This window comes from Leptospira inadai serovar Lyme str. 10 (assembly GCF_000243675.2).
GTDB classification, from domain to species: domain Bacteria; phylum Spirochaetota; class Leptospiria; order Leptospirales; family Leptospiraceae; genus Leptospira_B; species Leptospira_B inadai.
In genome coordinates, this window is sequence record NZ_AHMM02000015.1 from 1 (window position 1) to 57,671 (window position 57,671).

Sequence of the window (57,671 nt, forward strand, 5' to 3'; positions counted from 1 at the left end):
AGAATGTACTATATTTGAATATCAATATTTTATAATATTTAAATATACAACAGGCGACGGCGACATTATCCCAAAAGACCCCCGCGAATCGCCCATGCCAGTTCGCTGGAAGAAATTTTTAACTCGAATTAATTTCGGTGCATTCCCGAAGGAAATTCAATAACCTTTCGAGTCGCATAGACGATCGATTAAAGAACGTACAAATTAATAAGGAAACGTATGGCAGAATCAGATTTAGATCTCTTACTGGAAGAGGACGAATTAGACGACGAAGATACACTGGAGAATAAGTACTTAATATTTTCGCTCGGCGAGAGAGAATACGGAATCGAAATAAAGTACATCACCGAAATCATAGGAATGCAGCCGATCACGGAAGTCCCGGACATGCCTCAGTTCATCAAAGGAGTGACGAATCTGCGAGGAAAAGTCGTCCCTCTCATAGACGTGCGACTACGCTTTCGAATGGAAAGTATTCCTTATTCGGATAGAACTTGCGTTATCATTTTGAATTTCGAAGGAGAACATCTCGGACTGATCGTGGATACGGTCCGGGAAGTGGTAACCATTTCCGTTAATCAAACCGAACCCGCACCCAAAATAGGCGACGGTGAGGGAAACCGTTTCATTTCCTGCTTCGGCAAGGTCGGCGACTCCGTCAAGATTCTTCTAGATGTGCGAAGGTTATTGCACGATGAAGAATTAGAAATTTTGCATAAAACGATTCCGGCGAATGAATCTCCGATCGTAAATCAAGGTGGAAGAATATGAGTGTTAAAACAAAACTGATAATAGGATTTTCGACGGTACTCAGCTTGCAAGTGTTGGTCGCCGGTTTCGCAGGAATACGTTTTTTTCAGATGAACGAGGCTACCACGAACGTCATCAATGTATCCGCAAAGAAAGCCGCCATGGGAATAGACATTCGGACCTTATTGCTCATGATTACGCGAGCCGAAAAGAACAGCATTCTGTCTACGGAAGAAGGCGAGATGAAGGTATACATCGCCGATGCATACCGCTATTCTACGGAAGTGGAAAAATTATATGGGGATATTTATCCTTTATTAAGCGTCGCAGGCAAAAAGGACATGGATGAAATCAGATCCAATCTTTTTCCCGCCTATAAGAAAGATCTAAAAATCGTATTGGATCTGGCTTTCTTGAATAAAAACGTGGAGGCTAGAAAAATATCTCAAACGATCCTTCGAAACCATTTCGATAAAATCGAAAAATTATTGGGGCAGATCATCCAGAGAGCCGAAAAGGAGCAGGAACAGGCGAACAAATTCACGGATGAGCTATCTTCAAGCACCCTCACGCTGATGGCGATCGTATCGGTTTCCGCAATTCTGATCGGAATCGCATTTTCAACTTGGATCACTCTAAGCGTTAATAAAGCGTTATCGACCGCCTTGGAAGTCGTCAATTCGGTCTCCGCCGCGGCCGCGCAAGTGTCGGCTACCGCGTTTTCTCTAAGTCAAGCTGCCAACGAACAGGCCGCAAGTTTGGAGGAAACGACCGCGGCCGTCGAAGAGATGTCCTCCACCATCGAACAAAATTCGCATAATGCAAAAGAGACCAATTCAATGGCGGAAAGTTCCGCAAAAGACGCAAGTAAGGGAAGAAAATCGGTTTTAGAAACGTTGACCGCCATGCGGAAAATATCCGCTAAAATTAATATTATAGAAGAGATCGCCTATCAAACGAATCTTCTCGCACTAAATGCGGCTATCGAAGCTGCAAGAGCGGGTAAACACGGAAAAGGATTCGCGGTAGTAGCCGACGAGGTAAGAAAGCTTGCCGAGCGCAGCCAGGTCGCCGCGCAGGAAATCAACGGACTATCCAAGGATTCCGTGGATCGCGCCGAAGATGCGGGAAAACTAATAGAGGAAATCGTACCGAGCATCGAACAAACCGCAAAGCTAATCCAAGAGATTACAGTCTCATCCGACGAGCAAGCTCGAGGTATCACCCAAATCAATACGGCTATGATCCAACTAGACCAATCCACTCAAGAGAATGCCGCCGCTTCCGAGGAATTAGCTTCCACGTCCAACGAGTTAAGCGAACAAGCGGAAATTCTGTTGCGAGTGATGGGAACCTTGATTAAAATAAAGGAGGACGTCCTTAAAGCCGCGGAGTTAAATCGAAGGAACAAAAAATCGAAAGAACAATCGCGAAAAAATTCGGCAACCCCGCAGATTGCGTCCCACCACTTTGATATTAAAAGAGCGGCATCTCATTTCGGAACCCCGAAAACGAACGCGTCGAAGGGAGGCAACGGAAAGAGAGAATTTCAATCGCTTCTAGAGGAAAGCGAATCTTCCGTAGACGAAGAATTTGCCGCAAGTTCCGAAGAAACGAATAGCGAAATTAAATTATAATACGCCGATGGATCGCAAGACTCTTTTATTCGAATTCGTTTCCGAGGCCCGGGATTTAATCGATTCTGCGGAAGACGCCCTTCTCTCTCTGGAGGACGAAATCGAATCCCAGGGAGAAGGGAAACCGGACACCGTCAATAGAGCATTCCGGTTTTTTCATACGCTCAAGGGATCTTCCGGACTTCTCAAACTTGAAACAGTCGTAAAGATAACGCATTTAGCGGAAACGCTGCTGGATGTACTGCGCAATCTTCCTAAAGTGACCGAACTGCCTTTTAGCGAAGATCTAACGCATACTCTGGATTTGCTCAGGAAGATCTTCGATCAGATAGAAGCGTCCGGTTCCGATTCCGGTTTTGATGATGAAACCGAAACCGTTCGGAACCTTTTGAAAAAGAGATTGGATCAAATTTCCCAATTCGAAAAACCGAATGAACCCGAAAAGAAGGCGGCCGCCTTCGGATTTTTTGATGAAGGCAAAGCGGGCCCGAAAGAGAAAGCATTCGGTTTTTTTGATGAATTAGAAATACCGGACGATCAAAAATCGAAACGACTTCCTATTTCCGAAAATCCCGTTCCACAGTCCATCGCCACCCCGAAAATCGAAGAAACGTTTATGCCGGAACGTAAAAAAGATATCCGTATTTCGACGGAAAAACTCGATCAATTGATGGATTTTATCGGGGAACTAGTGATTGCAGAATCGAATGTGATTCATCATCCCGAACTGGAAAATTTGAACTTGGAAGGATTTCGTTCCGCAGCGAGACACCTGCACAAAATCGTCAGGGATGTACAGGAAGTCTCCCTATCTATGAGAATGATTCCCTTATCCGGTACATTCCAAAAAATGAATCGTTTGGTTCGAGACTTGCAAAAGCGATCCCATAAACAGGTGGACCTACGCATAGTGGGAGAAGAGACGGAGATAGATAAGTCCGTAGTCGAAATCATTCAGGACCCTATCATTCACTTGCTCCGAAATGCGATCGATCATGGACTGGAATCTCCCGAAATGAGAAGGGAATCCGGTAAGAAAGAAAAAGGAATCATCCGACTCCAAGCTAGACAATCCGCAAACGAAGTTTGGATTCTGATCAATGACGACGGTCGCGGCCTGGATCGGGAGCTTATCCTGCAAAAAGCCCGTGAAAAAAACCTAATACGCGGTAACGGAGAGGAAATGAGCGACAAGGAAGTTTTCCAGCTGATTTTCACCCCCGGTTTTTCCACTGCGGAAAAGCTAACCGATATCTCAGGGCGAGGAGTCGGTATGGATATCGTTCTACAAAATATCCGAAAACTGAACGGTAAGGTCGAAATACGATCTAAGAAAGGCGAAGGAACGACTTTCATTTTAAGAATTCCCTTAACGCTGGGAATAATCGAAGGTACTATCTTCGAAGTGGGAGGGACCTATCTAACCGTGCCGACCGTCGAGATAAGCGAGTTGGTAAGTCTTAAAGGCCAAAGCATTATTCGGCCATATCAAGATCAGGAAGTTTTGGACCTAAGAGGCATTTATATTCCGATTATAAAAATCAACGATCTACTCGGACTGAGATCTAAATTGGACTATAATAGCCCCAATCCCGTTTTAATCATCCTGGAGAATGACGACAGGTTCTTAGGAGTACTCGTGGATAATGTATTAGGAAATCAAAATGTAGTTATTAAACCGATTACTTCTTCCATCAAAAAAACTAAAGGCGTCAGCGGATTCACTATTCTCGGGAACGGGCGAGTAAGTTTGATTTTGGACTCTAAATTCTTATTCGAAAAATTTCAGCCTCCGACTCGCAGCGATGTTAGTAATGTCGGCAATCGAGAAAAAGTAAAATCTTAACGGGTACGATTGATGATTCGAGTGTACATTATCGACGATAATCGAATCGTTCGCGAAATCATAGCCGGTCAATTATCGGAAGATCCTCGTTTCGAAGTAGTGGGTGCGAGTACCGCCACGGAAGCTATGAGGGAGCTTCCGAAAGTAAATCCGGACGTTTTGACTTTAGATGTGGAAATGCCCGACATCGGCGGGATTGAATTTCTTCGATGGCTTATGCCTAAGAATCCTATTCCCGTCATTATGCTAAGCTCATATACGGAGAGCGGCGCTAAGATTACCTTAGATTCGCTCGAAGCCGGCGCCATAGAATTCGTTCCGAAGGCGGACGGGAGCGAAGAGGATTTTTTCCGAATGATTTTGGAATTAAAGAATAAGATCCGAGCTTGCGCCAGAACCGACGTAAATAAGCTCCTTCGCAGAAAGAAACTCGTAATCACAGGATTCGGTTTCGGCGATAGGAAAAAGGTCGCCGATATAAAACTGATCGCCCTAGGTGCATCGACCGGTGGAACTCAAGCGCTGGAATTCCTACTGAGGAATTTACCTATCGGCCTTCCTCCGATCGTAATCGTTCAACATATGCCTCCTAAGTTCACGACAATGTTTGCCGCCAGATTAAACGACATCTCCCCTTTGCGGATCGTCGAAGCGGAAAACGGAATGGAAATCTCTAAGAATACCGTCTATATTGCACCCGGTGATTTTCACATGGGATTAGATCATCATAATACGACCTTTTCGCTTAACGTTTTCAAAAGCGAAAAGGTGACGGGTCATCGACCATCCGTGAACGTCCTATTTCGCTCGATCGCCGCATCTCCCTTGGCGGAATTTAGCGCCGCCTTTCTATTAACGGGTATGGGTAAAGACGGAGCCGAAGGTATGAAGGCGATGCGCGATCGAGGCTCTTTAACTTTCGGGCAGGACGAAGCGACTTCGGTGGTATACGGGATGCCCAGGGAGGCATTCGAAATAGGCGCCGTTCAAGAACAGATTTCATTGGATTCCGTTCCGGATAAGATCGCAAAACTGTGTTTAGGCGAATTCGAAAATTCGATATGAATTCATACAAATAATAGGAGAATTTAATGGTTAAGATTCTATGTGTCGACGATGCGCCCACCGTATTAAAGCTTCTGGAATTCACCCTTTCCGAGGAAGGATATTCGGTTACGAAAGCCTCCGGGCCTGACGAAGCGATGGCCAAGATCGAAAGCGAGGGACCGTTCGATCTAGGGATCTTCGACGTTAATATGCCCGGAAAAACCGGGATCGAACTCACCAAGGACGTTTTGCGGACGGAGAAAGGAAAGAACACGAAAATTCTCATCTTGACTACCGAATCAAGCGACGCAATGAAGTCGGCTGGAAAAGACGCAGGGGCAAGAGGATGGATGACAAAACCGTTTAACGACGAAGATTTATTAATGGCCGTAAAGAAATTACTTACGATCTAACTTCGGCATTTAGGAAGCCGCTAGAAAATATTTCAAGCGGCGACCGATTTTAAACTCTCAGATTTTCCAGTACAACTTCTTCTTGTCTAACACGTATAAAATTCCGAACCAAAGAAGCACGTTACTCGACGCATATGCCAAAGATGCGAATTCCGACGTAGGGGCCCAGACCAGAAATCCATTTTGAAACAAAAACGTCTTGAGGTTTATCGATTCTCCGGAGTTTCGGACATGGATTAAGTTCAAAGTTCTTGCCCAAATTCCCGATACGAAAAAAACGAGGATTGCGTTCCTACCGAAAGGAATCCATGGTGAGAACAGTAAATCCTTGCTTTTCATGGAAGAGGATTCGAGTAAAAGAAACAACGAAAGCAAGAGAGCAGCCGACCCTCCCGTCCATAATACGAAGCTGGAAGTCCAAAGACTTTTGTTCATCGGAAAGAATTGGTGCCAAATCCATCCGACTAGCATAAGTACGATCGCGGCAAGGATGAAGGTAAATGCAGTTTTTTGAATATTTCCCTTTGTATCCGAATCCTTTTTCAAAACCTCTCCGAAAAAAATTCCTAAGAAAGTCGTGGCGACGGCGCTAAGAGAGCCAAGCAAACCTTCAGGATCCCAGGTCTTAGAGGACTTCCAAAGATGATTTTCCCCGAAAACGATTCGATCCAACCACGCCCCCCAATCCTTCCCCGGGGACAAACTCGGGGAACCGGCACCAGGAGGCGGGGCGAATTCCAATAAGATCCAATATCCGAAAAGAATCGATATACAAATCATAATGCGAGTCCGGAAACTCGCAGAGCGATAGGCGATCGCGGAGATAAAATAGACCAAACCGATTCGCTGAAGAACTCCGGGAATTCTGAGTCGGTCCATACTCCATTCTCCGAACCAATGCAGAAATAGTCCGATGAAAATCAGAATCGAAGCCCGTTTCAGGATTTTAAAAAAAGTCCCGCCGTTCCCGATAGTGGAAAACGGAATAGAAACGCCGACTGAAAAGAGAAAAAAAGGAAACACCAAATCGGTCGGGGTACACCCGAACCACTTAGCATGTCTCAGCGGAGAATAAATGGCCGACCAGGACCCGGGATTATTTACGAGAATCATACCGGCAACGGTAAATCCCCTCAACGCATCGATGGATAAAAGCCTCTTACTAGCAAACGAGTCGTTTAATAATTCTTGTTTCACGAAATGTATTTCGTTTCGGATTTTCACCAAAGAGAGCGATGAAATTCGGTAAAACCCCAAACATTCTTGAAAGAAATTTCTTTTCCTAGGTCCGGTCGGAACGTTCCGGAGAATTTCCCTACAAATTGTCTAAAATACAATTTTGTAAAAATAAGATTCATCTTTTCTCTACGTTCACCCACCGGTTTGAATTCCAATCTTAGTCTGCCTGCTTCGTCCCATAAGCGCCAAGGCTTATAAGGATCTTCCTGGGAAAAATCGAAAATGCAACGATCGACTCGTTGCTGCTTTGCATTAATCCAAAAAGCGTTTTCGGAAAAAAAGGTTTCGTTTACCAATGCGGCGAAATTCGCTCCGATCTTAGTTTTATTAGGTAAGACGGAGGAAAAAGCCGCCCAATACCAATTTGTTTCCCTTCTTAGATATCCCCCGGACCAATCATATACTAAAGTCGATTTATTGGGATCTCTTACCAACTCTTTCTCCAAATAACGAACGGAGAGACGGGTCGGCGATAACGGGGAGCATTTTTCGGTGAAGGTCCAACGAGTCGGCTCGGAAGGATTCAAGACTCTCAAAGGATTATGCGTATTTAGGGAATATGGGAATTCTCCGGAAATCTCCAACTTTCCGTCGAACTTTGCCTCTAAGGATAAAATTCCTTCGGAGTGGGATTTACGAATCTCTAAGAATGATTTTCCTTTTCTAAATTGAATCCGATACTCGTCCGGATTTGCGGGGAATTTTAGCGCTAACCCGAGATCCGGCCCCTTAGTATTAAATTCGTATACTTTCCCTTCGTCAAAGCGATAAAGATAAGCGAATACGTTATATGCATAACCGAGACTGACCGCAGCAATTCCGACTATCGAATCTTCCATCAGGAGACCGAGATAATTGAATGTATGGAATGCAAATCGCCTTTTTAATCCTGTAATCTCCTTCCCGAAAAAATCCAGAAGACGGAAATCGTTATGATTAAATTCGATCGGAGTTTCCCAAACGCCGTACCTAACTTGATTATCGGGCCCGATGATTTTGTTCATATGTCCGATCGAGTTTTGAAGCTTGGGTGGAAAAATCAATGGATTTCCGACTCACCCGGCAAATCTGCTTTACTTTTCGCTTTTTCCTCTGAGTATAGACATACCAAGCGTTAGGAAAAAAACAAAGCCATTCTATGGGAGAAGTCCAGAGCAAGCACCCTAGTAGCAGCTATCTGCTCGAGCCTTCCGATCTCAAAACCTTAAAAGACAAGAAGACTTCGCGGGAAATTTCCCTTCTGTTATATCGGGTAATCTTTCGTTCGGACGAGGTAAGAACGGGAGCGATTAAGATCGTTAAAGAACCTTTTATCCGTACGCATTCCAATCATCCCGAACAATTCCCTCTACTCGATCGAACCAAATTCGTAAGAGATATGATCTCCTACTTTAAAGCTTCCACCGTTCTCCCTCCGGAAAAACTAGAGTCTTTTTTTACCGGGATTCATGCTGCCTTTCAAAGCGAGATCCGTTACTTACTGGGCAAAACGACCCAATTCACTTTCGACATTATGTTTCAGGTTATAGAATCGATTCTTCAAGAGATGAATCATCCCGAAGACCAAAGGACGGTGGATGTAAAAGATCGCGAGACGATTTTAAAGCACTTTAGGGCTTATAATGATCTCTCCAAAGTTTTTAATAAAATGGGAACTTCCAAAGCCGTAATCGATAAAAAGGACGAGATCATAACGGATATTTCGATCACGCATAAGGATATTACGATCATTTCCATAGAAAATATGTTCCGAAACATATTGGCTCAAATACTGCTCTCGAGAAAATACAATTGCGGAACTCTGATCGATAAGTGGTCGAATGAATATGGATTCGGACCGGAGCAGGCACATTCGATGCGGGCGTATATTTCCGAAGCCGCGGCTCTTACGGATTTTCGAACTCAGTATGCGAACGCATTGAGAGCCATCAAACCGGAAAACGAAATGGACCTGATGTTTTTACGGACTCTCTCCAATTATTATTCTTCCTGGGTCACTCAAGTCTCCGAACAAATCCCCGCCTGATTCGAGCCGATCGAATTCTGGTTACATGCGTAAAAGGGCAAATGTCTGCTATCGCGATTTCTTCCGATCGAAAAATGGTTTGAATTTTCTATCAACCGTACCAAAGTTGGAGGCGCGGAAATCCTGGGAACTTCCGAAGCCGTAATCGATAAGAAGGAGGAGATCATAAGGGATGTTTCGATCACACAGTATGAAGAGGAAAATCATATTTGATACCAAGCCATGAAATCGAAAAAAATAAATACGGATTCCAAAAAGAAGATAGAATTCGGAACCGCCGCGGTAGCCGAAGTTTTCTATAATTACCCGGAAAGAATGCGGACTAAACTTCTTTTCCTGAGGCAATTGATTTTCGACACGGCTTCGATGACGGAAAGCATCGGTCCTTTGGAAGAAACCTTAAAATGGGGTGAGCCCAGCTATCTGACGACACAAACAAAAAGCGGAAGTACGATTCGAATTCATCATAGGGAATCCCGAGCGGATGAATATGGAATTTACTTTAATTGCAAAACCACCCTGATCGAACAATTCAAAAGGAAATACCGCAATCAGTTCCGCTTCGAAGGAAATCGGAGCATCGTTTTTAAATACGACGAGCCTATCCCTGTTACCGAATTACAAGATTGCATCTCTCTAGCTTTAACGTACCATCGCAGTAAGTCGAATCGTTAAGAAAATCGCCCTTTCTTTCGATTCGGAACGGGGAAAACTAATTGTAACGCAAGAATATAATCATTACAATGAATCTCCGGGATCTCCCGATTAATAAGCGAAAAAGCTCGGCATCGACCAATAAAGAACTTCGAAGCGAATTTCCGAAAAGGATAGGAGAGCAGATTCATGTTAAGGGAAGAGTTTTACAGAACTGCAAGTAAGTATTCCGAATTGAAAGGCACAATCGACGCTCTGTGGACCGAAATCAACGTAAACTACTCGGAAAGCCATAGACATTATCATACTCTTACTCATCTAAAATCCTTTTTAGAAGGATTAAAGACCGTTCGGACAAGAATTCAAGATTGGGATAGCCTGCTGTTTGCGATGTTTTATCACGATATCATCTATGATCCTAAGGATTTCCGGAACGAGGAGAATAGTGCGGCATTAGCGGAAGAGAGATTAACCCGGATCGATGCCCCGAAACTTCTGATCTTTAAGGTTAAGGATCTTATTCTTGCCACTAAAATGCACATAACGCAGGACGATCCGGATATCCGGTATTTTTTAGATTGTGACTTATCGATTTTAGGCGCGGAACAATCGGAATATCGACGATACGCACGAAGTATCCGAAACGAATATAAAGAATATTCCGATGAAGAGTATTCGTCCGGTAGAAAAAAGGTATTGGAATATTTTTTACGGATGGACCGAATCTTTACTAGCCGGGAATTTTTCGAAACCCTTGAGGCGCAGGCTAGAGCTAATCTAAACCACGAACTCGAAGAATTGGAATAGAAAAATAATCGGCTTATTATCCGAGTCTTTTTAGAGAAAAGCCCAAGCAATAACAGGCTCCGGCAAGAACGAAATGGTAGATATCGACTTTTAAAATGCCTGCCGCCTCTCCTGCCGTTCCGATGGCAAGACCCGCAAGAATAAATAATAAAGACCCAAGGATTCCGTACATCGCGGCAGGTTTATGGGCTCCGCTATATCGTTTAACGCAAGAGACGATGATAGTTATAAAAGATAAGGCCCCGATGAATGTGGAATAGCCTCCTAAAGCCATCCAACGATCCGCTAACGACAGTAAAACGAGAAAAAGAGAAATCGTAATCCAATTCCTGGGGCTGATCCTCCCGAAAGTTCCGGTAAAAAAGGCCAAGCCGATCCAAGGAACTCCGACTTGGGCGGCAAATCCGATCACGATTCGGTAGATAGGTTCGATTACCGTAACTCCTGCGAAAAATAAACTCCCGAGAGCGGCACCGATAGCGATGGAATAGAATCCCCAGGCTCCGCTTCGTTTATTCCAATTACCGTGAAGTCGGAATCCTGTCCAGGCTGCAACGGCCGCCAGGATAAAATCGGATATAACTGTGCTCGTTTGCATGAAGGGTATTGAATAAGAGACTGGATAAATTGCAAGTCCGATTAAGGCTTCTTTCACTCTTATAGAGGTCCCGATTTATGATAAAAATTCATTCCGATGCAACGCGATTTCCGACCGAATCGATTCTGGACAGTCTAATTTTCCGTATGCCAAATCCTCCCTTAACGCAATCGATTCAACTGAATAACGGAATACGGATGCCGGTCCTCGGTCTTGGAGTCTGGAAAACCAAATCCGGAAAGGAATGCAGAGACGCGGTTAACTGGGCTTTGGAAGCGGGGTATCGTCATATCGATACCGCAAAGATTTACGGAAACGAGCAGGACGTCGGCGCCGCAATTAAGGAAAGCGGAATCCCTAGAGATCAAATCTTCGTTACGACTAAATTATGGAATTCCGACCAAAAGGAACCGCGCAGAAATTTGGAACTCTCCTTAAAGAGTTTAGGTTTGGAATCGATCGATTTATATCTGATTCATTTTCCTATCTCAGGTACAAGAAAGCAGGCTTGGAAAGAGTTGGAAAAATTTTACGATGAAGGTTTAGTAAAATCGATCGGAGTCAGTAACTACACGATCTCTCATCTGGAGGAACTCCTTCCTCAGGCGGAAATCATTCCTGCAGTGAACCAAGTGGAATTCCATCCCTTCTTGAATCAGAAAGAATTAGCCGCTAAGTGCAAGGAGAACGGAATCATTCTGGAAGCGTACAGCCCCCTAGCGCACGGGAGAAAAATCAACGACCCTAAATTGATTTCCATCGCTCAAAAAATCGGAAAGACTCCCGCCCAAGTTTTGATTCGCTGGGCGATCGATAAAGGATTCGTAGTAATTCCTAAATCGGTAAAAAAGGAACGGTTAGTGGAAAACTCTCAGGTATTTGACTTCTCCTTATCTCAAAGCGAACTTCAAGATATGGAATCTTGGAATGAAGATTTCAGAACCTGCTGGGATCCGACAGGAGCCTGAGGCAGAGGACTGAAGACGGAGGACAGATGACAGAACATTGATGAGCGGAGATTCCATGTTCTACAGGAAGATTCCTCCGTTATCAGTAGATTTTTCGTTTAACCCCGCTGCCTTCCAACCTCGAGCAGCTACTGTCCTCTGAAAGCGGCAACGATGTGCAGGGTGCGAAGCAGTCGCAGCGCTTCCAGATAACGGTTTATGTTAAGAGAAAAGAGTTGCTGAGACCGCAGCGGAAGCGAAGCCCGGAGCAGCGTGACCCGGAACGAAGTGAAGGGGGCCGCCCGTGCTGAGGACAGCGGACTGAGGACAGTACATTGATAAACGGAGTTTCCATGTTCTACAGGAAGATTCCTCCATTATCAGCAGATTTTTCGTCTAACCCCCGCTGCCTTCCAACCTTGAGCAGCTTCTGTCTTCAGTCCTCAGACCTCTGTCCTCTGTCCTCTGAAAAAAGATTGACATTTGAGAAAAGTCGCCGTCTAAATAGAGATAGTTTAATCTTAAACTAATATGGGAAGTCATTTCAAAGGAAAGCCAAGAGACGTCAAAATCCTGGATGCGTACATCAAGTTAGGCCGTTGCACCGATTCGATACGCTCTATGGAGGATAAAGTTTTGAGTCAGTTCGGCTTGACAAGCGGTCAATTCGGCTGTTTGGAAACCCTGCATCACCTCGGTCCGATGTGTCAGAAAGCAATCGGGCAAAAGATTTTTTCCTGCGAAGGTAATATCACTCAAATCGTGGATAATCTCGAAAAAAGAGGCCTCGTCCAACGAGTTAGAAGTGAGGAAGACAGAAGATATTTCATCGTCAACCTAACCGACTCCGGAAAAGAACTCATCAGCAAGGTTTTCCCTTCTTACCTTGAGCACCTTAAAGACCGAATGTCTCCTCTTTCCGATGATGATTTAAAACAACTGGGACAAATCTGTAAGACCGTGGGTCTTCGGGATCTGTAAGGACGGGAGGAGCCGATGTTTTTTGGATTATTCGGACCACTACTTTAATATTAAACTATTAATTAATAGACTATACTATAACAAATCATTTGGAGGATTTTGACATGATCGAAAGAATTCTCAAAACTGATAAGGACATAACGTCTTTTATTCTGCGAATTGTGTTGGCCGTCGTGTTTTTTCCGCACGGAGCGCAAAAAGTATTGGGTTGGTTCGGAGGCCACGGATTTTCGGGAACACTAGGCCTCTTTACTGCACAGGGAACTCCGACGTTATTCGTTCTTCTTCTACTCGCGGCGGAATTTCTCGGTCCCATCGGCCTTGCACTCGGCCTATTCACTAGAATAGCCGCAGCAGGCATTGCGGTCGCGATGACTGTCGCTCTATTGGTCCATATTCCTCACGGATTTTTTATTAACTGGGCGGGAAACCAACAGGGTGAAGGTATAGAATTCCATCTCCTTGCGATTGCAATCTCGATCGTTCTTCTAATCAAAGGATCCGGTTGGGCATCAGTAGACGGTATTATCGCGGACGAAAAATAAAATTTTAAAATAGGAAACTCCAACAAATCGATTCCAAAGGATATCGAACCGCGATCGTGGAATCCGATGCATATCTAACTACCTCAATTTCGGGGGCCATCGGCCCCCTTTTTTTTCTTATCTGTTCCGTCCCGACGATTTTTTCCTCAATTGAGCGAGATTAGTCAAAAAGGATTATTAAACAACATACTATATATTAAGAAACCTGCAAATCCCCGTGAAACTTAAAAATAAAATATCTATTTCCGTTCCTATTTTTCGGGTCCATCCTGATCGAAAAGCAAAAAGGAATATTTTTCGTTCAAAGATAGTCTATTATTGCTGGTTATGAAGCGAAGAAAGAAGTATGGCGCTTTGAACTGGATCCGACGATCCGTTTCGAATTATGTAGCTCCAGACGAATCGATTCGGGACGGTTTACCTTTTTGGCGGGAATCGGTTCTTTCTTCCATGATTTTAGCGATGACCGTATTGGGAACGATCGCGTACATTCCGAGCACGTTATTGGCTTTTGAGGAAACGCGAACTTCCGTTATTTTCATAAATACCTTCGCAATGCTCTTGCTTTATATTTTATTCTTCGGAAAAAAACTACCGTTTCCGTTACGTTCTTGCGGAGTACTATTCTTAAATTTCCTTTTGGGAGCTTCCCTTCTCATCGCACTCGGACCGGAAGGAGGAGGAATGATATGGCTATTCCCTTTTCCGGTTCTTACGGGGGTTTTGTTCGGCATCATCCCCTGCCTCCTCGCCCTATTCGGAAATTTTTTAGCGGTTCTAACCACCGCGATCGCGCTATCGCAATTTCAACTAACGTGGTCGATGCCTCAGGATAGATTCTTCGTCGTCGGGTTTAACTTCCTGATCTCGAATGCGATCGTCTGCCTTACGGTTACCGTTTTAATGCTGGGATTACAACGAAATATCGAAAGGAAAAATAATCTATTGGAGAATTTGAAGAAAAGACGTTCTCAAATCGTTCGATCCAAGAATCATCTGGAATCGGAGATAATCCAAAGAGGGAACGTCGAAAAGCGATTAGCGGAACACTTGAAGGAAAAAGAAATACTTTTGCAGGAAATCCATCACCGAGTGAAAAATAATCTTCAAATCGTTTCCGGAATGCTAAACCTTCAAAACTTATATACCCAGGATACGCAAGCTATCGAAGTCTTGGAAAAGGCCCAGGATAGAATTCGGGCCATGGCTCTGATCCATGATCATCTTTACCAACAAGGCAAATTCTCCACCGTGTTCATGAATAAATATCTGGAATCTTTAATAAACCATCTGATCGTTTCCCAAGCTCCTCCCGGAAATCGAATCCGATTCGAAACGGAATGGGAACAAATCCTGATTCCGATGGAAAAAGCGATCCCTTGCGGACTTATAGTCAACGAGCTCATTTCCAATGCGCTTAAACACGCATTTCCCGACGGACGTAAAGGTACGATCACCGTTCGGCTGGAAGAGCGTCAGGACGGATTGGCTCTTTGCGTCAAGGACGACGGGGTCGGCCTACCGAAAAACTCCTCCGCGTTTTTATTTTTGTCCGAAGGAAGAATGCCGATCGCGGACGGAGATAAGCGCGATTCGTTAGGACTGATGATCATTCAGTCTTTAGCAGGACAGCTTAAGGCGAAACTTCAACTGGAGCCTTTTGAGGGGACTTCGATCAGGCTCGAATTTTCCAGGTTTTGAGCCTATCGACGATTTCATATTTCTCTCGGACGAGCCGGTTTCCTCTTGTCCAACTCGTAAGTAATAAAATCCCGTTCCTGAATTTTCCAAGTCTAACTTGTATAAAATGAACGTAGTAAAACACGACGAACAGGCCCATACCTTCGTATTGATTCAAGACGGTTTCGAGGCGCATCTGGATTATAATGAAATCGGAAAGGAAGTCTGGAATCTGACCCACACTTTCGTACCCGGTAGTTTGCGCGGAAAAGGATTGGCATCCGTTTTAGTAAAGACCGCTTTAGACGCCGCAAGAAAGTCCGGGAAAAAAATCATTCCCTCTTGTTCCTATGTGGAAACTTATCTGAAACGAAATCCGGATTATTCCGATTTAATAAGCGAATGATCCATCATATAGCGATCGCAACGGATCGCATAGATTTATTAAAATCCTTTTACGGTAGCCTGCCGGGTATAGAATTCGAAAAAGATCATTTGTTTTCGGACGGATCTATCCGATCCAGCTGGTTTCGATCCGGAGAAGCGTTGATCATGATCGAGCGGGAAGAATTTCGAAAAGGACCCCAAGCCTTGGTCTTTCGCGCAAATTCTTCCGATAACAAGAAGTTGATCGAAAAGCAATTCGGAGACAGGATCGAATCCCGGACGGAGTACACGATTTACCTACGAGACCCCGACGGCAACCGAATCGGATTCAGTTCCTACCCGAATCCTTGGAATGCGTGACGGTCTGTGATCGGTTACCTATTTTTTAAGAAACCATTCCTTTAGCCGCAAGATACGAAGTCGTCCAAGCATTCTGAAAATTGAATCCTCCGGTGATTCCGTCGATATCCAGGACCTCCCCGGCAAAATGAAGTCCTGGAACCAGACGACTTTCCATCGTTTTGAAGTTCACCTCTTTGCGCCGAATTCCCCCGCAAGTCACGAATTCTTCCTTGAAGGCCCCCTTGCCTTCGATTTGCAACACGCTTCTTTTCAGAGTTTCCTCCACCTCGTGCATTTCCTTGGACGAAATTTCGGACCAGCGCTTGTCTCCGACTTTCTCCCAAATTCTTTCCCAAAACCTCGAAGCAAAATGGAATTCAGGATGAGCGGAAGGTTTACGCGAAGGATTTTTTTGTTTCAATGTTTTCAATATTTCCCGAATCTCTTCCCTAGATCGATCCGGTATCCAATCCACGAGTAAAGCGGTTCTATATTCGCAGTCGGCGAGTTCCCGCGCCGCCCAGGCGGAAAGTTTTAGGACGGAGGGTCCGCTTAATCCCCAATGAGTGATCAATATCGGCCCTCTTTGTTTCAATTTAAAATCGGGCAGAGTGACCTCCACTTCGGGAAGAGACAATCCTTGCAATCCTTCTATTAGAAAATCAGAAATTTCGAATGTGAATAGGGACGGGGCCGGTGTTTCGATAGTATGGCCCATATTTTTGGCCCAATCCCAAGCTTTTCGCGAAGAGCCCGATGCCAGCAGGACTTTATCAAACTCCTCTTCTCCGCCTTCCCATTTTACGAGAAACCTATTTTTCGATTCGTTCTCGCGAGGATATATTCCCAAAACCGGAACTTTAGTTCGAATCGTAACTCCGTTCCGTTTCGCTTCCTGCAATAAGCAATCCACGATCGTTCCAGAATCGTCCGTGATCGGAAACATTCTGCCGTCGGCCTCCGTCTTCAGACGAACGCCTCGATGTTCGAACCAATCGATCGTATCCTTCGGTTGAAAACTTTCGAACGCGTGTCGCAATTCCTTTCCGCCTCGAGGATAACGTTTTGCTAATTCTTCCGGATCGAAGCAGGCGTGCGTAACGTTGCATCTTCCTCCTCCGGAAATTCTTACTTTTGATAAGACATTCGGCGATTTTTCGAGCAAGGTTACTTCGCAATGACCGTCCGAAAGCAGACGGCTTTGAATCGCGCCGAAAAAGCCCGCCGCTCCACCGCCGATGACCGCAATTTTCTTAGCCTCTATCAAGGTCGGCAAATTCTTCTCCGATCTTTATTTTTAGTACGAAATCGAATTCTCAAGACGAGACCTAGTCTTGGGCGGGAATTTCGCCCATTTTTCCGGCGGAATAATCTTCAAAAGCCTCTTGGATTTCGGTCGACGTATTCATCACAAACGGACCGTAACGAGCGACGGGCTCTTGGATAGGAACTCCACCAAGGATGAGAACCTCCCATTCGAAATCCTGAGGAGCTCGTAATGCAATCGCTCCCATCTCGTTTCCGTAATATATCGTTTCCCCTTCCTCGACTTCCGTTTCGGCTTCCGAATCGATCACCGTTCCCGAGCCGACGAAAGGATATGCCAAAGCGGTAAAACCGTTCGGAATTTGTATTTCCGCCCACGATCCGGGAGAAAGCTTTAAATGAAAAAATACGATAGGTGTTTGGGTTTGTATGACTGCGGAGGTCCCCCATAAATCTCCCGCGATAACTTTGGCCCACACTCCGTCCTTTTCCACGATCGGTAGTTCTTCTGAATTTACTTCCTGGTATCGAGGAGATATTAATTTTCTTTCTTTCGGAAGATTCACCCAGATTTGAAACCCGTGCATTCTACCGCCTTTTTTCCGGAATTCCTCCGAAGGAAGTTCGGAATGGATTAATCCTGCACCGGCCGTCATCCATTGGATTCCTCCCGCATTGAGTCTTCCCGCATGACCCCATGAATCCTTATGTTCCATTTCCCCGGAAAGAAGATAGGTTACCGTTTCAAATCCTCTATGCGGATGGTCCGGAGCCCCGATCGCCTCGCCCGGTCCGTATACGATCGGTCCCATTTCGTCCAAAAGTAAAAATGGATCCCAGTAGGAAAAACCGGAAACCGGGAACGGCCTTCGCACCGGAAACCCTCCTCCCTCCAGCGTTTTTTCCGCCATTCTCGTCCCAATAATTCGTCTAAAACCCATAATTTCCTCGATGTTATTTATTGGACTTTGGATCGATAAGTAGAGGGAAGTCTTTTCTCATTCGAGTACAACGAATTTTCATGCTTACGACCACGATCGCGTTCACAGTCCCGTCCCCTCTCGCTAAAGCCTTTAACTATGTATCCGACCTGGAGAATTTACCGGAGTGGGACAGTTATATTCTAGAGTGCAAAAGAGTCCCGGGAACGAATCGGTATGAACTCAAAGTGGGAATCGGTTTTTGGAAACTCGCGTCCTACTATAATTTGGAAGAAGAAAAATATCCGACGAGAATTGTGATAACTAAGGAAAATCGTTTTTTACAGCTTCGAGATACGTATTCGTTTTATCCCGATCCTAAAGGAACCGATACGGACACTAAAATCGTTTTTACGAATCGATTTAGACTGAAGAGACTCGGTTGCCTCTTGAACGTTTGGCTGCATCGAAAGATTCGAAATCAAATATGTAAGGATATGAGAAGTCTTCAAGAGACTTTATCGCAAGGAAAGATGATACGATCTAGGAGCTTTCAAGTCATCAAGAGTTAGGGAATAAATTCCGATTTACCGAAAAAAAGTTTAAATCTTAAACGCCTATCCAAAGCGCAAAACCCTTGTTTTTTTGGATAGCCATCTCAGGATTAGGAGACGATATCGCGTCTGCCGATCGTCAGCAATTATTATGGAAACACCTCGTCCTTATTCAGTAGCGCCCGAGCCGAAGAACGAATCGGCCAGGCTTCGTGAGCTGGATAGATATAAGGTCTTGGACACTCCGCCGGAAAAAAAATACGATGAAATCACTAAGGCGGCTTCGCTTATTTGCAGCGCTCCGATCGCTCTTATTTCCTTGATCGATGCGAATCGACAATGGTTTAAGTCGAAGACCGGATTGGATGTGTCCGAAACCCCCCGGGATATTTCGTTCTGTCAATTCGCGATTCAAGGCCAGGAAATTCTGATCGTAAAGGACACTAGCAGTGATGAAAGATTTCAAAAGAATCCCCAAGTCTCAGGAGCTCCTTTCATAAAATTTTACGCGGGTGCGCCTCTTTTGACTCCGTCCGGGATCGCAGTGGGAACGCTTTGCGTACTCGATACGGTTCCGCGAGGCCTGGATTCGAAACAACTAGAGGCTTTGAGAGCCCTGGCGGATTCGGTCGTCGCTTATATGGAACTGGAGGCGAATAATAGGGAACTCATTCATGCTCAGGCGATAACTCTGGATCTACAAAAAGCCAGGGAACAATTTTTCGTGAATATGAACCACGAATTCAGAACTCCGGTGCACGGCATTCTGGGCATGGTCGATTTACTCCATCAGACCGAAACGAATCAGATACAATCGGAATATTTGGATTCGGTGAAGGAGAGCGGAGAGCATTTAATTAGATTAATAAACGACGTTATCGATTTTAGTAAGGCGGAATCGGGAGCTCTCGTGCTCAGCTCAATCGAATTTGACTTAATCGAATTATTAAATGAAATAGGAATTGCCGCAACAAAAGAAGCGAAGAAAAAGAAACTCATTTTCTCGTTAAATCTTCCTAAAGACTTCGAACGATTAGAGGTACGATCGGATGCGGGTCGCATACGACAAGTGATTTCCAATATGATATCTAACGCACTCAAATTCACCGAACATGGAAAAATTGATTTCTCGTTGGAAAATCTTTCGATCTCCGAAACGAATGTTCAAGGTACATTACGATTTCAAGATACAGGAATAGGAATCTCCCAGGAAAGGATCCCGGATTTATTCGAAGCGTTCTCGCAATTGGATTCGTCCACTTCGAGAAAATACGGAGGAACGGGTTTAGGGTTGGCGTTGAGTAAAAAAATCTGCGACGCATTGGGATGGACGATAAGCGTCGAAAGTCGCGTGGGGGAAGGTAGCAAATTTCTATTGGAAATCGTATTACCCAAAGCTAGTGTCGCAGACGTTTCCGTTACGACGCGACCGAAATCGAATTTACCCGGCACGTTGGATTTTTCCGGCTATTCGACTCTCACTATCTTAGTCGCCGAAGACAATCCGGTGAACCAGAAGCTGATCCGGAAAATGTTGGAAAAGATGGGATTATCCTGCGAGGTCGTCTCGAACGGACTCGAAGCCCTAGCTTTCTGGGAAAAAAAGGAAATAGATCTCCTCCTACTCGATATTCAAATGCCTGAACTTAGCGGTTTAGATACGGCAAGGATCTTGAAGCTGAAACCCACTTCCCGTAAAATTCCTTGGATCGTTGCAGTAACGGCTCACGATAGTCCGGAAGACAGAGAGCAATGTGCAAAGGCAGGGATAGACGATTACTTGGGAAAGCCGTTTCGTATGGAAGATTTAGCCGAAAAAATTCAACAATACTTGCGAACTGCGTATTTAACTTTCCCAAGTTGATGGCTCCGCCTTAAATCCTCCTATTTACTTCGTCTTTGAAATAGAAAATTCGAAAGCATTCTTCTTCCACCTTCGGTGGCGAAAGATTCCGGATGGAATTGAATCCCCTCTAAAGGCCTATGTTTATGGCGGATTCCCATCAACTCCTTTCCGCAAAACGCGGTGAGCATCCATTCGTCCGATAAGCCGCTCGGATCGACGACCAAGGAATGATAGCGCATAACGTTCAGAGTCTCGGGCAAATCGGCAAACACTCCTTTCCCATCGTGCGTAATTTCGGACACTTTGCCGTGCATCGGAACGGAAGCCGGAACGACCGAACCTCCCGAAACGAATGCCATTCCTTGCATTCCTAAACAAACGCCAAGAATAGGAATCCGTTCGTCGAGTTTCAGCAGGATCTCCGCCGAGACCCCGAAATATTTCGGATCTTTCGGGGTTCCCGGGCCGGGGGATAGTACGATACGATCGTATTTCATCGTCTCGATTTTTGAAAATTCGATCTCGTCATGACGAAATACATCCAGACTAAATCGGGAACCGAGCTCATCTTCCAAAAGCTCCCCCAAATATTGGAACAAATTGTATGTAAAAGAATCGTAATGATCCACCAATAGAACTCTCATTTTGATACCTCTTCGACGGCTCTCATTACCGCACCCATCTTATTTAGAATTTCCTGATACTCCGACTCGGCAGCCGAATCGTAGACCACGCCTCCCGATGCTCGAATCAATCCCTCTTCCCCATTCCTAAAGAAACTCCGAATCGGAATGCAAAAGGAACAGTTTCCGTCGAAACCGAAGCGACCGACCGCCCCGCCGTACGGTCCCCTAGGATCGTTTTCGATTCTCTCTATAATCCGCATCGATTCCATTTTCGGGGCTCCGCTTAAAGTTCCGGTAGGGAAGGAAGAAGCCAATCCGGAGAACATATCCTTTCCGGATCTAAGAATCCCCGAAATCTCGGTGGAAAGATGTTGAACGTGACTGAATTTTTTTAAGGCGAACGAATCCCTAATTTTCACGGTGCCGAATTTCGCGACTCTTCCTAGATCGTTTCGATGTAAATCCACCAGCATATTATGCTCCGCGATTTCTTTAGGATCGGAAAGAAGTTGAAATGCAAGATTTCGATCCTCTTTCTCGTTTTCCCCTCTCCGAATCGTACCCGCTAAAGGAAACGATTCCAAGACTCCATCCTTCAATCTGAATAGTAATTCGGGACTTGCACCTAAAAGTGTTTTGTCATGAAACGCCATGTAGAACATAAACGGCGAGGGGTTAATAGCGCGTAAAGCCTCGTACAATTTCATATTCTCCCCTCGAATTTCGTACGATCGTTTAAACCCTATCTGACATTGGAACGTATTTCCTAGGCGAATTTCCTCCTTTGCCTCTTCCACCATCTTACGATGATCCTCCTTAGTCCTAGATTGCCCCAAATATTTTAAAGAAATAGAATTTGATTTAACGTTTCTTTTTCTATAGATATCTTCGAAGAGTTTGTAGCGATCGCTGCCGTAATGAAAGTATCTCGACTTCCCCGTCCTACGATCGATCAAAATCCCGTCTTCCATCCAAGCGAATTGAAACTTGGGAAATTGAGAGTGTTCTTTTAATCCCAGCCCCGGTTCCATATCGTTTACCGCTTCGTAGGAGAGAAATCCATAAAGACCTCCTCCTCCTGATTCCGTGTTTTCCAGAAAAGATCTGTGAAATACCCCCGCGCTAAAATCCGTTAAACCGGGACTTCTTCGAGGAGAGAAGATTTCCGATAACAAATCATAGGGATTTCCCTGGTCCAAAAGAACTCCGTCCATATCCAAGCGGTTTCCTTTTGCCGTAAATGTTCGTTTGGGAAATCCGGAAATGAACGTGTACCTGGAATTGTCCGATTCCGGTCCCAGACTCTCGAGAAGAATTGCGACCGGAGATTCGGAAAGCAATGAGCGGAAAAAATAGTTCGTTTCCTCTTCTTTTAACGGAAACGGTTTCAGGATCGGTCGTGGAGATAAGGATTCCACCTGGTTTCTTAAATCGCGTATTTCTAAGCGCATATATTCCTCCTGGAATTTTTGTAATCGGCCCGAAAACGGACCGTTGAAGGTAAACAACTGATTTGTTAAGTGAAAATTATGCCCCAAAGCGGGGCCAGGAGAGTAGACTATACAGCACTAGATCCGATTCGCTTTTAGATATCAATATTAGAAAATATTTAAATAGTTTCATTCTAATAACATCTCCAGGTTACCTTTACCTGCGGGAACCATCGGCAAAACGTGCAAAGTCGGATCCACGGGAATAACGACAAAACCGGGACCCGGTTTAACGAGAAATTTCCGTAATTCGTCGAGCGGGTTCTCTGCCCCGGCTAAGTTCAAACTCGGGATATCGAACGCCTTTGCGACGGAAGCCAATTTGGATTCTCTCTCGTAGGAACTTCCGTAAAACCTGCTTTCAAAGAAGAGTTCCTGTTGCTGACGAACCAATCCCAGATGTCGATTATCGAATATTAAAATTTTTACATTCGATTGCAGATCGGCGAGCGTATCCAATTCCTGAATATTCATCAAAATGGAACCGTCTCCCGAAATACAGAGAACGGTTTTTTTCGGCATCGCCAACGAAATACCGATAGCGACCGGCAATCCGAAGCCCATCGTTCCGAGCCCGCCGGAAGTAATCCAAGTCCGACGATTTTGGAACGGATAATACTGAGCCACCCACATTTGATGTTGGCCTACGTCGCTCGTTAGTATCGTATCCGGCCCGAGAGAATCTTTGCAAATCCTCAGAATCGTATCAGGCGAAAATCCGTTTCCGGTTCGGAGGCTCGGAAACGGAAACAACGTCTTCCAGCTCGAGATAAGCGAATTCCACTCTTCCCTTCTTCTCGAAGGAATTCCGACTGTATTCTTCAAAAAATCGTATAGATCCGTCCGAAAGGAGAGATCCGGTAGTCTCAGTTTCCCGATCTCTCTAGGATCGATATCGACATGAACGACTTTTGCGTTCGGACAAAATGTTTCCAATTTCCCGGTGGCTCTATCGTCGAATCTGACTCCGAATGCCAAAAGCAAATCAGATTCTTCTAATGCAAGATTCGTAGCCGGGGCCCCGTGCATTCCTAACATCCCTAAGGACAAACGATGATTTTGAGGAAAGCAATCCAAACCCATCAATGTCGAAGCTACTGGAATATCCTGGGATTCCGCAAAATCCCGGAGGAGATATTCCGCCCCTGCGAGTTTTATGCCGCCTCCGATATACAAAACCGGTCGTTTACTATCCCGCAAAAGTTCGCAAAACCCGGAGAACTTCTCCTCAAAAAAGGAATCGACGAACATAATATTTCCGGAAGTCTCTAAAAGGTCCCATTCTTCCAGCGTCTTCGCCCAATCGCCCACGTACGGAGATAGTTGAACGTCTTTCGGAATATCTATCCACACGGGTCCAGGACGGCCCTCTTCGGCAATCCGAAACGCTTCGCTTAACGCAGAGATTAATTCCGGAATCGACCGAACGATATAATTCCTTTTTGTAATAGGCTTCGATAGGCCGTACGTATCTATTTCCTGAAACGCGTCCGTACCGATCAAGGACGTGGGCACCTGTCCAGTAATCGCCACTAAAGGCACCGAATCGCATTTAGCGTCGGCGATTGCCGTTATGAGATTCGTAGCCCCCGGCCCGGAAGAAGCCAAGCAAACCGCTGCCCTTCCGCCGGCTCTTGCAATGCCTTGCGCGATAAACCCCGCACCTTGCTCATGACGAGCTAGAATATGACGAATCCCGCTTCCGTGCAAAGAATCGTACAACGGTAGGTTTGCTCCTCCAGGAATTCCCACAACCGTATCGATTCCTTTATATAAAAGAAAACGAACGACAATCTCGGCCCCATTTTTAGGAGCATTCATATTTTGTGATAGATTCGGTTCTAATACGGTCTTGGTTTTCATTTTTCCTCTATGTAGAATCTATAAAAAAAGCCCCCCTCGGCTTTAGCCGAGGGGGGCTTTTTCGAAGATTGCTGTCTGCGAATGATCCCTACGGCGTAAAGCCAGGCCCAGGTAGCGTTACCACTACCGACATCCATACGACCACCCAAAGGGTTGTAATACTAGACTGCTGTTTTAAGGAATTCATTCTAAACTTACGAACGGCCAAACGACCTTCACCCATTCCAATAATTATATTTTAAAATTGCAAGATTTTTTTATCCTTTCTTCAACTTACAAAAAATTTCCGATTTTTGTATCCTTCTCGAGAAATCCGTGCACAATCTTCGTGAGAGGATTAGTATGATCGGTGCGGCAAAAAGCGTTCAGTATTTCGGAATATATCTTGTCTTTGAGGGAATTCTTTTATTAGCGATTCCTGATTTCTTTTTAAATCTATTTCTTCTTCATGCAGCGGACGTATGGGTCCGTATCACCGGCCTTTGTCTCATGATACTCGGCTATTTTTACTTCAATATGGGAATTCAAAACGTCAGGCCGTTTTTGGTTCTTTCCACCCATACCAGAACATTCCAATTCATAATTTTAGGAATCTTTGTCCTAGTAAAGTGGGTGGGTCCTACCATTCTCATTGCCGGCGGAGTGGAATTTCTTGCCGGGATTTGGACCTTCTTCGAATTGCGTCACGAGGCGGACGGGATTCGAAAATAGACTCGCACAATTTCCGAACTCGATATTCTATGATACGTCTAATTTGCTAAGGAAAAACTCATGGGAAGCGTTACATTAAAAGGAAGCCCGGTTCAATTGGAAGGAAACTTGGTAAAAGTCGGAGACAAAGCCCCCGACTTTGCCGGAACGGCAAAGGATCTAAGTTCGAAAAGTTTAAAAGACTTCGCGGACAAGGTAAAAATTCTAGTCGGTGTTCCCAGTCTTGATACGTCTGTTTGCGCATTGGAAACGAAGAAATTTCACGAACGAGCGGCTACTCTGGACGGAATCGTTACGATCGTGATTTCCGGAGATCTACCGTTTGCGATGAACCGATTTTGCACGACCGAGGGAATCGATTCGCCGAACTTAGTTACTCTCTCTCAATTCAAGGATTTTTCATTCTCGAAAGCGTTCGGGACCCATATCGCGGATGGCGGGCTAAAAGGTTTATCCGCAAGAGCCGTGTTCGTTCTGGACAAGAACAATACCGTAAAATATGCGGAATTGGTTCCGGAAATCGCGAGCGAGCCCAATTACGAGGCTGCAGTAGCGGAAGCGAAGAAGCTTATCTAGAAAATCCTATTTTTCAGGAAGGATCCCGAAATAAAAACCCTTTCCCGGTATACCGAGAAAGGGCAAGAAAGATCGGTTTTATTAAACGAAAAACTTCTTCGTAAATTGGATCATCTTATCCACGAAACCGGTATAAGGGGGATACAGCATATCGATGGAAGCGATAGCCGCCTGCTTAAACACCGACTTCTCATGGGAGAAGGTTTTAAAACCCCACCAACCGTGGTAACTTCCGTGTCCGGAATGATTTATCCCGCCGAAAGGCAAATGAGGATTGACCAAGTGCACGATTACTTCGTTGACCGAAGCTCCACCGGAAGAGGTCTCTCTTAATACTTTCGAAATGGATCGATTACTTTTTCCGAATACGTACAAAGCAAGCGGTTTCGGTCTCGAAACGACTTTCTCGATCGCCTCGTCCAAAGTCTTATAGGTAAGAATCGGCATAACCGGTCCGAAAATTTCGTCTTCCATGATATGAGAATTTTCCGGAACGTTCGTTAACAGCGTCGGAGCGATATAATTCTGAGTTGAATCGGTATCGCCTCCCATCGCTAGTTTCGCTCCTTTTTCGACCGCTTCATGGATGTACCCCGAAACCCTCTGAAAATTCCGTTGGTTGACTAAGCGGCAAAAATCCGGATTTTGCTTGATGGATTCGTCCGACTTACCGTAGAAACTAGTAACCGCCTCTTTTGCGTATTTTACGAACTCGTCCGTTTTGCCTTCCGGAAGCAGGAGATAATCCGGAGCCACGCAAGTTTGACCCGCGTTCATGATTTTCCCCCACATGAGTTTTTTAGCCGCTTTCTTTAGATCCGCATCCGGAACGATAATGGCAGGGGACTTTCCTCCCAACTCCAGGGTCACTGTAGAAAGATTTTTAGCCGCGGCTGCCATCACGATTTTCCCCACATGCGTGCTGCCTGTGAAGAAAATATGATCGAAAGGGAGTTCCAGCAACGCAGTCGAAACGGTATGATCTCCCTCAAAGACCGCAACCTCTTCCTCGGGGAAGGTCTCCTTTACGAGTTTTACGAGAAGCTTGGAAATTTCAGGCGTAAATTCGGAGGGTTTGATGATTGCGGTATTTCCGGCGGCAATTGCCGCAACCAGAGGAGCTATCGCCAAATAAAAAGGATAGTTCCAAGGAGCGATAATCAAACTGACTCCTTTCGGTTCGTAGACGACTTTGCTGGAGGCTCCGAATAAAGACATGGGAGTTTTTACGCGGACGGGTCTCATCCAACCCTTCACATGACGAATCGCATCGTTCAATTCTCCGATAGAAGGCATAATTTCAGTGAGATCGGTTTCGTGATGAGCCTTCCGAAAATCCTTTTGGAGAGCTTGTTTAATCTCCGGGGTCAGTCTTTCGACCGCAGCCTTGAGTTTTTTTAAACGCTGGATCCTGTCCCTCGCCGTCGTAAGCTTTAAGACCGTATGAAAGTGTCGTTTTTGTAGCTTAAAAATTCTTTCCATCTCCTTGGGATTGGGAGGAGGAAAGGCGACCATGCCGGCTGGGGGGACGGAAGCAGTCGTTGTCGGATTTGGGGTTGCTGTAGTGGGCATGAAAAGCGCTCCTTATTCAGGTGGTTCTAACATTTTTGGTCGGGTTCGGTCGGGAACCAAGGTAATATAAAACCAAATTTAAGAAGAAGAAGCAACCTTTTTATTGAATGATCATTCCGTAACAATTGCGGAATTTTTCGTCTAAAAGGAATTTTTTTCCGTCACTCACGAATCCTTCTGCAGCCAAACGAACCGGAAAAAACATCCTTAGAAACTACTGCGAAAGGTCTATTTTTTAGTTCCAAAGTGACTAACTTACTTTTTTGCGCGGAGCACAAATAAATTGTCTCTTATCCCGTGGAATCTAAGCTTTTCCCCCGTATAATTCGCATAGCAATGTATTATTTTTAACATAAATCAAATTTGCAAAATCTTGACAAAGAACGGCGACGTTTCCCAGAGTTAATACTATATGAGCCAAGGAAAAACCCTTGAACTATTTCACCATAAAGATTACGGAGTCTTCAGCAATCTGAAAGACTTGAACCAACCGATTCAGGAAAATCTACCATTCCATTTCAAATTCCATAATTTAACCGAAAATGTGGACAATGTTCTGGCAAGAACCCTAGATAGATATCTATTGCACTTGGATATTATTTTCGTACGGGATTCGGTTCTGGCAGCTTTAAAAGAAACGATCACGAATACGATCAAAGCGAACGTTAAACGAATTTATTTCAGGGAATTACAGGCGGACATACAGAATCCGGCGGTATATAGAAGTAAAATTCTGGGTTTTAAAAAATCCTATCTCGATAATAAGGAAAAATACGAGGACCTACTATTCAAAAATAATTATGTGGTTTTAGTATCGTTTATACACAGCAAAGACGCGATACGCATTCGCGTAATGAATAACGTTAAATTAAGTCCGGAAGAAGTCGACAGAATCAATCAGAGGGTCGAAAAGGCCAAGTCCTATAACGACTTGGCCGAAGCCTTCCTGGAGAAAGGCGATGAGACCGAAGGCGCGGGACTCGGCTTAATCATGACCTTAATGATGTTGAAAAACGACGGCCTTGGCGCCAGCTCCTACCGAGTGGAAAGCCAAGGAAATAACACCTCGGTCATCATCGACATTCCGATTCGAATCCAGCGGGAAAATATCCAGCTTCAAAAAGCGGATGAGATCATCAGGAAGGTCGACCAACTTCCCACCTTCCCGAAAGCGATTCAGGACATACAGACTACGATCGATAAACCGAATTCAAGCATCGGTCAAATCGCGGAGATGATCAAACGTGACGTCGCTTTATCCGCGAATATCCTTAAATTAGCCAACTCCGCCGCTTTTCGTCGCGGTGGAAAAGTGGAATCCTTGGATCGAGCAATCCAGTTGATCGGGCTCAAGGAACTTCAAGTCCTTCTTTATTCCCTGGGAACCAAACAGATTTTGGAGGACAAATTTCCGGCCTTCCTTGCGATTTGGGAAAAATCGAACCAATGCGCGTATTATTGCAAACTGATCGCTCTCAGAATGGCCATGCAAAAGGAAACCGTAAGTAATTTAATGTCGGTCGCGCTACTACACGATATAGGAGAAATTATCCTGCTTTCTCTGGAATCGGGCAAGATGAGTAAAATCCAAAACTATTCGGCCTCGAAAGAAATCGCATCCGCCATAACTTTGGAAGAAGCGGCCTTCGGAATTACACATACTAAGATCGGTGCCTTGATTGCGGAAAAATGGAATTTTCCGGAGCTTTATTCCCGAGGAATGGAATACCACCATCGTCCTCTTTTGGCCGAAGAGCATTACAAAGAAATTATTTTCCCCATCTATTTGGCGGACTCGATGATAAAAATTAATAATGAAGAGGCGAAGTATTCCGAGATTCCGGAGGAAGTCCTGAAATATTGTAAATTTTTTACTTCGGGCGATTTCCATTCCTTTAGGACCAAAGCTTTGGAAAGTTTCGAGGCTACATTATAAGTAACTAATTTATATTCCTAGAATTCATTCTAGTACATAAGATATTTCCATTGGAATGCCAATATGTCGGCATTTATTACGGGATTTCTAACGTACGGTTAAAAACCGTCTTTACCGAAGGATGTAGTAAATTAAGCCTTTGGGCATATTGCCATAAAGAAACTGCGAAACGATAATGCAGCTGTCTATGGGACGTTTCTTATATGGCCAATACTACAAAAAATATATCAAAAATCTGGTTCGCATTCGGGCTTTGTTTTTTCATCTCCTGCTCCTCGCAGCAAAACCCTGATTATGCCTGGCTCCTAAGCCTTGCGCAAGGAGCGACTCCGGCAGCCGCCCCGACAGGAAGTACCGATTTTAGCGTTCAAGTTCAGGATGCCTCAACCCCCGTAGATTTTGCATTTGATACGACTCGAACGCTGACTGTAAACGTACAGGTAGTCGATCCTGTGGCTCCGGTAAACGGAAGCCTTGTACAATTGACGGTAGCTTCCGCCACGCCGGGTACTCCGAGTAGTAAATCGATTTTTACCGCTTACACGAATGCAAACGGTCAAGTGACCGGAAGTTTTACCGTGGATAGCGATACGAACACCGTCCATCTCCAAGTACAGGCATACGGAAAATTCTACGACATCGATATCAATATCACTAACGTGACGGTGATCAGCCGCAGAATTTCCATCTCATTCACCGCAAAAGAAACTCTTCTGTTGGATTCGGACGGGGACACGGTTCCGGATATAAACGACGCCTATCCCTTCGATCCGACTCGAGCCTTTATCGTTCGGATCCCTGTATCCGATTATTACACGATTGCGTTCGAAGATTTGTTTCCGAACCAGGGGGACGCGGATTTTAACGACTATGTGGTTCGCACCTATTTCGAAGAGGATCTGAATGCGACCGGTGGAGTAGCTCGAGTTCGAGGTTATTTCACTCACGTAGCCAAAGGGGCCGCTTATAATCATACGCTTCATTTTAGTTTGCCGAACGCGGCTGCCGTAGGTTCCTATACTCTCAATCGCCTCGGATATGATGGAACGACGGTCGAGCAAGCATTGAGCGGAACAGGACCTGCTATCTCCGGGTTGGAAATACTCGGTAACAGTTCCACGACCATCCAATCCTGGAATTCCAGAAAGACTGATACCTTTCATGTAGGGAAATCGGCCCATTTGGAAGTCATCCTTTCCTCACCGATATCCACAACCAACTTAGGACCTCCTCCGTTCGATACGTATCTGCATGTAATCAATACCAACAAGGACATTCATGCAGCCGGTAAATTTTTCGATGCGAAGGGCGCCGACTTATACAGAGATTCGACGGGATTCCCTTGGTATTTATTGATTCCGGGTAACTTTCTATGGCCTTATGAAGGAGAGAATATACGAATCCCGTATTCCCAGTTCAAACCTTGGTACGAATCCTTGGGAACCACGGACGTAGATTGGTATCGGAATCCGGACAACACGAAAGTTTTCCAATCCACGCCATAAACCGACTCCTGAAAGAGTATTAAGCATCCTTCGACCCTTCCCCCTTTCGGCCGGGGGAAGGGAATTTTTTTCCTTTCCCGGTTAACGGAGTAGCTTTAACGTGATCTATGTGGCGACGGGAATCCTAAAACCGAAGGACCTAAAGCGTCTTTCCATTGATCCGGCAACGGAGAAAGCTTTAGTATACTTTCTTTCCCTCGTCGAGGAAATCTCTCCCATCGTCGCCTTGGATAAGTCCAACACAATTCGTTTTGCGAACGCTTCTTTTCAAAAAGAATTCCATGTCCGATCCAGCATGATCGGCGCCGGTCTTTTTTCCATTCTGAAATTAGATTCGAAAGAAGAAGCCAACCTTAGGGAAAATCTGAATAAGTCCCGTCATATAAAATTACAGAACCAAGAGTTTAAAAAAGGAAATAAATTTTACGGTTATACAGCATTCCCTTTCGGAAACAGCACCGGGATGATCTTGAAGGACATTAGCCAAAATAAAAAACTGCAAAAGAAAATCGCAAACTTGCATACCAAGGTTTTGGCGTCTCAAGAGGAAGAAAGATCCCGTCTCGCGCGGGAACTCCATGACGGAGTCGGTCAGCTTATCTTAGCGGCCAAATTGCATTTTCAAGCGTTCCAAAAATCCGCGGTAGACCATGCGGATTCCTTTAAGTCCGGTCTCGGCCTAATAGATCGGGCCAGTCAGGAGCTAAGGGAAATTTACACAAACTTACAGCCTTCCTCTTTAAAGGAGCTGGGTTTGGAGTCCGCCCTTAACGCGCTTGCTACGGGAATCTTTCCGCTTCAAAAAATAAAGGTAAAGACTGAATTCAAGGTTCCGGAAAAGATTCCCCAAGTCGTGCAAAACCAAGTCTTCAGAATTCTGCAGGAAATCTGTTCGAATATTCTGAAGCATGCGCAGGCAAATAGGGTGGAGATTCGAATCACATCCGAAAAAGGCACCTTAATCGTTTTCGCAAAAGATAACGGAAAAGGATTTCGGGAAAAGGAAGCTAGAATTAAACCTACCGGATTTGGCTTGGAAAATATCCGGCGCAGAGTCGAGGACATGAACGGAACTCTATTCTTAGAATCGGAGCTCGGAATAGGTACGACCTATGTGCTACGAATTCCGTTGAAACAACGTTCGAAGGAGAAGATATGAACGCCCAACCATCAACTTGTAAACTCTATCTCGTAGACGACCACGCTATCCTTAGGGAAGGACTCAGGTTGATTATTTCCGGACAGGCCGATCTACAAATCATCGGCGAGAACGGAAACGCCGAACAAGCCTTAGACGAGATCGGAAAACTGGAACCGGATATCGTCATAACCGACATCTCCATGCCCGGCGTCAGCGGAATCGATTTAGTGAAAGGAATCAAACGTTATTATCCTAAGATTCAAGTCATCATCCTCTCCAGACACGATAATGAAGAGTATATTCAAAAATTGGTCGATCTAGGAATTAACGGATACGTATTGAAGGATGACGCCGGAGAAGATCTGTTACGGGCCATCGATGCCGTGCGCCGTAAAGAAACGTATCTTAGTCCTCGCATCGCGACCAGGGTCATTTCGGGACTCAATAAGAAAAAGACGGGAGAGCAGTCCGAAGAAGGACCTTCCGTATTTTCGGTTCTATCCGATCGGGAACGCCAAATTCTAAAATTGATATCGGAAGGGAATTCCAACGAAAAAATCGGGAAGCTGCTGCATATTTCTCCCGCGACCGTCAAAGTTCATAGGGCGAATATTATGAAGAAATTAGATTTGCATAAAGTGGCCGATTTAGTCGTTTATGCGATTCGAGCCGGAATCGTGGAAAGCTAAAGGCGAACGCAAAGTAAATGATTCAAAGTATCGCAGGTATCGGCTAACAAATTATTAAACGAAGTGATATCGGTGGCTCCCGACACTCCGTACTCGCCCGTATTTCCGACGGTATTATCGGTCCAATTTAGGCAAGTTGTGCCCGTCGTCCAGGTACTAGATATTCCCGTCCAAATATGAATGGCAGAACCCGGAAGCGCTTGATTCAAGGGCAAACTGGGGAGTGCACCGGAGGTCGTGGAAAATACAAGAGTCGGATTAGGATAATTCTTATAATAGGTGGTCGACGCATGCAAGGGCCAACCCGTTCCGCCGGCCGTCCTTCCGGTGCCGACTATAAGCGCACGGTATTCGGTGCTCGTTCCCGGTAAGCTTGCACCGTCGGTTGCCTTTGCGGCCGAGCATATCGTATCGGCCCCGCTCACTCCGCCTAAATTTCCGTTACTCGTGCCCGAGGTCACGAAAATATATTTAAACGAAGTAGGAGAATTGGCTCCTAGCCCGGATTGCAATACGCTTAACAATAAATACTCGTCCCCTTTCGGAAAAGGTTTGGAACAAAATACTAATTGGGAACCTATGCTAAGCGAAGAAATAAAGAACAAAAGTTTTATAATGCACTCGTTCCGACGCATAGCGTCCTCCTTAGAACTTCCAAGCATAACTCATTTCCCAGCGACTTGCAAATCCTTCTCTAAGGGAAGAATTTACGACAGAAGACGTATCGGGACGAATTTTAAGATCTAGAGTTTGATTCGCCGGTAAACGATTTTCCCACCAAAGCGAGAAGACGATTCCGAGGACTGCGATACCGCCCAATGCGGCTTGGTTACGTTGATGTAATTCGTATTCCGATTTATCTTTCGAACGGGCATCCCATAGATACAGAGTCGAAAGAGGAGAAAGCTGCGTTCCCAAAAGGCCGATCACCTTAGGATCGTTCTTAGGATCGCTAGCCAATCGATTTCCGGCGTCTCGCTCCGCATTCCCTAAGAATGCGATTGCAGCCAATCCGCTCCACACTCCGATCGCCTTTAATTTTTCTCCATTCCTGTAAAAGCCCCATCCAGGCACGAATACTCTAGAACTCTTGGGTTTCGAAAGACCCTCCTTTTCCGCTAAGGCCACTTCCTTAGGCCTATCTTGTTCCACTTTAAAGCTAGTCCAGGGCGTAAATGAGGACGGTTTTCCGAAACGATTCAAAGCTGCGATCCGATATTCGTAGGTTCCCGATTCCAATTTGAATTCGATTTCATTTTCTTGAACTTTCTTTTCCAAGATTAAACTTTGCGGAGGCGCAGCGTTCCGTACTTCCACAAGATATCCTCTACTGCCCTTCACTTCCTTCCACTCGATGTAGTAGATAAAACTTCTGCCTTCGGAAAGTACGGCGGAAATGGACGCAAAAAATATTAGGATAAAGTAAAATACTTTCAAACTGTCCTTGTTCTTTCTTTTTTTAAATATTCTTCGCATGAATCTTTCTTCAAGGTCGTGCCCCGCTGGATTTAGTTTCGGGAGCTTCCAAGACTTCTCTTAACTGTATTCTAAACTCCGCCTCGGATTTAATCGAGGGATTTTCTTCCGATTCGACAGTCCATAAAAAGACACCCACATCTAATTTTTCCAAATCTCTAAAAGAAAAGCGATCCCCTTTCGTCTTTCTTTCATATACTAGTTCGTCCTTTCCGACTTTTCGTACGTAGAGACGAAACTTCCAATCGGCGTCCTTACTAGCCGGTTTAAACTTCCATCGAAAGAGCAGGCTTTCCTTGCCGGTCATATCGACTACAGATCCTTTTTTGGGGAACTCCAGCGACAACTCATCGTTATTCGGAGCCTGAGTCTGTTCTTTTAACGGAGTTTGGATCTCCTTCGCAGGCGGAGATTCGGGTATAACGATGGCGAATTTACGCGTTTCAGATATCGCGTCGGTACCCGGCAGATTCGTATAAGAGACCACACGCCAATAATAAGTACCGGGATCCAAGGTCATCGAAAAGTTCGTTCGAAACACTTGGGATTCCCTTATGTTCGAAAAAGAAGGATCGCTTGAAATCTGAAGCCGATAGCCGCTCGCGATCTTCTGTCTCGCCCAAGCGAACGAAACGGTTCGTTCTTCTTGAATACCTTCTTTTTTGGGATAGAACAAATCAGGCGCCGGATTAGGAAGCACACGAAATTTACGAACCTCCGATATTCTTTCTCGATTTTGAGATCGTACTCTCCAAAAGTAAATTCCTTCCTTGAACCTCTGCCGAAGTACCTTTTCTTTGATCGTCCTCGCCTCAATGATTTTGCCGAAATCTCTCTTGGAGCTAACTTCCCAAACGGAATCAAGGCCGCCTTCCCAGCGGAATTCCACAAGTTGCTCCGGCTCTTGCGGGAAAAATCTGTACGATTCTTCCGGAAGGATTAGATTCCATTTTTTTTCCGACTTGATGGCGTTCAAGGCCGTCTCCCCTTCTCCCAGCGTCACCCTCGCGGTTCCGTCTTCGTTCCAAATCACTTCTCCTTTACGTACGTTTACGGAGAGACCGTCCGGCGAATTTGTTATCTGAAATGATGAATCTGACTTAGCATCCAGACCGACTTTTCCGGTTATCACCGAAAGAACCTTTTTACCTTGGACCAAAAGGCTCCCTTCGCCTAACTGTAGAATTTCCCGATTCTCTTTTAATTGCAAAACGACCATCGATTGCGGATCCAACTCGATTTGGGTTCCGGAGTTTAGGTGCACGACCGCCTCCGATGCTTCATCCGTTCTCACCGAATCCTTATTGAATACGGACATGCCTTGTTCCACATCCTCCCAAAGCATCCGATCAGGAAATTTCCTTTGAGCCGTCTTGTATCTAAAGGAAACGGTTCCTAAAGCTTCCTTTCCGGAATCGCCTCTGGATTTAGATTCGAAATAAAGCAAATACGACGACATCAAGAAAACTAGGATGCAAAGCGAACCTACTTGTATCTCTCGAACATAAGGTTTAAAATTCATGATTTTCTAATATGCCAAAGCCTGGGACGGGCCGGCGGGTTCGGGAATTTCGCAGATTCGTCTCACCTCTTCCAGACTTTTGGGACATTCGGGGTCTTCCTTCCAACCCAGAACCGCATATAGATATTGCGGTTCCTCCTTACCGCGAATCCAAACCGGAGGCAGAGCTTCGAACAAATAATAATCTTTTACTTTTTCATAGGAAGAACCGGATATTAAAATGTCGGTCCCGAAATCCTTCGTAAGATACTCGATTCGCGAGGCCAAATTTACCGCGTCACCGATGACGGTGAATTCGAATTTCTTTTCCGAACCGATCTGCCCCACCACCACGGACCCCGTATTGATTCCGCATCCGAATCTTGCTTTCGGTCGACCGATCTGACTTCCGATTCGATTGAATTCGATCAGGGCATTTCTCATTAATAGCCCGGCATTGACGGCATTCCTTGTATCGTTTCCGTCCGAATATAATGCGCCCCAATGGGCCATAATCGCGTCTCCGATGAACTTATCCACGATCCCTTGCGTTAGATAGATGCATTCCACCATTTCGGTAAAGTATGCGTTCAAAAACTCCACGACTTCGCTCGGCTTTAATCTTTCGGACATGCCGGTAAAATTCCGTAGATCCGAAAAAAATACCGCGACTTCTTTCGTTTCTCCCCCCAGAGAAACCTCGCCGGAAAGAGCACGTTCCGCGATCTCCTTATTTACGAACTTACCGAAGGTATCCTTGATTTTTTCCCGTTCCTCCAATCCTTGCGCCATCTTTAAAAAGGAATTGGTCAAGACCCCGACCTCGTCTCTAGTAACCGGACGAATCGCTACGTGATAATTTCCTCTTTCGATCTGCCTCGTTGCGCTTAACAGATTGATAATAGGCACGGTGAGCGTTCGAGAAAAAAGAAACACGACGAAGAAAGCCATCGATAGGACGCAAAGTAGAATATAAAGATTCTGTCTTCGAATTTTATACACCGCTTCGAAGGCTTTGTCGGCCTCGATCGAGGAAATTACCGCGAGATTTCCGTCCTCGAGTTGTTGGAATGATCCGAGCGTTTCCTTTCCTTCGTAATCCGTCGTCCTGGAACCGTTGTCCGTAGGGTTACGAAGCAGAAATTGAATCAAGGGATTCTTTGAATAATCTTTTTCGGAAAGTGCTTCCGCTTCATTCGTATGAGCGACTAATTTTCCTTGAGAATCAACGATCCATATTTCGAATAATTCGGTCTGCAGCGCCGATCGCGCCGATTCCCATAAATCGGTCGGTGCCAATAAAAAGAAACTAGCCTCGCTTCCTCCTTTCTTTCTTTCGGAGAACAGCACTAACGGGAATCCGAATTTGGCGCTTATATTCGATACGTGCAATTTATCCGATTCGGAGGAAAGAAGTTTTGTCTTCTCCGCCAACGGTATCGAATTCCATTTTGAGCGAATAAGATCTTCCTCGGTTCTCAACTCCTTGAGAAAACGCGGATTAAAAAATAAGATCGCTTCTCCGCCCTTTGCTTTCCCCCATGCGAGGACTCTGGGTTGAATGGCGAAATAAGTCTCCAAGTCCTTCGGCAGGAATCCTTTCTTGGAATTCGCACTCGGGACGACTTGTCCCGGGAATCTTTCATAAAATTCATCGGCCTTATCCGCTAGATCTCGAACCTTTAGACCGACCTGCAAACCGGTCAATCGGGCAAGACTCAAGTTATATTCTTGAATTAACGATACCGTATAATTTCTAAATAACGTCGTCGCTAGCGTGATCATAAATCCCATGCTAAGAACGACGATGGCGGATACGATGGATAACAACTTTACTCGTATGGTAATTTGCGAAGGACGAAACGCCTCCCTCTCCGCAAAATCCTTTCCCGACTTCCCGTAATTGGCGAATTCGGAATGGACTTCCTGAGCCGGCGCCGCTTTCTTAACGGGAGAGAAAGGTGTCGGAACAATTTTCTCCTTTAGAGGAAACCGATCCTTGAATACGCTTAATACCCTGTCCGCCTCGTCCAAGGAATACCAAAATAAAACGGGCGATTTCTTTCCCCTCGTTTGCAAAAACGAAACCAGTTTTTCCACCGATTTGTCGGATAAATTAAACTTGGAACCGTCCAGAGTCGTGATGGAAATCTGCTCGGCTTTCAGACTCTTGAGTAACTTTATAAAACCCGGATTCTTTTTCCAGGCGCCGGCTTCGCTCGGACTGCCCCAAAGGATTACTTCTCTAATCCCTCGAGTGTGAACTTCCTCCAACCAGGGTTGCTCTTCCTCCGATTCGGGAGTAAACCTTTGGACATAGAGCGAAAGCCCGGAATCCAACGCATATTCGAGCATTTATTCGTATGCCTCCCCATCCATGGGGTTCGGAGTTTCTCAAAACTACTTCGTTTGTCATTCGAAAATCCTATTTCCAAAAAAGGGAGCCGGATTTAGAGGCAAGAATTCCCGCTAAAAATGTCGCAGCAATGCCACATAATTAATGACTACGACTTTTCCGTTAAGAGAAAACCCTTTTCGGAATCGTATAGATTCTTACGGTATGTCTATGAACGAAATTGATTGGCCAACGATTCTTCGATTCCAATGGGTCATCGGTCCGGCCTTCGCCGCCCTTGGAATTTTGCTCGGTTATATTTTCGGAGGCTTCCTAGTTCCGAAGCTCGCTCGTAATCTTACGAAAGATAAATTGGATAAGAAACATCCGCTCTACCTCGCATTATTGTCCTTCGTTCGTTACTTTTTCCTAATATTAGGATTGTACGCCGCGATTCATGCATCCTCGCTGCATGCGGATACGAAGATTTCTTATTTCTTATATCTGAAAGTCCTTGCGATCTTATTTTTTACGCTCTCTCTTGCGAACGTCGCAACCGGATTTTTCGAATTATTTTCTTCGAAGAACGAAGGTGTCCTTTCCTCGGCTTCGATTTTGAACAATATTTTGCGCATTTGCGTATTACTGATCGGCGGATTAGTGATTCTACAAACGTTGGGAATTTCGATCGCTCCCGCCTTAACCGCATTAGGCGTCGGAGGATTAGCGGTGGCGTTAGGATTACAGGAAACTCTCTCGAATCTTTTCGCCGGACTGGAGGTCTTATTCAGTAAGAAGGTTCGCGTGGGAGATTTCATCTCCCTGGAAACCGGACAAGAAGGTTATATAGAAGATATCAACTGGAGAACCACCTCTTTGCGAAAACTGAACGGGAGCACGGTCGTCATTCCTAACGCAAAAATGTCCCAAACGACGTATATAAATTATGAGCTCCCATCCTCGAACGTATCCATCGGCGTTTCCCTATCCGTTTCCTATCGAAACGATCTTCAAAGAGTGGAAAGCACCTGCAAGGAAGTCGCCAAACTGACTCTCCAATCTGTTTACGGAAAAGGGATAGACGTAGAACCTAACGTGCGTTTCCAGGCATTCGGACCGTCTAGCATCGATTTGACGGTTACATTTCAATTAAAGGAAATAACCGATCAATATTTACTGAGATCGGAATTCATAAAATCCTTGCACGAAACGTTCAAATCGGAGGGAATCGAATTCCCGATATCCGCGCAAAACCCGATTTAGACGATTTTATTGCGAATATATCTTGATGACCTGAAAAGGTGAACCTTATGCGAATCGAAAATTATCGAGGTCTTTGGTTTTATATCCACGTTCTGAGCTTGGATATTTGCTTAGGCGTGGTCGGATCCGGGGCCTATGCAGTCACGGTCACAGGCGCCAAAATGAAATGGGCATGGTGGATCCTTCTCCCGCTGAGCGTCTGGGTAGTTTACACAGCGGACCATTTATTGGACGGAAGAAAAGTAGGCGAATCCTCCGTTAATCCGAGGCACAAGTTTCATTTCGAATATTCAAAAATACTAATCATATCGGCGGTCTGTGGTGCGATCTTTTGCGCGGTGCTCGCCCTTTTCTTTGTAAGAGAGATCGTTTTTTGGGGAGGACTGATCCTTTCCGTTCTCGCAATCATTCACTTGTCATTGGCCTCCTGGGGAAAAATCAGGTTCGGAAAAGAATTTTCCGTAGCGACTATTTACACGCTAGGAGTTTGGTTCGGTCCCCTGCTAGTGGCGGGTTTCCGCTCCTGGCTTACGGGAGTCTTACTTATGCTTTTCTATTTGGGAACCGTCTTAAACTTAATCATGAACTCGTTGATGGAAATGGACTTGGACGAAAAAGAAGGGCTCGTTTATTTTCTCGGAACGTTTTCTCCCGAATCGGCGAGAGATTGGGTGCTCCGATCTTCCCTCTTAGGAACCGTTATGGGGATTTTACTCGCGGGTTGGGTACGCAAATTCGAACCTACCCATCCGGTTTCCACATGTATTTTCGCCGGGTTACTTTGCGCTGTTCCGGGAATAATCTTACGATACTCGGATTTTTTTTCAGGTTCCCAACGATATAGAATCCTAGGAGAAGGGATCTATTTAACAGGTTTTATTCCTTGGTTTCTATCTTGGTATTCGTAATCAGAGGACAGAAGACAGAACATTGATGAACGGAGTTTCCATGTTCTACAGAAAGATTCTTATGGTAGCAGAGAATTTTCCCCTCCTCTATTACCTTTTCAACGTCTAGCAGCTACTGTCTTCCGTCCTCTGACCTCTGTCTTCTGGGAGAGAGAACATTGATAAGCGGAGTTTCCACGCTCTAAAGAAAGATTCTTATGGTAGCAGAGAATTTTCCCCTCCTCTATTACCTTTTCAACGTCTAGCAGCTACTGTCTTCCGTCCTCTGACCTCTGTCTTCTGAAAAGGACAGAACATTGATGTGCGGAGCTCCCACGCTCTAAAGAAAGATTCTTGTGTTATAGTAGATTCTTCCTCTACTTCCGTGGCCTTTCCAACTAGTAGCAGCTACTGTCTTCCGTCCTCTGAAAGCGAACGCGTCTGGCTTCCGCCCTCTGTCCTCTGATTCAAGGCGCTATATAAACACTCGCTCCCTTTTCTAAAAACTCTTCCGACTTCTCCTTCATTCCCTCGCTTACCGCATCTAGTTCCGATATTCCTTTTTCTTCGGCATATTTTCGAAGTTCCTGAGTCAGATTCATCGAGCAAAAATGAGGACCGCACATGGAACAAAAATGCGCGGTCTTCATCCTATCCTGCGGTAAAGTTTCATCGTGAAATGATTGCGCCGTTTCCGGGTCCAAGGAGAGAGCGAACTGATCGTCCCAACGAAATTCGAAGCGGGCCTTGCTCAATAAATCATCCCTTTGTTTGGCGCCGGGATGTCCTTTGGCAAGATCGGCCGCGTGCGCCGCGATCTTATATGCGATCACTCCTTGCTTGACGTCCTCTTTATCCGGAAGCCCTAAATGCTCCTTCGGGGTCACATAACAAAGCATCGCCGTTCCATGCCAACCGATAATCGCGGCACCGATCGCCGAAGTGATATGATCGTAACCCGGTGCTATATCGGTAACCAGCGGGCCGAGAGTATAGAAGGGAGCTTCCTTACAAATTTCCATTTGAAGATCGACATTCTCTTTGATGAGATGCATCGGGACGTGACCCGGCCCTTCGATCATCACTTGAATATCCTCTTCCCATGCTTTCTGAGTCAGTTCGCCTAACGTTCTTAATTCTCCGAACTGAGCCTCGTCATTCGCATCCGCGATGCTTCCCGGTCGAAGTCCGTCCCCCAGAGAAAAAGAAACTCCGTATTTTTTCATGACTTTACAAATTTCGTCGAACCGTTCATAAAGAAAATTTTCTTTATGATGAGCCAAACACCATTTTGCGATGATCGAACCGCCCCTCGAAACGATGCCCGTAGTACGCTTTGCGGTTAACGGAATGTATCTTAACAAAACACCCGAATGAATCGTAAAATAATCCACTCCTTGTTCGGCCTGCTCCTCCAACGTCTCCAAAAAGACGTTTAGGTTTAGATTCTCCGCCTTGCCCTTCACTTTTTCCAGAGCCTGGTATATGGGAACCGTTCCGATCGGAACCGGCGAATTACGAATCACCCACTCGCGGGTCTCATGGATGTTTTTTCCGGTGGAAAGATCCATGACCGTATCGGCTCCCCATCTAACGGCCCATCTCAGCTTTTCGACTTCCTCTTCGATGGAAGAGGAAAGTGCGGAATTTCCTATATTCGCATTTATCTTTACCAGAAAATTCCTACCGATAATCATCGGCTCGAGTTCCAAGTGCCTTTTATTGGAGGGAATGATCGCGCGACCTCGTGCGATTTCAGAACGCACGAATTCGGGCTCCATGCCTTCTCTCAGAGCTACGTATCTCATCTCTTCGGTTACGATGCCGCGTCTGGCATAGTACATCTGAGAATGATTCGAGTCCTCGTTTCTTTGCCGGATCCAGGGTTCGCGTATTTTCGGAATTCCGATTTTAAAATCGCGCGGGATCTCCCCTTTTCCCCAAGGACCTTCGGTAGTATAAGCATGATATCGAGTTCCATCCGTAAGACGAATCTCTTTATTGGGAATTTGGTACTTAGATGCGAAATCGTTTTGAATTGGGTCCATATGCCTCTCCAACCGAAGGGAGGAAAAGCCGGATCAGAAAACAAGATATGCGAAAGAAGGAAACTCTCCGTTTAAACTTTCCGAGGAATCGGCATCAAACAGAAAAAGTTAATATACTTGAGAGCAAATCCTTCCGCTCATCCGTTTTCCTTCGCAGGCATTATCCTGATCAGGTTCCGGGGACTCTCTCAGAGTCGCCAAATGGCGTCCCACCCCCAACGGTTCACTTCCATTAGCCGGTATTTTCATTAGCTTGCAAGGACTTTTCCCTAGTCTGCAACGCGGAGGCCAAGCAATTTTAAGTATGGAATGATCGTTCAGCAACAAGAAAAACTTCTCCCTATCGATGCGTTCAGAATCCGATCTTTCGCATCGCGTTCTACATTCTCATGGGGAATAGATACATTCACGATACAAACTCCTTCCTGCTGAACATTCATTCGCTATATTCAAAATCAGAGGGACAAAACGAAAGTTAAACGATCCATTTTAAAAATTTTTCGTGTTGCATTGCAGAAAAATTATCGTCGACGAGATTACCTAACTCATGTTCGAAATAAAAAAATAGAAAAGAGGACTTTTTTATTTAGCTTCGATTATCTGTTTGACAGCGAACGGAAGCTTCTTAGAGTCCTGTCCTATGCCTGGGACAGGCAATAGACATAAAATGTCCTGGCTTTACGACACTTCACGATACGAAAAGTTTAAAGGAGCTATATAAATGGTTCGTAACATAAGCAAAGTTGTGCTTGTCTTCGCCGTTCTTTTTTCGGCAGCGAGCATAAGCGCAAAATCATACGTCTTCGGGAGCCTTGGTACTCAGTTCGACCTCGGACAACTCGGCGGCACAATCACTAAAGATGGTCTGGATGCATCCAATAACTTTGACGTCGCTCCGTCATCTGCTAATGCCAACGCGGGTGTTTCGCCACGTCGCGCGATCATTCCGGAAAATCGTCTGATCACTCTTCAACACACAACAAACGGATTGATCAGCGCGAAAACCTCCGGAGCCATGACCGGTGGAGTGATATCCGTCGGATATGAAAAGGACTTTGGAAAAGCATTCTTCTGGAGAATTTCAGGTAACTATACCAGAAAAATCATGGGTGGAGATACCACTGCAAAGTTTGCCGGATACGAATACTACAATATTCATTGGGATTATAACGCCATTCAGATTCCCGTAAACGTAGGTATCAAACTTTCCGTATCGGAAGACGCGGCGATTTATATCGGAGCCGGTATTCACTACTTCAAAGGTGGATGGAGCTTAGCAGGTAGTAACCACGCTGAAGACGTACACCAATACTTGGTCACAACTCTTGGAGCAGGAAACACGATTACGAATCTAGTCGCCGATGGAACAAGCCCTCAAGCGAACTGGGAAAATACTCGTTTTAGCGTGGCCGGATTCGCTCCAAACTGGTTGATCGGAGCGCAAGCGAGACTTACCGACAAAGGCCACTTCTTCATGGAAGCGGAGACTCTCTACTCCTTCCAATACGGAGTGGGCCATACTCATTCCTTGGGTGGTATTATCAGCTTAGCCCCAACTCCGGCTTATCCGATTGTTTTGGGCGGAACTCAATACCGTTTCGGATACAAGCTCGAAATCTAATCTTCAAGCTTAACCCGTTCTTAAAAGGCTCCATTCGGGGCCTTTTTTATTTATCGGAGAGACCGCCCTTTCCGGTTAGCGGCACGAATTTCACTTCGATTCGCCTCTTTTCTTCCCACCGATCATTACGTTTTAATAAAGTAACTAGATGCTGAATATTGCCCGTCCCGGAAATCGGAAAAACCGCGAGCCCACCTTCGCGTAAGCAAAGAAAGAAAGGATGAATGGTTTCCGGGATTTTGGGCAGGCAGGCCGAAGACACAAAGCGAGTAAACATATCTTTCTGCATTGCGAATTCGTATGCGTCTCCGAATCGGATCTGATGGTTCGTCGTGCAACCCGGGGACCAAAGCTCTAAAATTTCCGACGCCCTCCGGTACAATTCGGGAACGATTTCTACCGATACGACTTCGGTTTTCATTTCGATTAAAAGTGCGGTCAGATAACCGGATCCTGTCCCTACTTCCAAAACTTTCTCTTTTGGAAGCAGGGACAGCTCTCCTAAAATATAAGCTACGATGTACGGCTGCGAAATCGTCTGCCCGAATCCGATCGAAATCGCTTTGTCTAAATACGCGAGATGTCGATATTCGGAAGGCAGAAAAAGATGCCTTGGCACGTTCCTCATTGCGCGAATAACGAAAGGGTCCGTGATTCCTCTTGCTATGATTTGGTTTTTTACCATCGCCTCTCGTTCGGCGATGGAGTTCTCCGAGTCGAAGAGCGGCTCCGGCCCGAGCGGATGATTTTCCATTGACAGCTAGCCTCGATTTCTTACCTTGGCAGTGGGTTCGGCTCTGTAGCTCAGTCGGTAGAGCAGAGGACTGAAAATCCTTGTGTCGGCAGTTCGATTCTGCCCGGAGCCAAAACCCTCTACTTATTCTTCTTTCTCTCTTCTCCCAATTTCCATAATTCGGAAAACACGACGTCTTGAACCGCCTTGCATAACTCGGGCTTATAAAGTTTCTTTACCGGCGGCTTATGGTAAACGTGAACTTCGTCCGTGTCGGGAATATAAGTCAACATCCGCAAGATTTGATCATCGCCTTCTATTTCGTACATCGTGTACGACATACCCTTGGATGGAATGATTTGAGATGTTTCCAAATATTTCATAATTTCCTCTAAGCTAATTCGTTGTTTTTACCCGGCGTGTAAAAACATTCCACCTTCTTTTTTAAAGCCGAAAACTCCTACCGAGACGGAAGGTGGAAACAATATAACTCGAATCGGGAATACTTTCCACAAGATTCCCCTTTTGGAGAAACTGATTATTTCCCGCTTCTTTTTTGCTTGTACTCCTAGCCGGCCTATGCATAGGTTTGTTTATGTCGAAACATCCAGGTAGAGACGACGAGGCGTTCTTAGTCGGAATCACCGGAATGATCGGCGGAGGAAAGTCGGCCGCCTCAAAGTTCCTCGAAGAATTGGGAGCCTTCCGGATCAGCGCGGATGAAATCGCGCGAAAGTACACCGACCCGGATAGCCCGATCAAAGACGAACTTGTAAAGGCCTTAGGTCCGGAAATTTTAGATGAGTCCCGAAAACCGGACCGAAAAAAGATCGCTAAACTGGTCTTCGGGAATTCGGAGAAACTCGCGGCATTGAATAAGCTGGTTCATCCTCTGATTCGAGAGGAATTTCGAGGAATTTTGAAAAACCAGGCGGGAAGTCGTTTAGTGGTTTGGGAGGTCCCTCTCTTATTCGAAACCGACTCTTACACCCTTTGCGACGCGACTGTTTGCGTGGTTTCCGACCCGAAATCCTCCTTAAAACGAACCGTCGATCGGGACGGTATTTCCATGGAAGAAGCGGAAGCGCGCGCAAAAAGCCAGCTTTCTCTCCAGGAAAAATCGGAAAGAGCCGATTATGTCCTTAGGAACCTAGGGGACTTGGAAGACCTAAAGAAGAATTGTGCAAAGCTGTTCTCGGAACTAAAAGGCAGGATGAAATGAAGGAAAAAGTATTCTACGTAATTAATTTAGATAATAAACGGATCACATTGCTGTCCGCTTTTCTGATCGGCCTTCTATTCTCTTTCTTCTTTCTCGGAGTTTCGATAGGAAGAAAAAGAGGTCAAGTCCAGGAGGACCTATCGTTAAATTCGCTTAACAATTCAACGACGGCGCAACCCGCCGAACCGACCCAAGGACAAACGCAGCATATCGCGATAAATTCCTCCGCTCCTCAGAACGGCACCCGCGAAGAGGAGATAAAATTTCGGAACCTGCCTCCGGGATCGGAGATCGTGGATCTTCGCAGTACCGTTTCTCCGACAAAAAAGGAAGAGGTGGCGAAAATTTCCGCGGATGCCCCCGGCGAACCGCATAAGGAGAAAAAACTCGTAAAGCGCGAGAAGGATTCCAAAAAATCGGAAATCGTTTCACGAAAATCGGCGCACAGAAACGAAGCCGGATTTTATGTTCAGATTGCCGCCTTTAAAGGCCGCGAAAAAGCGGACGAATTAAAATCATCGATCGGCGGAAAAAGTTACGTAAAAAAAACGAAGAACGGATATTTCACAGTGCGAATGGGCAATTTTTCCACGCGAGAAGATGCTGATAAATCCATTAAAAAACTTCCGTCTAACTTAAAAGAGAAAGCAATAGTTTCAAAAGAATAGAAAGATCGGGAAAACGAAAACTTCCGAATCTATTTTTCTATTGACCCAAATGCTATGGGGGCCCAAGTGTTGCTTACAGAAATGGATCTGAAAGAACTTGAACCAGTTCGTCTAGCCGTAGTCAGATCCACGATTGTCCGCTTGCGTTCTACGTATTCGGATCTTCTTACCACGATAAAAGGGTACGACGGCATTCCTCATTTTTTTGAAAATAATTTGTATGCCCCCGCAAATAAGGAAGAGAGGGATAACGCTCTCGAAAATCTGTATGAAAAACTGAAAACCGTCGCAGGAAAGGCTATGACGGACAGCATTCATCAGATTATTCTCCTGAATAAAATAACGGATTCTCTAGACTTTGATACGGCGCGAATCGTAATCGAGAATAACTTACTGGATAACGGGACCATCAAACAGGAAAGTCTTTACGCTGCCATCGGAGAAGTGGGACGATATGAAGATCGACGGGAACAAATCCGGATGGTCGGCGAGACCCTACGGTTCTTTTTTTCCCTCTCGAAACTTCCGATGGTAAAATTGATCATGGCTCCCATTAAAGTCGCCGCATCCATGGTCGGAGCCACATCGCTAGTCGATACGATGGAAGCAGGTTACGGCCTTTCGAGTAAAATCAAGGATTTGAATCCCTTTATAGAAGCGTTTCAGGATCGCGAAAATCGTTTAGTTACCAAGCTAGAAGACGGACAAAAATACTCCTATAGCGACGGAATTTAAAACCGGCTCGTTCCTAAAAACCCTTCGCTTATTTACAGAAGAAACTTCCTTCTTGCAAATTTTCGCGCCTCTTTAAATGCTTTGTCCGTACTTTCAGTCGATTAGCTGGAATAGGAGAAATCGCATGTTCATCGGTCATTATAGCGTTTCCTTTGCGCTCAAGAAGGCGGAACCAAAGACCCCGCTTTGGACGACTCTTGTAGGCGTTCAGTTCGTCGACATCCTCTTTATGATTTTCATTTTGTTCGGAATCGAAGGCGTTCGATTCGTTCCCGGTTTTACCGAAATGAACAATTTTGATTTATTCTTTATGCCCTATACGCATAGCCTCGTTGCCGGAATTCTTTGGGGCATTCTGATATTTTTTCTTTCAAAATACGTTCTGCTAAAATCCAAACCCTATGACTCAAAAACGAAAACGAAGATTTCTTTTTTGATCGGGATCTCGGTCCTTTCCCATTACTTTGCGGATTTGTTGATGCACACTCCGGATCTTCCGATTTTTTGGGACCCGGGTCCCAAAATCGGATTCGGACTTTGGAAAAATCGCGTTCTTTCCATTACCCTGGAAATCATCGTAACCTTAGTCGGACTGATTCTTTATTTCCGCGCGACAAAACCGGGAAGCACCTTTGCCGGCAAGTATGGCATGCAATTTTTTGCGGCATTCCTCATCCTTCTCGCAATAGTAACTCCTTTCTTTCCTCCTCCGACAAGCGTTCCGGATTTTTCCGCACAGGCGCTTTTCGGGTACATCGTAATCGCCGCGTTAGGCGGATGGTTGGATACGAAGCGTATCGCTAAGGATTCCTGAAGGCAGCGCCGAGGAAATCAGGATGAAAATGGAATCCCGCATCAGCATCATCACTCTCGGAGTTTCCGATTTGCAACGTTCCGTAAAATTCTATAGGGACGGACTCGGATGGCCTTTGTCCGGCGCCAGCGAAGAAGCCATCGCGTTTTTTCGCACGGGTGGAATCGCTCTTGCGCTGTTTCCGAGGGAGGACCTGGCTAACGATGCCACTGTAGATTCGGCGGGTACCGGTTTTCGAGGATTTACGCTCGCTCATAATGTCCGGCTCGCAGAGGACGTCGACCGCACTCTGGATTTCGTAAAACGGAGCGGGGGCAAAATCGTTCGTCCTGCACACGATGCGGTTTGGGGAGGACGCTCCGGTTATTTTTCGGATCCGGACGGTTTTTTATGGGAAGTCGCCTGGAACCCGCATTTTCCCATGAACGATGACGGAAGCATTCGGCTACCTATTTAAGTAAATTATTATTTATTAATATATATCCAAAAATAAAAATGACTGACTACCGAAGTTTTCCCGGATTACCCGGGTCCATCCTGATCGTATTGGCTACGATTATAACGACGTTCATCGTCGGGTTCCTATTCAATCAAATCGATCACGCGTCAGGAATCGGCCTTACGGAAACCGAGCTCCTGGGGATCACGAACACCGTTTCAATTGGATTCGTCACGATTATGGGTTGGTATTTTACGGGACGACGATTCTCGGAAGTATTTTCATTACAAAAACCTAAATTATTAGAATCTCTTTCGATCGTCCTGACCTGTATCGGCTTTACGATCCTGATCTCCGAAATCGATAACGTTTTCTCTCTGCTTGTTCCCAAGCCGGATTTTATTTTAGATATGCTGAATCGACTTTTTTCCGACAATGATCTGGTTGGGACCGCTATCGCCTTAATGATCGTCGCGCCGTTCACGGAAGAATTTTTGTTTCGAGGACTTATTTTTGACGGTTTAAAACGAAACTACTCCTTCAGAACGGCGGCATTGCTTACCGCCTTATTATTCGGGATTTTGCATTTGAATCCTTGGCAATTTTTAGGAGCGAGCGTCGTGGGCTATTATTTTGCTTGGTTAGTTGCGAAAACGGGATCCGTTGCACAGCCGATTTTAGCTCATATGGTATTTAACGGTTTTCCGATTTTGGTTAAGCATGGATTTCAAATCAAAATCGAAGGGTATACGGGTGAATCCATGGCCAACGGATTACTACAGCCCATATGGCTGGATATCTTGGGTATCGTCATTATGGTATTCGGAATGCTGATTTCGATAACCCTTTTTCGCCAAAGATCGAAACTTTCAGAGGACTGAGGACGAAAGACAGCAGCTGCTAGACGTTAAAAAGGCAGCCGAGGTAGAGGACCGATCTACTATAACACGAGAATCTTTCTGCAGTATGGAAACTCCGCTTATCAATGTTCTGTCCTCCGTCCTCTGTCTTCAGTCCTCTGTATGGGCGCCTCCCTGCATTCGCAGGGACCGGGCTGTTTCGGGTTCGGCTATCCGCCTCATCCCGCATGGAAATACCATGAAATAAAAAAATTCCGATATTAGCCATGCGGGACTTCGCCCTTCACATCCCTGGCGCGGTACTAGGTCGTACTAGTGCAATGATTCGGGCGGGCCCCCACCCTGATTTCGGGTGGCGGAGGAGGGCTCGTGGGCGAGGGTGCTTGGTCTATATCATAAATCTCTGGATTCGCCAAGCTTTTTTTAAATAAACTTTTTTGTGGGAGCTCCCACCCAGAGGACAGAAGACAGTAGCTGCTAGAAATTGGAAAAGTTACCGATGTCTTCAGTCCTCTGACAAACCCGGCTTTACGCTTCCTAGGGGGCGCTACCGGGTCTTGCGCTCTCTCGCGTTCGAGTCCCTAGAATTTATTGTTGATTCAAATTAAACCAATAGGACGGGAATTTTTTGCGAGTGGAGGGACTCGAACCCCCACACATTACTGCACCAGAACCTAAATCTGGCGTGTCTACCAATTTCACCACACTCGCGATGCGATCTACTTAGTCATTTTTTAGGTCGGGAATCGGAAGTCAAGGATATTGAAAAGCGATTTTGCAAGACGACCTTGCTAGGATACAATCGCTTCCTATGGGGCGCGATTGTGTGAGTGGAGGAACTCAAACCCCCACTCATTACTGCACCAGAACTCCAATCTGGCGTGTCTACCAATTTCACCACACTCGCGATGCGATCTACTTAGTCATTTTTTAATGAGAAGTCGGAAGTCAAGGATATTGAAAAGCGATTTTGAAAGACGACTTTTCTAAGATACAATCGCTTCCTATGGGGCGCGATTGTGTGAGTGGAGGGATTCGAACGACGGCGCACATGAGATTACTGCAAGGATCGAAATAGAGGCGATATCGCCTCCGCCAAAGGAAGATCCTCCGATCTTGTGATTTTCAAATTATAGGGATGAGATTCGATCAGCTTCGTTGTAATACCGAAACTTTCGGCCCATGTGCAAAGATCCGTCGGCTCTTGTAATCCCCGATCGGAATGCAGTTTTTTTAATATATCCCCTCGAACGGCTTGGGGTGTCTTCATAAACCATATCGTGTCACGATCCAGAAATCGAATTTGTCCGCGCTCTTCCTGCAAAACCGTTTCATAATTTCGATTCGCCAAGGTGGATACGCCCGATTCTTCTGCGCCTAATGATAAACGATCCAGGTCCGAAGGAAGCACAAACGGTCTTGCCGCATCGTGTATAAGCACCAGGTCCGAATCGGAAATTTGAATACTTTTTAAGCCCGCAAGAGTCGACTGATGTCGAGTCTCCCCACCTTCCACGATCCTATCTCTTTCTCTCAGATATGGAGCGCAAAGTCTTTCGGTCTTTTCCATATAATCCTGATGCGAAACCAGGACTATACTTTTAGACTTCCCCCACTCCAGAAACGCATTCAAACTATGTAATAGAATCGGGCTGCCTTCCAATTCCATGAATTGCTTAGGTAAGGGGGAATTCATCCGAGAACCGGTTCCCCCTAAGAGAAGAATTATATATAGATTCTCAGAGGGGAACCAGGATTTCATTCTGAACGATCTGTTCCAAGTTTTGTCTTTTTCGGATTAATTTATAAGCCCCATCCGTATCGAAGAGTATCTCCGGCGTTTCCGGATACGAATTATAATTCTTAACCGACATGGAAGAACAATAGGCGCCGGCACCTTCCATAACGACTAAATCTCCGATCTTCGGTTCATGCGTTTTCCTTAATTGAGGTCCGCCTCCCTCTTCCTGGGTGATCAAATCGCCGCTCTCGCAACAGTGGCCTACGTAGACGAAATCGGCGATAGATCTCGATTCGTCCCCGCCCGAAGGAACGACTACCAGCGGATGCTTGGCCGCATAGAGAGCCGGGCGGGTATTCACATCCATACCCATGTCCAATTTTACGAACGTATATCCATCCTGACCGGTAGTAACGATATCATCCACTCTGGCTATGATGGCGCCATTATTCACCATCAGAAAAGAACCGGGCTCGATCTCCATCCGTAGTTTCGTTCCTTTTTCCTTCGCAAACGATTCGAACAATTCCCGAACCGGACCGCCGATCGTTTGCGGGTCGGTGGTCTTTTCCCCCTGCATTCTTCCGACTTTAAAGCCTCCACCCATATTAACGATTTTGCAAGTAGGAAACTGGGCGGCTATTTCCAAAGTGTAATGAGCGACGGCCTTCCATACTTCCGGATCGGAACCGGAACCGATATGAGTGTGGATTCTGACGACGTTTAAATCGTATCCGGAAACGATCGTCTTAACCCGATCTATTTCTTCGTGCCAAATTCCGAATGAGGAAGTCTTTCCTCCTACATCGGTCTTTTTTGTAGCACCTGAACCGAGTCCGGGATTGAAACGAATGCTGATATCCCGACCTGGAAATAATTTTCCGAATTCTTCCAACTGTCGAAGCGAACAAGCGTTGAACTGAACTCCTTGTTCTACCAGATCCTTAAGGGAAGCTGCACGCTGTTGGGAAGTAAGCAAAATATCTCCGGGTTGAAATCCTGCCAAGAGAGCCCTGGCGACTTCATGTTCGGAGGAGGCATCGATATGAACCCCTTTTCTTCTCAATATTTCCAGGATCGTCCTTCCAGGATTCGCTTTCATCGCGAATCGTACGGTAAGGCCGAAGGCGTTCGGGAAAGCGAGAGCCGCATCACAGCTGGATTCGATTCCTTTTCTGGTATAAACGAAGACGGGAGTTCCGTAGGATTCCGCGATTTTTCTCGCTTCATCGGTCGTCAAAAATTTTAGATTTTCTATTGATTGCATACGTATCGAGGCTTTTCTAGATAGTTCTAGGCCATCATTTCGATCGGTCGGGGTTTTTTCAAAGGCAAAATTCTAATATGGCAGGCAAAATCACCCATCTGGAGGCTCTGTCGCAAGTGTGTAAACACTTGGATCACGGCACTCAGGAACAGCGCAAAATCGCAAGGCTGTTACGGGAAGAAAATACCCGTAAGTACGCGAACATAGGCGCGATCGCTCCCGATATTTTTTATTTTTATCATATTCTTTCCCCCAGAAGAACTAAAAAGGCGACGGACTGGGGCGATCTCAGTCATCACGAAAAAGTTTTCGAACTCGTGACCAGTTTTTTGGATAGAATCCTTTCGACCGAAGAGGGAATTTATCGGGATCGATTTCTCGCGTTCACTCTAGGATATATCATTCATTGTGCGGTCGATATCGTCACCCATCCTTATATCTTTTTTATTTCCGGAGACTATTATAGTTCGAACAAGGAAATCGGAAGCCTAGCCCAATACAATCATATGAGAGTCGAATTCGCCATCGATTCCTGGTTATTGGATTTTCGCTGGGGAATGACTCCGAAAGCGTATGATTTCGTACATCATGTGGATGTGATCCACAAGGCAAAAGACGGAAAACGAAAAATGGATCCTATGCTCTGGCATTTTTGGCTCAATGGATTGAAAGAGACTTTTCCGGAACTCTTTAGGTCTAAATACTTAGGCTCGGAAGACAAAATCATTCCGGGAGATATTCTAAACGAATCCTTTCTGGGTTATTTACAATTTCATAAATATCTGGATTCTAGAAGCCGTTTCGTACGTGCGGCGCTAGGTTTTATCGATAAGATTTCGTTTCACAGAGTAAAATCTTCGGTTCTAATGCTTCCTTTAAAGGAAGATATTGATAAGAGAATTATGAATGAGGAAAAAAGGGATTGGTCCTACCCTGCGGACCCGTCTCTTGTGCGGAACGATTCGTTTATCGAATTGCTCAACCGATCCTGCGATCTCGCAAAGGACGCGGTTACGACGGCCTGGGATTATTTGCAAGATAAAACGTCCAGGGCGACCTTCTTGAAGGAATACCAAGGATACAACCTAGATACGGGATTGCGCTACCATGGAATCGATAAGATGAAACAATTCTCCCCGTTATAAATTCAAAAACCCTTTAAACGAAACATGAAAAAAGAACCCGTAGATTTTCTCGCCCGCTATTTCGTTACTCTCTTCCGGGAACGCATCCAGAAATATTTGGATTCAAAGAACCCGGTCCGGAAACTTATTTATCTTTGCCTAGGGCTCGTATTCGCGAACGGTTTTCTTTTCGTTTTTTCGATAAAGGATATTTGGAGAGTTCCCCAGGCAAACCTTTATGAAAAGCCCTCCCTTCTTTACGGAGTGAATACCGACGGAAAGTACGAACCCATCGCGGAATTTTATCGATTTTCCAGAATCGTGCTCACCGAAGCAGACCTCCCCGGAGGCTTGGACAATAAAGTGATTCGGTGTTTCGAATCCACGGAAGACAATAATTTCCGATCGCATAGAGGTCTGGATATTCGAGGAATTTTGCGGGCCGCCATGGTCAATTTAATTGCCGGCAGGGTCAAGGAAGGAGCGTCAACCATTACCCAGCAGGTCGCAAGATTAAAGTTTTTGAATACGGAACGATCCTTTCTAAGAAAAGCCAGGGAAGCTTGGCTTGCCTTATTACTGGAAGCTAACTTCGATAAAAAAACCTTAATGGAGATTTATCTTAACGAGATTCCGCTCGGCCATGGAACAATCGGAGCCGGAGCGGCGGCCCGATTCTATTTTAGAAAGGACATCAAAGATTTGAGCTGGGGGGAGGCCGCACTTTTAGCCAGCTTGACGACCCGCCCCAAGGAATTCTCCCCTCTCGTAAATCCGCTCACTTCGGAAAGTAAAGTCAGAGTCGTGTTTAAGAAACTGGTAGAAAACGGAATTCTGGACGTGCAGACCGCGGAAAAAGAATTCGATGCATTTTCCGAATATTATATTACCTTAAATAGATCCCCTAATGATTCGGCCTTTTCGGATAGATTGAATCGATTCCCCTATTTTACCGAATACGTCCGCAAAAATCTCGCCCGATATATTCCTAAGACCCAACTCTACGAAGGCGGTCTAAAAATATATACGACCCTGAATATCCAGCACCAAAGCCAGGCGGAAAAAGCCTTGGCTACAGGTCTCAAACAGCAAACGCAATTATCGAACCAGCGAGCCTTTACTAAGATCGACGCGTTCGAGGACGCTTACGGGGATGTGTATGAAGTCTTGGCAGGATTGCACGATATCCCGGAGTTTAAATTCAAAATATCGCGTTCTTTCAGAACCTTCAACCGTGCTTGGCAGGAAGATATACGAGACGAACTTTCCGTTTTGAATTTAATTTCCGGAACGGAAGGTCTAGGCGAAGTGGTGGATTGGAGTTACAAGACTCAGGCGACGGAGGACCATTTACTTCCGGTAGAAGGAGCGCTGATCTCGATTCGTCCCGATACCGGATACATCACCGCGATGGTAGGCGGCTCGGGATTTCGCTCGGATAATCAACAAATACGCGCTTTCCAAGCCTATAGACAACCCGGTTCTGCGTTTAAACCTCTCGTTTATGCGTCGGCCATGGAATATTATCATCAGCATCCTGATCCGAAAAAAAACGTGACTGCGGCATCCTTGTTCGACGATTCCCCCTTACAGTACGTGCTCGAGGACGGAGACGAATGGAATCCGACGAACTATTCCGGAGAATATTCGGGATTTATAAGATTGAGACAGGCGCTCGAACTTTCCAGGAATAGCGTCGCAGTCCGACTGTTGGAACACACCGGGTTAAATAATCTAGTACCCAATCTGGAAAAACTTCTACAAATCGAAAACAGGAATCTCCCCCGGGATTTTTCAATCGCATTAGGAAGTTTTGAAGTATCTCCCTTCGAACTAGCCAGGGCTTATTCGGTTTTCGCCTCCGGGGGGAAACAAATCCTCCCCTTGAGCGTTCTCTATGTGGAAGATGATAAAGGAAATCTAGTAAAAGATTTTCGAAAAGAATACGAAAACAAGGAGCGCAAACAATTAATCTCTCCGGAAGTCAGCTATATCATTACGTCGATGATGGAGGACGTGATTCGAAAAGGAACCGGAACGGGAGCAAGATCGTACGGACTGACTCGTCCTGCAGCCGGTAAAACGGGAACCACTAATAATTTTAGAGACGCTTGGTTTGCCGGATATACTCCGGAATTGGTGGGCGTGGTCTGGGTGGGTTACGACACCGGAACGCTTTCTTTAGGTAAAGGAATGTCCGGAGCGGTCGTCGCGGCTCCGATCTGGGGTCGCTTTATGGCAAACGCATTGTCTAAGGAAAAATCCAAGCCCTTCGATTTTGGCGAAGTGAGAATCGTTCGAAGAACCATCTGTTCCATCTCGGGAAAACTTCCCGGAAGCCATTGCCACCAAACCGAAGAGGAAGTATTCGATAAGGACACGGTCCCGACCGAAATATGCGACGATCACCGAGGACTGGGGGAACCCGGTTTTGCGCCGGTCCAACGCCCCGCGCCGACCAAAAAGAAAAAACCGAATCTTTTTGAAGGGGATGAAGACGTAATTCGTTAGAATCCCAACCGAACCTCTATCGGATAACGGCGGCTTTCCGTCGCATTAGCGAGAAACACCGAACGAAGCTCCGCAAAAAGAGTTGTCGTTTTCGGAACGCGCTGCCAAATAGATTTTATTCTCAGGTATTTTTAATAGCATTCAGGAGTAACAGATGGCCATCGGTAAGGACAATAATAACAGCGTAATCGGCCCCGGTTCTATCTTCGAGGGTAAATTTTATATCGCTGGTTCCCTACGCATCGACGGAAAATTCGAGGGAGAAATTAAGACCGACGACGCACTCTTCATCGGAGAAACGGGAAAAGTCCGAACCAATATCTCGGCTAGAGAGGTCATAGTCGCAGGTACTTTAATAGGAAATATTAAGGCTGAGGCCGAAGTTCGTCTCGAAGAAACCGGGCGTCTCTTAGGAGACATTATCGCCCCTGCTCTTTCCCTGGCAAAAGGGGTGGTTGCAAAAGGGAATATAACCGTTACCGGCGGGCAAAAGAAGGATGTTAAGAAAATTGTGGAAGAATCCTTCGGCGGGACCCGAACTTTGGACAACGGAAAGGAAGAATAACTCCGAAGATAGCAGGTTTATCTTTTTTCCAACCTAGAGCCTCCTTCCTGTCGAAAAACTCGGGCAGAGTCAAAGCTGCCCGACCGATAATTAAAACGTATGATCTTTAAGAAGCCCAGACAGCTAACCGCCGGAAAAGAATTACTCCGGACGGATAATTTCACGCTGATTTATCTAGGCTCCTTCCATTTTCATTATTCCTTTTATTTTAAAGGCAATCTATACCACGGAAGTGTGGACTTCCGAAGACGAAAATTCCGGATGATTCCTGCGATTGCCTCCGTACTTTTCGTACTCTTTTTCCTGGGGATCTGGATGAGCCCGTCCAATGCGTCCATGGAAACCAAAGTCGACGAAATTTCCGAAAATGATTCGGAGGATCTGAAGGCCAAAAAAGGGGACGAGAAGTTTCTGGAAGAATCGGAAAAAGCGAAACTCACCATTTTGATGGCAAATGAGATTCGCAATCCGGCTGATAAAAAGAAGCAACTAAAAGTAATAACGTATAAGGTTAAGCGCAACGAGTCTCTCTCGGAAATTGCGACCCGTTTCAAAGTTTCCATGGAATCGATCGCAGGTTCCTCCAATATCAATTTGGAAGAAACTTTATATCCCGGTCAAATCCTGCAAATACCGAATAAGCAGGGACTTCTATATAAGGTCAAGGCAGGGGATACGATCGCAAGAGTTGCGTCTTTATACAAAGTTAATTTGGACGAAATCCTGGAGGAAAATAAACTCGATGATTTGGACGTCCTTCGTCCCGGACAAAAGGTGTTCCTACCGGGCGCGGTAATCCCGGATCCGACTCCAAAATGGGTGGTTCCGGTTTCTTCGCATATCGTCACGTCCAACTTCGGATGGAGAACCTTCCCTCAGCATAAATTCCACGAGGCGCTGGATTTAAAAGCCAACTACGAAGCCGTAATGGCGGCCCGGAACGGGAAGGTCATCTTTGCCGGCTGGATGGGCGGTTACGGAAACGCGATCGTTCTGGAGCATAACGACGACTTCAAAACCTTGTATGCGCATAACTCTCGCTTAAACGTAAAACGGGGAGACTATGTGGTCGGAGGGAAAAAGATCGCCACTTCCGGTTGCACCGGTTACTGCTTCGGACCTCATTTGCATTTTGAAGTCATTCACAAAGGTAAATCCGTAAATCCGGCCAAATATCTGAAAGGTTTGGCTTTCAAAAGAGGATCTAAACCGAATCATTAAGCACGGCAGGAAGCGGCTGATCGACCTTTCTTCTTGCCTAATTCAC

The 57,671-nt window shown here is 45.5% G+C and carries 53 protein-coding genes, 3 tRNA genes and 1 riboswitch; of the genes, 36 read left to right on the top strand and 20 right to left on the bottom strand.

From position 1 onward, the window contains the following. The first annotated feature begins 219 nt into the window (after window positions 1-219). From LEP1GSC047_RS03670 to LEP1GSC047_RS03690, 5 genes are read left to right on the top strand one after another with little or no spacing between them, the layout of a single operon-like run. Window positions 220-771: a chemotaxis protein CheW gene (locus tag LEP1GSC047_RS03670; RefSeq protein ID WP_010414286.1), complete on the top strand. Its 552-nt coding sequence runs from the start codon at window positions 220-222 to the stop codon at window positions 769-771. After that, entirely contained in the window at window positions 768-2,387 is a 1,620-nt protein-coding gene (locus LEP1GSC047_RS22475; RefSeq protein ID WP_010414288.1) for a HAMP domain-containing methyl-accepting chemotaxis protein, read from the top strand. Before LEP1GSC047_RS03670 ends, LEP1GSC047_RS22475 begins: the two co-directional genes overlap by 4 nt. 7 nt (window positions 2,388-2,394) lie before the next feature. Beyond that, window positions 2,395-4,233 (top strand): chemotaxis protein CheA, encoded by a 1,839-nt coding sequence (locus LEP1GSC047_RS03680; protein WP_020988447.1) that lies wholly within the window; start codon window positions 2,395-2,397, stop codon window positions 4,231-4,233. A 12-nt stretch (window positions 4,234-4,245) separates the two neighbouring features. Next, window positions 4,246-5,298, top strand: a complete 1,053-nt coding sequence (cheB, locus tag LEP1GSC047_RS03685) for a chemotaxis-specific protein-glutamate methyltransferase CheB (protein WP_010414292.1) — start codon at window positions 4,246-4,248, stop codon at window positions 5,296-5,298. A gap of 26 nt (window positions 5,299-5,324) precedes the next feature. Continuing rightward, on the top strand, window positions 5,325-5,693 hold the full coding sequence (locus tag LEP1GSC047_RS03690; protein ID WP_010414295.1) for a response regulator: 369 nt from the start codon (window positions 5,325-5,327) through the stop codon (window positions 5,691-5,693). A gap of 57 nt (window positions 5,694-5,750) precedes the next feature. Here the strand turns inward: LEP1GSC047_RS03690 and LEP1GSC047_RS03695 are convergent, their stop codons facing one another. Next, a complete protein-coding gene (locus LEP1GSC047_RS03695) occupies window positions 5,751-6,890 on the bottom strand; it encodes an acyltransferase family protein (RefSeq protein ID WP_020988481.1) in 1,140 nt (379 codons plus the stop codon). Window positions 6,891-6,913: 23 nt separating this feature from the next. Further along, window positions 6,914-7,936: a DUF2804 domain-containing protein gene (locus LEP1GSC047_RS03700; RefSeq protein WP_039934256.1), complete on the bottom strand. Its 1,023-nt coding sequence runs from the start codon at window positions 7,934-7,936 to the stop codon at window positions 6,914-6,916. A gap of 134 nt (window positions 7,937-8,070) precedes the next feature. On the opposite strand from LEP1GSC047_RS03700, the gene LEP1GSC047_RS03705 reads away from it, so the two are divergent. From LEP1GSC047_RS03705 to LEP1GSC047_RS03720, 3 genes are all read left to right on the top strand, one after another. Continuing rightward, on the top strand, window positions 8,071-8,958 hold the full coding sequence (locus tag LEP1GSC047_RS03705; protein WP_010414302.1) for an LIC_13029 family protein: 888 nt from the start codon (window positions 8,071-8,073) through the stop codon (window positions 8,956-8,958). A gap of 222 nt (window positions 8,959-9,180) precedes the next feature. Continuing rightward, window positions 9,181-9,633 carry a DUF1801 domain-containing protein gene (locus LEP1GSC047_RS03715; RefSeq protein WP_010414308.1) on the top strand — a complete coding sequence of 151 codons (453 nt, stop codon included), beginning with the start codon at window positions 9,181-9,183 and terminating at the stop codon, window positions 9,631-9,633. Window positions 9,634-9,801: 168 nt separating this feature from the next. Continuing rightward, a complete protein-coding gene (locus LEP1GSC047_RS03720; RefSeq protein ID WP_010414309.1) occupies window positions 9,802-10,419 on the top strand; it encodes an HD domain-containing protein in 618 nt (205 codons plus the stop codon). 16 nt (window positions 10,420-10,435) lie between these two features. On the opposite strand, the gene LEP1GSC047_RS03725 is transcribed toward LEP1GSC047_RS03720, so the two are convergent. Further along, on the bottom strand, window positions 10,436-11,074 hold the full coding sequence (locus LEP1GSC047_RS03725; protein ID WP_010414312.1) for a DUF6962 family protein: 639 nt from the start codon (window positions 11,072-11,074) through the stop codon (window positions 10,436-10,438). Window positions 11,075-11,163: 89 nt separating this feature from the next. Here LEP1GSC047_RS03725 and LEP1GSC047_RS03730 point away from each other — a divergent pair, with 89 nt between their 5' ends. The 6 genes from LEP1GSC047_RS03730 to LEP1GSC047_RS03755 all read left to right on the top strand — a co-directional run bounded on the left by LEP1GSC047_RS03730 (window position 11,164) and on the right by LEP1GSC047_RS03755 (window position 15,917). Continuing rightward, entirely contained in the window at window positions 11,164-11,985 is an 822-nt protein-coding gene (locus LEP1GSC047_RS03730) for an aldo/keto reductase (protein WP_039934259.1), read from the top strand. Window positions 11,986-12,495: 510 nt separating this feature from the next. Beyond that, window positions 12,496-12,945, top strand: coding sequence for a MarR family winged helix-turn-helix transcriptional regulator (locus LEP1GSC047_RS03735; protein WP_010414316.1), 450 nt, complete (start codon window positions 12,496-12,498; stop codon window positions 12,943-12,945). 104 nt (window positions 12,946-13,049) lie between these two features. Next, window positions 13,050-13,490: a DoxX family protein gene (locus LEP1GSC047_RS03740; RefSeq protein WP_010414318.1), complete on the top strand. Its 441-nt coding sequence runs from the start codon at window positions 13,050-13,052 to the stop codon at window positions 13,488-13,490. A 327-nt stretch (window positions 13,491-13,817) separates the two neighbouring features. After that, window positions 13,818-15,191: a sensor histidine kinase gene (locus LEP1GSC047_RS03745; protein ID WP_010414320.1), complete on the top strand. Its 1,374-nt coding sequence runs from the start codon at window positions 13,818-13,820 to the stop codon at window positions 15,189-15,191. A 106-nt stretch (window positions 15,192-15,297) separates the two neighbouring features. Then, on the top strand, window positions 15,298-15,576 hold the full coding sequence (locus tag LEP1GSC047_RS03750) for a GNAT family N-acetyltransferase (RefSeq protein WP_020988437.1): 279 nt from the start codon (window positions 15,298-15,300) through the stop codon (window positions 15,574-15,576). Then, complete coding sequence (locus tag LEP1GSC047_RS03755) at window positions 15,573-15,917, top strand: VOC family protein (RefSeq protein WP_010414324.1); 345 nt, start codon at window positions 15,573-15,575, stop codon at window positions 15,915-15,917. Before LEP1GSC047_RS03750 ends, LEP1GSC047_RS03755 begins: the two co-directional genes overlap by 4 nt. Window positions 15,918-15,942: 25 nt before the next feature. Here LEP1GSC047_RS03755 and LEP1GSC047_RS03760 read toward each other — a convergent pair whose 3' ends face one another. Continuing rightward, entirely contained in the window at window positions 15,943-17,175 is a 1,233-nt protein-coding gene (locus LEP1GSC047_RS03760; protein WP_010414326.1) for a BaiN/RdsA family NAD(P)/FAD-dependent oxidoreductase, read from the bottom strand. A 52-nt stretch (window positions 17,176-17,227) separates the two neighbouring features. Then, on the bottom strand, window positions 17,228-18,106 hold the full coding sequence (locus tag LEP1GSC047_RS03765; protein WP_010414328.1) for a pirin family protein: 879 nt from the start codon (window positions 18,104-18,106) through the stop codon (window positions 17,228-17,230). A gap of 80 nt (window positions 18,107-18,186) precedes the next feature. Between LEP1GSC047_RS03765 and LEP1GSC047_RS03770 the strand changes: the two genes are divergently transcribed. Next, on the top strand, window positions 18,187-18,657 hold the full coding sequence (locus LEP1GSC047_RS03770) for an LIC13081 family protein (RefSeq protein ID WP_010414330.1): 471 nt from the start codon (window positions 18,187-18,189) through the stop codon (window positions 18,655-18,657). A gap of 133 nt (window positions 18,658-18,790) precedes the next feature. Continuing rightward, window positions 18,791-20,503, top strand: coding sequence for a GAF domain-containing hybrid sensor histidine kinase/response regulator (locus LEP1GSC047_RS03775; RefSeq protein ID WP_010414332.1), 1,713 nt, complete (start codon window positions 18,791-18,793; stop codon window positions 20,501-20,503). A gap of 20 nt (window positions 20,504-20,523) precedes the next feature. Here the strand turns inward: LEP1GSC047_RS03775 and LEP1GSC047_RS03780 are convergent, their stop codons facing one another. The 3 genes from LEP1GSC047_RS03780 to ilvB form a co-directional block, all read right to left on the bottom strand. Then, the gene (locus tag LEP1GSC047_RS03780; protein WP_010414334.1) at window positions 20,524-21,129 is read right to left on the bottom strand and encodes an anthranilate synthase component II; all 606 of its coding nucleotides are present in this window, start codon (window positions 21,127-21,129) and stop codon (window positions 20,524-20,526) included. Next, window positions 21,126-22,562 (bottom strand): anthranilate synthase component I family protein, encoded by a 1,437-nt coding sequence (locus LEP1GSC047_RS03785; RefSeq protein WP_039934261.1) that lies wholly within the window; start codon window positions 22,560-22,562, stop codon window positions 21,126-21,128. The genes LEP1GSC047_RS03780 and LEP1GSC047_RS03785 overlap by 4 nt, the downstream gene beginning before the upstream one ends. Before the next feature lie 168 nt (window positions 22,563-22,730). Next, complete coding sequence (gene ilvB, locus LEP1GSC047_RS03790; RefSeq protein WP_010414338.1) at window positions 22,731-24,464, bottom strand: biosynthetic-type acetolactate synthase large subunit; 1,734 nt, start codon at window positions 24,462-24,464, stop codon at window positions 22,731-22,733. A 315-nt stretch (window positions 24,465-24,779) separates the two neighbouring features. Between ilvB and LEP1GSC047_RS03795 the strand changes: the two genes are divergently transcribed. Both LEP1GSC047_RS03795 and tpx read left to right on the top strand, forming a co-directional pair. Next, window positions 24,780-25,175: a DUF2065 family protein gene (locus LEP1GSC047_RS03795; protein ID WP_238325516.1), complete on the top strand. Its 396-nt coding sequence runs from the start codon at window positions 24,780-24,782 to the stop codon at window positions 25,173-25,175. Between the two features lie 60 nt (window positions 25,176-25,235). Continuing rightward, complete coding sequence (gene tpx / locus LEP1GSC047_RS03800; protein WP_010414342.1) at window positions 25,236-25,751, top strand: thiol peroxidase; 516 nt, start codon at window positions 25,236-25,238, stop codon at window positions 25,749-25,751. 81 nt (window positions 25,752-25,832) lie between these two features. Here the strand turns inward: tpx and LEP1GSC047_RS03805 are convergent, their stop codons facing one another. Further along, a complete protein-coding gene (locus LEP1GSC047_RS03805) occupies window positions 25,833-27,323 on the bottom strand; it encodes an aldehyde dehydrogenase family protein (protein ID WP_020988528.1) in 1,491 nt (496 codons plus the stop codon). Between the two features lie 412 nt (window positions 27,324-27,735). On the opposite strand from LEP1GSC047_RS03805, the gene LEP1GSC047_RS03810 reads away from it, so the two are divergent. The 4 genes from LEP1GSC047_RS03810 (at window position 27,736) to LEP1GSC047_RS03825 (ending at window position 32,594) form a co-directional block, all read left to right on the top strand. Further along, window positions 27,736-29,259 carry an HDOD domain-containing protein gene (locus LEP1GSC047_RS03810; protein WP_010414348.1) on the top strand — a complete coding sequence of 508 codons (1,524 nt, stop codon included), beginning with the start codon at window positions 27,736-27,738 and terminating at the stop codon, window positions 29,257-29,259. A 203-nt stretch (window positions 29,260-29,462) separates the two neighbouring features. Continuing rightward, a complete protein-coding gene (locus LEP1GSC047_RS03815) occupies window positions 29,463-30,764 on the top strand; it encodes an LruC domain-containing protein (protein WP_010414351.1) in 1,302 nt (433 codons plus the stop codon). Between the two features lie 109 nt (window positions 30,765-30,873). After that, window positions 30,874-31,923, top strand: a complete 1,050-nt coding sequence (locus LEP1GSC047_RS03820; protein WP_039934263.1) for a sensor histidine kinase — start codon at window positions 30,874-30,876, stop codon at window positions 31,921-31,923. Beyond that, window positions 31,920-32,594 (top strand): response regulator, encoded by a 675-nt coding sequence (locus LEP1GSC047_RS03825; protein ID WP_010414356.1) that lies wholly within the window; start codon window positions 31,920-31,922, stop codon window positions 32,592-32,594. The genes LEP1GSC047_RS03820 and LEP1GSC047_RS03825 overlap by 4 nt, the downstream gene beginning before the upstream one ends. Here the strand turns inward: LEP1GSC047_RS03825 and LEP1GSC047_RS03830 are convergent. The 4 genes from LEP1GSC047_RS03830 to LEP1GSC047_RS03845 are packed head-to-tail and all read right to left on the bottom strand — an operon-like array spanning window position 32,591 to window position 37,926. Next, entirely contained in the window at window positions 32,591-33,229 is a 639-nt protein-coding gene (locus tag LEP1GSC047_RS03830; RefSeq protein ID WP_020988499.1) for a DUF1554 domain-containing protein, read from the bottom strand. The two genes, LEP1GSC047_RS03825 and LEP1GSC047_RS03830, sit on opposite strands and share 4 nt — an antisense overlap. Before the next feature lie 10 nt (window positions 33,230-33,239). Beyond that, window positions 33,240-34,070: a hypothetical protein gene (locus LEP1GSC047_RS03835; protein WP_010414362.1), complete on the bottom strand. Its 831-nt coding sequence runs from the start codon at window positions 34,068-34,070 to the stop codon at window positions 33,240-33,242. A 10-nt stretch (window positions 34,071-34,080) separates the two neighbouring features. Then, window positions 34,081-35,592: a FecR domain-containing protein gene (locus LEP1GSC047_RS03840; protein WP_010414365.1), complete on the bottom strand. Its 1,512-nt coding sequence runs from the start codon at window positions 35,590-35,592 to the stop codon at window positions 34,081-34,083. 6 nt (window positions 35,593-35,598) lie between these two features. Further along, on the bottom strand, window positions 35,599-37,926 hold the full coding sequence (locus LEP1GSC047_RS03845; protein ID WP_010414368.1) for an adenylate/guanylate cyclase domain-containing protein: 2,328 nt from the start codon (window positions 37,924-37,926) through the stop codon (window positions 35,599-35,601). A gap of 211 nt (window positions 37,927-38,137) precedes the next feature. Between LEP1GSC047_RS03845 and LEP1GSC047_RS03850 the strand changes: the two genes are divergently transcribed. Then, the gene (locus tag LEP1GSC047_RS03850) at window positions 38,138-39,169 is read left to right on the top strand and encodes a mechanosensitive ion channel family protein (protein WP_039934093.1); all 1,032 of its coding nucleotides are present in this window, start codon (window positions 38,138-38,140) and stop codon (window positions 39,167-39,169) included. Between the two features lie 47 nt (window positions 39,170-39,216). After that, window positions 39,217-40,077, top strand: a complete 861-nt coding sequence (locus tag LEP1GSC047_RS03855) for an LA_0991 family prenyltransferase-like protein (protein ID WP_010414372.1) — start codon at window positions 39,217-39,219, stop codon at window positions 40,075-40,077. A 446-nt stretch (window positions 40,078-40,523) separates the two neighbouring features. Here the strand turns inward: LEP1GSC047_RS03855 and thiC are convergent, their stop codons facing one another. Continuing rightward, window positions 40,524-42,104, bottom strand: coding sequence for a phosphomethylpyrimidine synthase ThiC (thiC, locus tag LEP1GSC047_RS03860; protein ID WP_010414374.1), 1,581 nt, complete (start codon window positions 42,102-42,104; stop codon window positions 40,524-40,526). Between the two features lie 129 nt (window positions 42,105-42,233). Then, a riboswitch (TPP riboswitch) is annotated at window positions 42,234-42,331 on the bottom strand. Between the two features lie 494 nt (window positions 42,332-42,825). Here thiC and LEP1GSC047_RS03865 point away from each other — a divergent pair. Next, window positions 42,826-43,725, top strand: coding sequence for a porin OmpL1 (locus tag LEP1GSC047_RS03865; protein ID WP_010414376.1), 900 nt, complete (start codon window positions 42,826-42,828; stop codon window positions 43,723-43,725). Window positions 43,726-43,771: 46 nt separating this feature from the next. Here LEP1GSC047_RS03865 and LEP1GSC047_RS03870 read toward each other — a convergent pair whose 3' ends face one another. Then, a complete protein-coding gene (locus LEP1GSC047_RS03870) occupies window positions 43,772-44,479 on the bottom strand; it encodes a protein-L-isoaspartate O-methyltransferase family protein (RefSeq protein WP_010414378.1) in 708 nt (235 codons plus the stop codon). 39 nt (window positions 44,480-44,518) lie between these two features. On the opposite strand from LEP1GSC047_RS03870, the gene LEP1GSC047_RS03875 reads away from it, so the two are divergent. After that, a tRNA-Phe gene (locus LEP1GSC047_RS03875) sits at window positions 44,519-44,591 on the top strand. Window positions 44,592-44,598: 7 nt separating this feature from the next. On the opposite strand, the gene LEP1GSC047_RS03880 is transcribed toward LEP1GSC047_RS03875, so the two are convergent. Next, entirely contained in the window at window positions 44,599-44,841 is a 243-nt protein-coding gene (locus LEP1GSC047_RS03880) for a hypothetical protein (RefSeq protein ID WP_010414380.1), read from the bottom strand. Window positions 44,842-45,053: 212 nt separating this feature from the next. Between LEP1GSC047_RS03880 and coaE the strand changes: the two genes are divergently transcribed. From coaE to LEP1GSC047_RS03910, 6 genes are all read left to right on the top strand, one after another. Further along, window positions 45,054-45,680, top strand: a complete 627-nt coding sequence (gene coaE / locus LEP1GSC047_RS03885) for a dephospho-CoA kinase (RefSeq protein ID WP_010414382.1) — start codon at window positions 45,054-45,056, stop codon at window positions 45,678-45,680. Continuing rightward, window positions 45,677-46,348: an SPOR domain-containing protein gene (locus tag LEP1GSC047_RS03890; protein ID WP_020988532.1), complete on the top strand. Its 672-nt coding sequence runs from the start codon at window positions 45,677-45,679 to the stop codon at window positions 46,346-46,348. Before coaE ends, LEP1GSC047_RS03890 begins: the two co-directional genes overlap by 4 nt. Before the next feature lie 81 nt (window positions 46,349-46,429). Further along, window positions 46,430-47,083, top strand: a complete 654-nt coding sequence (locus LEP1GSC047_RS03895; protein WP_010414386.1) for an FFLEELY motif protein — start codon at window positions 46,430-46,432, stop codon at window positions 47,081-47,083. A 124-nt stretch (window positions 47,084-47,207) separates the two neighbouring features. Next, window positions 47,208-47,897 (top strand): hypothetical protein, encoded by a 690-nt coding sequence (locus tag LEP1GSC047_RS03900; RefSeq protein WP_010414387.1) that lies wholly within the window; start codon window positions 47,208-47,210, stop codon window positions 47,895-47,897. Window positions 47,898-47,925: 28 nt separating this feature from the next. Next, complete coding sequence (locus LEP1GSC047_RS03905; RefSeq protein ID WP_039934267.1) at window positions 47,926-48,354, top strand: VOC family protein; 429 nt, start codon at window positions 47,926-47,928, stop codon at window positions 48,352-48,354. Window positions 48,355-48,392: 38 nt separating this feature from the next. Then, window positions 48,393-49,217, top strand: a complete 825-nt coding sequence (locus tag LEP1GSC047_RS03910; RefSeq protein WP_010414389.1) for a CPBP family intramembrane glutamic endopeptidase — start codon at window positions 48,393-48,395, stop codon at window positions 49,215-49,217. Window positions 49,218-49,825: 608 nt separating this feature from the next. On the opposite strand, the gene LEP1GSC047_RS03915 is transcribed toward LEP1GSC047_RS03910, so the two are convergent. The 4 genes from LEP1GSC047_RS03915 to LEP1GSC047_RS03930 form a co-directional block, all read right to left on the bottom strand. After that, window positions 49,826-49,907, bottom strand: a tRNA-Leu gene (locus LEP1GSC047_RS03915). Between the two features lie 114 nt (window positions 49,908-50,021). After that, window positions 50,022-50,103, bottom strand: a tRNA-Ser gene (locus LEP1GSC047_RS03920). 150 nt (window positions 50,104-50,253) lie between these two features. Next, window positions 50,254-50,958, bottom strand: a complete 705-nt coding sequence (locus LEP1GSC047_RS03925) for an IspD/TarI family cytidylyltransferase (RefSeq protein ID WP_010414390.1) — start codon at window positions 50,956-50,958, stop codon at window positions 50,254-50,256. After that, complete coding sequence (locus LEP1GSC047_RS03930) at window positions 50,936-52,204, bottom strand: diaminopimelate decarboxylase (protein ID WP_010414391.1); 1,269 nt, start codon at window positions 52,202-52,204, stop codon at window positions 50,936-50,938. The genes LEP1GSC047_RS03925 and LEP1GSC047_RS03930 overlap by 23 nt, the downstream gene beginning before the upstream one ends. 77 nt (window positions 52,205-52,281) lie before the next feature. Here LEP1GSC047_RS03930 and LEP1GSC047_RS03935 point away from each other — a divergent pair, with 77 nt between their 5' ends. The 4 genes from LEP1GSC047_RS03935 to LEP1GSC047_RS03950 all read left to right on the top strand — a co-directional run bounded on the left by LEP1GSC047_RS03935 (window position 52,282) and on the right by LEP1GSC047_RS03950 (window position 57,625). After that, window positions 52,282-53,349 carry a zinc dependent phospholipase C family protein gene (locus LEP1GSC047_RS03935; protein ID WP_010414392.1) on the top strand — a complete coding sequence of 356 codons (1,068 nt, stop codon included), beginning with the start codon at window positions 52,282-52,284 and terminating at the stop codon, window positions 53,347-53,349. 24 nt (window positions 53,350-53,373) lie between these two features. Further along, a complete protein-coding gene (locus LEP1GSC047_RS03940) occupies window positions 53,374-55,839 on the top strand; it encodes a penicillin-binding protein 1A (RefSeq protein ID WP_010414393.1) in 2,466 nt (821 codons plus the stop codon). A gap of 154 nt (window positions 55,840-55,993) precedes the next feature. Then, a complete protein-coding gene (locus tag LEP1GSC047_RS03945; RefSeq protein ID WP_010414395.1) occupies window positions 55,994-56,404 on the top strand; it encodes a bactofilin family protein in 411 nt (136 codons plus the stop codon). 99 nt (window positions 56,405-56,503) lie between these two features. Further along, a complete protein-coding gene (locus LEP1GSC047_RS03950) occupies window positions 56,504-57,625 on the top strand; it encodes a peptidoglycan DD-metalloendopeptidase family protein (RefSeq protein ID WP_010414397.1) in 1,122 nt (373 codons plus the stop codon). Window positions 57,626-57,671: the final 46 nt, after the last annotated feature.

Coding starts and splice junctions, on each gene's coding strand:
- LEP1GSC047_RS03895 (WP_010414386.1), top strand. CDS start 46,430: ATGGATCTGAAAGAACTTGAACCAGTTCGTCTAGCCGTAGTCAGATCC.
- LEP1GSC047_RS03775 (WP_010414332.1), top strand. CDS start 18,791: ATGGAAACACCTCGTCCTTATTCAGTAGCGCCCGAGCCGAAGAACGAA.
- LEP1GSC047_RS03890 (WP_020988532.1), top strand. CDS start 45,677: ATGAAGGAAAAAGTATTCTACGTAATTAATTTAGATAATAAACGGATC.
- LEP1GSC047_RS03830 (WP_020988499.1), bottom strand. CDS start 33,229: ATGCGTCGGAACGAGTGCATTATAAAACTTTTGTTCTTTATTTCTTCG.
- LEP1GSC047_RS03855 (WP_010414372.1), top strand. CDS start 39,217: ATGCGAATCGAAAATTATCGAGGTCTTTGGTTTTATATCCACGTTCTG.
- LEP1GSC047_RS03715 (WP_010414308.1), top strand. CDS start 9,181: ATGAAATCGAAAAAAATAAATACGGATTCCAAAAAGAAGATAGAATTC.
- LEP1GSC047_RS03840 (WP_010414365.1), bottom strand. CDS start 35,592: ATGAATTTTAAACCTTATGTTCGAGAGATACAAGTAGGTTCGCTTTGC.
- LEP1GSC047_RS03835 (WP_010414362.1), bottom strand. CDS start 34,070: ATGCGAAGAATATTTAAAAAAAGAAAGAACAAGGACAGTTTGAAAGTA.
- LEP1GSC047_RS03670 (WP_010414286.1), top strand. CDS start 220: ATGGCAGAATCAGATTTAGATCTCTTACTGGAAGAGGACGAATTAGAC.
- LEP1GSC047_RS03905 (WP_039934267.1), top strand. CDS start 47,926: ATGGAATCCCGCATCAGCATCATCACTCTCGGAGTTTCCGATTTGCAA.
- LEP1GSC047_RS03720 (WP_010414309.1), top strand. CDS start 9,802: ATGTTAAGGGAAGAGTTTTACAGAACTGCAAGTAAGTATTCCGAATTG.
- LEP1GSC047_RS03730 (WP_039934259.1), top strand. CDS start 11,164: ATGCCAAATCCTCCCTTAACGCAATCGATTCAACTGAATAACGGAATA.
- LEP1GSC047_RS03845 (WP_010414368.1), bottom strand. CDS start 37,926: ATGCTCGAATATGCGTTGGATTCCGGGCTTTCGCTCTATGTCCAAAGG.
- LEP1GSC047_RS03805 (WP_020988528.1), bottom strand. CDS start 27,323: ATGCCCACTACAGCAACCCCAAATCCGACAACGACTGCTTCCGTCCCC.
- LEP1GSC047_RS22475 (WP_010414288.1), top strand. CDS start 768: ATGAGTGTTAAAACAAAACTGATAATAGGATTTTCGACGGTACTCAGC.
- LEP1GSC047_RS03690 (WP_010414295.1), top strand. CDS start 5,325: ATGGTTAAGATTCTATGTGTCGACGATGCGCCCACCGTATTAAAGCTT.
- LEP1GSC047_RS03755 (WP_010414324.1), top strand. CDS start 15,573: ATGATCCATCATATAGCGATCGCAACGGATCGCATAGATTTATTAAAA.
- LEP1GSC047_RS03900 (WP_010414387.1), top strand. CDS start 47,208: ATGTTCATCGGTCATTATAGCGTTTCCTTTGCGCTCAAGAAGGCGGAA.
- LEP1GSC047_RS03765 (WP_010414328.1), bottom strand. CDS start 18,106: ATGGGTTTTAGACGAATTATTGGGACGAGAATGGCGGAAAAAACGCTG.
- cheB (WP_010414292.1), top strand. CDS start 4,246: ATGATTCGAGTGTACATTATCGACGATAATCGAATCGTTCGCGAAATC.
- LEP1GSC047_RS03870 (WP_010414378.1), bottom strand. CDS start 44,479: ATGGAAAATCATCCGCTCGGGCCGGAGCCGCTCTTCGACTCGGAGAAC.
- LEP1GSC047_RS03680 (WP_020988447.1), top strand. CDS start 2,395: ATGGATCGCAAGACTCTTTTATTCGAATTCGTTTCCGAGGCCCGGGAT.
- LEP1GSC047_RS03770 (WP_010414330.1), top strand. CDS start 18,187: ATGCTTACGACCACGATCGCGTTCACAGTCCCGTCCCCTCTCGCTAAA.
- LEP1GSC047_RS03810 (WP_010414348.1), top strand. CDS start 27,736: ATGAGCCAAGGAAAAACCCTTGAACTATTTCACCATAAAGATTACGGA.
- LEP1GSC047_RS03850 (WP_039934093.1), top strand. CDS start 38,138: ATGAACGAAATTGATTGGCCAACGATTCTTCGATTCCAATGGGTCATC.
- LEP1GSC047_RS03740 (WP_010414318.1), top strand. CDS start 13,050: ATGATCGAAAGAATTCTCAAAACTGATAAGGACATAACGTCTTTTATT.
- LEP1GSC047_RS03950 (WP_010414397.1), top strand. CDS start 56,504: ATGATCTTTAAGAAGCCCAGACAGCTAACCGCCGGAAAAGAATTACTC.
- LEP1GSC047_RS03865 (WP_010414376.1), top strand. CDS start 42,826: ATGGTTCGTAACATAAGCAAAGTTGTGCTTGTCTTCGCCGTTCTTTTT.
- thiC (WP_010414374.1), bottom strand. CDS start 42,104: ATGGACCCAATTCAAAACGATTTCGCATCTAAGTACCAAATTCCCAAT.
- LEP1GSC047_RS03750 (WP_020988437.1), top strand. CDS start 15,298: ATGAACGTAGTAAAACACGACGAACAGGCCCATACCTTCGTATTGATT.
- LEP1GSC047_RS03705 (WP_010414302.1), top strand. CDS start 8,071: ATGGGAGAAGTCCAGAGCAAGCACCCTAGTAGCAGCTATCTGCTCGAG.
- LEP1GSC047_RS03735 (WP_010414316.1), top strand. CDS start 12,496: ATGGGAAGTCATTTCAAAGGAAAGCCAAGAGACGTCAAAATCCTGGAT.
- LEP1GSC047_RS03940 (WP_010414393.1), top strand. CDS start 53,374: ATGAAAAAAGAACCCGTAGATTTTCTCGCCCGCTATTTCGTTACTCTC.
- LEP1GSC047_RS03880 (WP_010414380.1), bottom strand. CDS start 44,841: ATGAAATATTTGGAAACATCTCAAATCATTCCATCCAAGGGTATGTCG.
- LEP1GSC047_RS03780 (WP_010414334.1), bottom strand. CDS start 21,129: ATGAGAGTTCTATTGGTGGATCATTACGATTCTTTTACATACAATTTG.
- LEP1GSC047_RS03930 (WP_010414391.1), bottom strand. CDS start 52,204: ATGCAATCAATAGAAAATCTAAAATTTTTGACGACCGATGAAGCGAGA.
- LEP1GSC047_RS03700 (WP_039934256.1), bottom strand. CDS start 7,936: ATGAACAAAATCATCGGGCCCGATAATCAAGTTAGGTACGGCGTTTGG.
- tpx (WP_010414342.1), top strand. CDS start 25,236: ATGGGAAGCGTTACATTAAAAGGAAGCCCGGTTCAATTGGAAGGAAAC.
- ilvB (WP_010414338.1), bottom strand. CDS start 24,464: ATGAAAACCAAGACCGTATTAGAACCGAATCTATCACAAAATATGAAT.
- LEP1GSC047_RS03785 (WP_039934261.1), bottom strand. CDS start 22,562: ATGCGCTTAGAAATACGCGATTTAAGAAACCAGGTGGAATCCTTATCT.
- LEP1GSC047_RS03745 (WP_010414320.1), top strand. CDS start 13,818: ATGAAGCGAAGAAAGAAGTATGGCGCTTTGAACTGGATCCGACGATCC.
- LEP1GSC047_RS03945 (WP_010414395.1), top strand. CDS start 55,994: ATGGCCATCGGTAAGGACAATAATAACAGCGTAATCGGCCCCGGTTCT.
- LEP1GSC047_RS03815 (WP_010414351.1), top strand. CDS start 29,463: ATGGCCAATACTACAAAAAATATATCAAAAATCTGGTTCGCATTCGGG.
- LEP1GSC047_RS03825 (WP_010414356.1), top strand. CDS start 31,920: ATGAACGCCCAACCATCAACTTGTAAACTCTATCTCGTAGACGACCAC.
- LEP1GSC047_RS03925 (WP_010414390.1), bottom strand. CDS start 50,958: ATGAAATCCTGGTTCCCCTCTGAGAATCTATATATAATTCTTCTCTTA.
- LEP1GSC047_RS03935 (WP_010414392.1), top strand. CDS start 52,282: ATGGCAGGCAAAATCACCCATCTGGAGGCTCTGTCGCAAGTGTGTAAA.
- coaE (WP_010414382.1), top strand. CDS start 45,054: ATGTCGAAACATCCAGGTAGAGACGACGAGGCGTTCTTAGTCGGAATC.
- LEP1GSC047_RS03910 (WP_010414389.1), top strand. CDS start 48,393: ATGACTGACTACCGAAGTTTTCCCGGATTACCCGGGTCCATCCTGATC.